We start from the raw sequence: 57,671 nt of genomic DNA, 5'->3' as shown, positions 1-57,671 counted from the left end.
AGTGATACGGGTGCTTTAACAATTTCAGGTGCTTTACGTGGGAATTATCAAGATAAAGATTATGGTGAGTCTGCATCAGACCAGAAAATAAAATTTGATGCAGCTATTTTAAGACTAGGTTATGAGTCACCCGACTGGTTTGGAAAAGTCGAATATCGTTGTTATCAATACGATAAATTCTGTGATTTCTCTACTCTGGTTTATGGCTATGTAGGCTACCATTTAAATACAACTGATCATATTACTGTAGGTGTGCAACCCATTCCTTTTGGTCCAGGTCGTTTTTGGGATAGCAGCTTTTATGCTGGTATTAACAACACTATGGGGTTACAGGATGCTTCTAATTTAGGGGCAAACTATCACGTTGAATTACCGTCTGCGACTAAAGTGGATTTGGCTTATTTCGCAACTGATGGCGGTAACTATCACGGGACCAGCAAAGATTCAGCTCGTTATACGGCTAATGTTGTCACCTCATCTGATCCACTCAAAACCAACCTAAATGAAAAAAATATGTGGATGGCACGTGTAGATCAAGAGCTTAAGTTTTTAAGTACAGATGATCTCAAGGTATCAGTAGGTGGAAGTTATTGGTATTCAGACATTGAGAATAAAAAAACTTCTGCTGATGGTACGAGAAATACATGGGCTCTATTTAACCGCATTAACTATAAAAATCTGAATGTGGTACTTACAGGTGGCAGACAGTCGATTAGCAATAAAGATGGGTTAAGCCCAGAAAGTTCTACTTTTGGTTCGTTTGATGGTGAATACGACATAGCCAATAAAGGCTATTTCTACACAGTAGACACGAGTTATACCTTTAAGAATGTACGAGACTCACTCAACGTCACGCCTTATGTAGTGCTCAGTGGTTTCAATAAAAAAGAACAAGGCTTTGATGACTCTCAGCGCAACATTGTGGGTGTGGCATGGGACTACAAAAATATTTCGCTCTATACGGAATATTTGATGAGTAAAAACGACCCATTTGTTGGTGGAACCGGCAGCTCGCTTGCAGCAGGCGATGATGGCAAGTGGAACAAACTCTTAAATCTCATGTTGATTTATAGCTTCTAAAAGTTTGCATGGTTTTTTCATTTATCAATTTTCAGGAAGTTTAAAAGCTTCCTGAAGTCGTTTAGGAATAATAAAAATGTCATCACCATTTATTAGTACATTCATTTTATTTTTCTCGCTACTTAATCCCTTCCTCATGAGTATCTATATGATCGGACTAATTCGACATACAGAGACTAAAGTATTTAATAAGGCTTTGATTCAAGGTGGTCTTATTGCATATGTAGTTTTTCTCTTATTTGCATGGGGTGGAGAAGCAATTTTTAATCGGTATTTAAATGTAAGGTTTGAATCATTTCTAATTTTTGGTGGCCTGATTTTTCTGGTAATTGGATATCGATATGTTTTTCAGGGTGCCGATACCATTGGTGAAATGCGAGGAGCGCCTGAACATTTGGCTGGGACGGTCGCTATGCCATTTATGATTGGACCAGGAACAATTAGTGCAGCTGTAGTGACAGGTATGAGTATGTCTCTTTTAGAGGCCGCTATAGTGATCGCCTTAGTACTAATTCTTAGTTGTAGTGTTTTGATAGCAATGAAATTTTCTCATGATCACTTACGCTATAGCCATGCCAAATACATTGATCGTTATTTTGATATTGTAGGGCGTTTAGCCGCTTTATTAATTGGAACAATCGCAGTCGATATGATTGTGAATGGTGTTACACGTTTGATTGATAAAGTTTGATAAAAGTAAAAAGTCACAGCCACAATAAGATGGCTGTGACCAAAAAATTAAGAAGCTAATTTCGCTTGGTTATGTTGAACATGGTTTTTTCGAATTGAGTACCAGCAGATCAATGACCCGAAAGTAACCGTTAATGCGCCATACCAAAAATTGATTGTTAAATCGGAATTCAAAACAAATGCTGAAAACGCCGATGAGAAAATTGGAGAAAAATAAGAAAGCATAATCAAAACGGGCATATTGCCTTTGATAATACCTATATTCCACGCTAGATAGCCCATAGAGAAAAAAACAGCATTGATAAAGACAAACAGGTAGCCGTTAATTCCATGCGTATGCGGGAGATGGAAACCCTGAGTAGAGAGAGTAAGTATCCATAAGGCTATAGCTGTTAAGATAAAATAAAGCGAAACAGCATTAGTTCCATTACTTTGCTTTTTGGTGTAGATACAATAGACCGCCCAAAGAATAGATGCTAAAAAAATGAGTAGGTAACTAATCGGGTTTTTTAAAAAATTATCAATAAAGTTTAGGTTTGGATGATAGTTAATTATAACTATGCCTGTAAAACTTACGATCACTCCTAATATTGTCATTAAATTTACTTTTTCTTCTTTTAATACTGCCAACATAATAATAATGAGAGTTGGCCACATATTAAAAATAATATTCATCTCAATCGATTTTTCTGATGAATTTGCTAGAGTAATTGAAAAGGCGAAACACAATTCAAAAACAACGAAAAGCAAGCTAGATAGAATAAGAAACTTCTTTGAAACCTTTTTTAAATCGGGTAGGCCATATGTTAAGAATAAAATAATAGCACTGATGGTGTATACGTAAGTCACTGTATAGATAGGACCAAAACTTTCTGTAGAAAGCCTGAGTAAGCCAACTAAAGTGGACCAAAGTAATAAAGCTGAAACACCGATTAAGGTTGAGGCTTGACGGCTCATACGATAGACCCGATTAAAAAATTAATCATAATTTTTAACTGGGCACTTTAATAGTTATTTGAGTACGATAAATAATCATGAGTTAATGACTTTTTATCATCATTAAAAATAGATAATAAAAATATTTAAAATATATTTTTTATAATTTAACTATTAGTTTTATCTTCTTTTAAGTGTAATAAGCATCACACCAAAAATATTAAGAAAACAACCTAGCCACTGAATTGTATTTAAATGCTCGCCTAAAAGGAAGACTGAAAAAAGAATAGTAACAATGGGGCTAATGGATGAAATAATAGCGGACTGTGTTGCTCCTACGTACTCTATACTCAATATCAATAAGAGCGTGGGTAGAACAGTAACGAGTAAACCTAAACAGATTCCGTACCAAATGACTTGCATGGGTAAGGTCGTAAGTAGCTGTATAGGATGACTAGTTACAACTATAAAATGTATAAGAGTACCTATACAAGCTGCTGATAAAGATAGTCCCGTTAAATTCCACGAACCAAATTTTTTAATTAACGGTGGGGTAAGCAAGAGGTAGCAAGCAAAAGCAACAGCACTTGCAAACACTAAGCTTGCTCCAAACCAGAAATTGTATTGATCCGAAAGCATTTTCTGCTCTTGAAGCATAACAATGACTGTTCCACCATAGCTTAAGATCAGTGCAAATATCGTTTTTGAACTTAGTTTTTGCTTGAGGATAAAACTCGATGCTAAAACAGTCATGGTCGGATATAAGAATAAAATAATTCGTTCTAGTGACGCCGTAATAAACATGAGTCCATAGAAGTCGAGCCAGCTAGAAATGTAGTAGCCTAATAAGCCAACAGAAAGTAAATATAGAATATCTTTTAGCTTGATATTGCGATTTTGATGGCGACAAAACCAACAGATCACTAAAAAGAAGGGTAGAGCAATTCCCATACGGATAGCCATTAGAGTAATGGCATCTAATGATGGGCTAAGAGCATAAGCTTGTTTAATAAAAATGGCTTTGCTGCTAAATAAAAATGCAGAGATAAATGCAAACAAGGAACCAAGTTGAATTAAAGAAAAATTGAGCTTCATGGAACCTTGCTGCATTAATTAAATAGTATTTTTGGAGAGAATTTAAACTTCTGAATTTTCTTGTGATGCTGAAATTTTGTAGTAAGCAACATCGTAGACAGCTTTCTTATAAGCTTCATATGATGCTTTACTAATAACAACCGCAGATTCCCGACCTCTGCGAGTAATTTCTACGGGGTGCCCAGCGACAGCTTGATCCATAATCATGGTAAGTTGTGCTCTGGCATTTGAATAATTCCACTGATTCATTTGTAGTTCTCCCTGAATAATTCAGCATCAAGATAGGTGAAATGTACGACTCACTTCAACGGATTTATTTTCAAGAACGAATGATTTTTTATCATGGGTAGATGTAATTTTGTGAAGTATCACTAAATATGGATCTAAGATTATTTATAAGAACAGGGTGTAATTATTACTATCTAAGCATGTCTAAGTAAATTTTGCTTTACGGCGTTTTATGAAAAATACACTGTACGCTATGCGCCATAAGGGTTTTAGCTTTTTTTAATTATCCATCTCGTAAAACTAGGTAAAACAAAAACTAATTTTGTTGGACGACATTTATCCTTAATTTCCCTGCAAACTATATATAGAAAGGCTTTGAGTGAATTTTGAAACCTTGAGTTTGTCAAACTACGTCAAACAAAAGTTTAGAATAGGAGAGGGGATTTTGTTTTACAAGACTAAGTAGAGAATTAGCTCAAAGCCATCATAGATAAGGGGGAAATAGGTAAAGCTCATGAGCTTAGCTTGATTAGCATAATCTTTAAAACCAAATTTATGTTCAAATAGTGGGTCATTAATATTTAAAGGAGTTCTCAATAAGTAATAAAAAGGATTTCATTAGCCACAAGGTTTCTTATACTATTTATTCGAAACCTATTTCCTCCTACTTATTATTACTGTTGTTTATATGATAGATCTAAATTTAGTTAAAGTATTTATTACTATCTATGATACTCGGAGTGTCAGTGTTGCAGCTGAAAGGCTTAACATAACGCAACCTTCGGTTAGCCATAATTTATCTAGATTAAGATATATATTTAAAGATCAGCTATTTACAAGAACTAAAGAAGGGATGATCCCTACCGCATATTCGATACAATTATATGAATCATTAAATCAGCCTTTAATTGATATTGAGAATACAATTAGTGAAGTAACTAACTTTGATGTGGCCAATAGCGAACGTTGCTTTAAAATTGCTTTAACAGATATAGGTGGTATGTATTTTTTACCAAAAATTTATGAAAATTTAGAAAAAATAGCTCCTAACATTTCCTTGGAAGTAGTTACTGTAGAGATGAATAAGTTAACTGACTGGCTTATCACTGGGAAAATTGATGCTGCGATATGTAATAAAAATTTAGATGACAGAAATTTAAATACTTTGAAACTATTTCAAGAAAAGTATGTTTGCCTAGTGAGTAATAATATAAAACTTTATAATAATCAATTAACTTTAGATACTTTTCTTAAAGAAAATCATGCTGTAGTTTCTGCTTCAACGGGACATAATTTAGTTGAGAACTATCTAAATCAAAAGGGATTGCGTCGAAAAATTAAGTTAAGAGTTCCACAATTTAGTATTTTAAATGAGCTAATTGAAAAACATAATTTAATCGTTACTGTCCCTTCTAGGATAGGTGTGTATTTTGAGTCGAATAAAAATATAAAAATATATGATCTACCATTTGAGTTACCTGAATTCGATGTAACATTACATTGGTATAAGAAAGCTGGCGATATAACCGCTCAAAAATGGTTTATTAATTTTTTACAAGATACTCTTTCATAATTTTATAGCAATTGAAATTGATCTTTTTGAGTAAAATTTTTTAATTAAATTGTTGATTGTAAAAGTAATTGTATAATAAGTGGAAAGTTATTCACCACCTAGTTTTAGATGCTGTGGTTTGTATAAACTCTGAAGAAGCAGCATTATCGACAATAAATTATATAGATAAAAACTATAATGAATAATATTTATTATTAATTTGATCTATATTTCCCAGAGTCCTATGATTTGTATTTAAAACCACAATCAAGGAACTATTGTGAAGACGGTTCATCAATATACTTATGAAATTTTAAGAAAAAATAAAATTACGACAGTATTTGGAAATCCAGGTTCTAATGAGCTTCCTTTCTTAAAAAACTTTCCCTCAGACTTTCAATATATATTAGGTTTGCATGAGGGTACTGTAGTTGGAATTGCGGATGGGTATGCTCAAGCTACAGGACAACCAGCATTTGTAAATTTACATTCTGCTGCAGGTACAGGAAATGCCATGGGCGCATTAAGTAATGCTTGGAATTCTCACACTCCTTTAGTTATTACATCTGGTCAGCAAACTCGCGCCATGATGGGAGTCGAAGCATTACTAACGAATATTGATGCAACTCAGCTACCAAAGCCTCTGGTTAAATGGAGTCATGAGCCAGCAAGTGCAAATGAAGTACCACATGCAATCAGTCGAGCAATAAATATTTCAAAGGCTGAAGCTGCTGGACCGGTTTATGTTTCAATTCCATATAATGATTGGGATGTAGAAATTGATGAGCAAAATAAACATTTATTAACTAAGAATGTAATTAGCTCACAATGTCTATCAAGTAAAGATTTAAATTTTGTAGTCGATAAAATTAATAATGCTAAGCATGTTGCTGTAGTTTTTGGTACAGATGTAGACCGGCAATATGCAAATGAAAGTGCGATTAAGTTTGTAGAGTCTTTAAGAGTACCGGTATGGATTGCTCCGTCATCCCCTCGATGTCCTTTCCCAACTACACACCCATATTTTCAAGGTATATTGCCAGCAAGTATTGTAGGCATTTCAACAATTTTTGAAAATTATGATTTGGTCTTGGTCTTCGGTGCTCCAGTTTTTCGTTATCATCAATATGAGCCTGGAAAATATATAGGAGAAGATACCGAATTACTAGCATTTACATGTGACATTCAAGAAGCTGCAAGGGCTGCAATAGGGACAAGTTATATTTGTGACTTAGAAGATTGTTTGTCAAAGCTTAGTGATTTAGTTCTACCAAAAGATGCTGCTGTTACTGCTCGTAAAGGAGTTGAACCAGCTTCACCAAGTGAAGGTTATATTAAACCTGAACGGTTATTTGACTTAATTAATAGTCTTGCTCCTGAGAATACAATATTTACTAATGAATCTACTTCTACTACGAACATTCTTTGGGAGCGATTAAGCTTAACTGGGCAGGGCAGTTACTTTTTTGCTGCTGCTGGTGGATTAGGATTTGGGATGCCTGCAGCAGTAGGAATCCAGTTAGCGCATAGTGAACGCAGAGTTGTTGCAATCATTGGTGATGGATCTGCTAACTACAGTATTACTGCATTATGGACTGCAGCTCATTATCAAATTCCTGTAATTTTCATAATTTTGAAAAATGGTACTTATGGCGCATTACGTTGGTTCGCAGGTGTTTTAAAAGCAGACAATGTACCAGGAATGGATGTTCCTGATATTGATTTTACCCAAATTGCAAAAGGTTATGGTGTAGAGGCTTTTAGCGTAAATAAGGATGATGAATTTATTAGTAAATTTAATCAGGCCTTGAGTTCAGATAAACCAACTTTAATTGAGGTTTTGACAGCTGACTGTAAATAGATCGGCAAAGTTTAGATGAACTAGTATGTAAGGAGTACCATAATGTTAAAAAGTCCAATTATTGAAGATCTTCAATATCTATTGAAAGCACATCAAACTTTGTTTACAGAAGCTTCTAAAGCACCTTATTTAAAGGGTTTTAGAATAGGTAAAGGGGAAGCAATTGCAGTGGTAATTCCTGATACTTTATTAGAGTTGTGGAAAATACTAGAGTTATGTGTCAAGCATGATGTAATTATGATCCTTCAAGCATCTAATACCGGAGTTACAGGTGGGTCGACTCCTGACTCTAATAATTATGATCGAGATGTTTTGGTTATAAGTACTAAAAAATTAAAAGGTTTTCAACTTCTTCAAGAAGAAAGTCAAGTAATAGCATTTCCTGGTACAACATTAACAGAGCTGGAAAATGCACTAAAACCTTATGGTCGTGAACCTCATTCGGTTATTGGCTCTTCTTGTATAGGTGCATCAGTTATTGGGGGAATTTGTAATAATTCAGGTGGTTCATTAATTCATAGGGGACCAGCATATACAGAAAAATCTTTATTTGCCCAAATTGATGAAAATGGCGCATTGCAGTTAGTAAACCATTTAGGAATTGCTTTAGGTAGTACTCCCGAAGAGATTTTTCAAAATCTAGAAAATAAAAATTATTTAACAGGTCAAGATAAAGCATGGGAGGGGCGTATTTGGGCTGAGAATTATATAGAAAATCTACGAGATACCACATCCTCCACACCAACTAGGTACAATGGCAATCCTGAATATTTACATGAAAGTGCAGGTTGCTCAGGAAAATTGGCTGTATTTGCTGTTCGTTTGCCAACTTTTGAGGCAGCAAAAGAACCAACTACTTATATCATTGGTAGTAATGATGAATCACAACTAATTCATTTGCGTAAGTATTTACTAGAGCATTTGTCTGAACTCCCAAGCCAAGCAGAGTACATTCATAAAAATGCTTTTAAGCTGACCCAACGCTATGCTAAACATATGTATAAAGCTATTGATATCTTGGGCGCTGAAAAAATCCCTAATTTATTTGCATTTAAATCAAAAATAGATAATTTTTTTAAACGTATACCAATTTTACCAAATAATACAGTTGATCGTTTTATACAACTTTTTAACCTTCTAGCCCCTTCATGGGTTGAACCACGATTACAAGATTTTCATCAGAAATTCCAACATCTTCTAATGATTAAAATAGATATGCAACAAAATGATGAGTTGCAAAATTTATTAGTTAAATTCTTCTCGGGTAAGAGAGAACATTTTTTTCAATGTAATAAACAAGAAGAGAAAAATGCATTCCTTATACGTTTTGCTGTAGGTGGATGCATTATTTATTATTGTGAAAGTAAAAGTATTGATCCAAATGAACGATTAGTTTCATTTGATGTTGCATTTCGTCGAAATGACCAGCAATGGTTAATTAATTTACCTGAGAATTTAAAAGAACAAGTAATAATGGAAAGCTGTTGTGGTCACTTTTTTTGTTTTGTATCACATCAAGATTATTTATTAAAAGAAGGTGTAGATGCACATCAGTTTAAGGATGAGGTACTCGCGTATCTTGAAGAACGGGGTGCAAAATACCCAGCAGAACATAATGTAGGTCATCTCTATCAAGCATCTCCAGTTTATCAAGAGCATTTAAGACAATTAGATCCGACTAATACCTTCAATCCTGGGATAGGAAAAACAAGTAAATGTAAGCATTGGCACTGAAGCTCCAATATTCGTCTCAATAAATAAAGGAGGTTAGTTTGTCTCGTAAACCGATTAATGTAGAAGATTATCGACAACAGGCCAAAGCTAGATTGCCAAGTATCATTTTTGATTATCTTGATGGAGGAGCCGAAGATGAAAAAGGTCTAAAACACAACAGGTCCGTATTTGATAAATGGCGATTTAGGCCAAAACGGTTTATAGATATTAGCCATCGGGATATTTCTTGTAATTTATTTAATAAAAAATGGGATGCTCCTTTTGCAATTGCGCCTACAGGTTTGAATAGCTCCTTTTGGCCCAAAGGGGATTTTTTACTGGCAAGCAGTGCTGCTAAAGCAAATATTCCTTTTATCTTATCTACAGCCTCGAATATGTCAATTGAAGAAGTGGCCCAATCCTGTGATGGTGAAAAATGGTTTCAACTATATGTTGTACATGAGGAACTTGCTGTACAAATGGTGCGAAGAGCATTTAAAGCAGGTTATACCACATTAATCATTACGTTAGATGTGGGGGTGAATGGTTATAGAGAACGAGATATAAGAAATGAATTTGGTCTTCCTTTACGTTTTTCACCTAGTTTAGTTATTGACGGGATGATCCATCCAGCTTGGGCATTGCAGTTCATTAGAGCTGGTATGCCCCAATTAGCTAATTTCATTACTTCAGAAAATCATAGTTTGGAAGTACAGGCTGCATTGATGAGTAGGCAGATGGATACTCGTTTTAATCTCGACAGTTTAAAAAGAATCCGTGAATTATGGCCTCACACATTATTAGTTAAGGGGATAGTGCGTACTGACGATGCTCAAAGTGCTATTAACTGCGGTGCGGATGGAGTGATTCTTTCAAATCATGGTGGACGCCAACTAGACTGCAGTATTTCACCAATGGAAACGCTATACGATGTTTCTAATTCTATTGATCGACCAGTATTAATAGATAGTGGTTTTAGGCGTGGTTCCGATATTGTAAAAGCTTTATGTTTAGGCGCCAGTATGGTTTGTTTGGGTCGTGCAACCTTATATGGGTTGGCGGCAAAGGGAGAGAGAGGTGTGGATGATGTTATACAGTTATTAAAACAAGATGTGGATCGTACTTTAGCGCAAATAGGATGCCCGTCCGCTAAGCAGTTAGATACACAATTTATTACTGGTAGCTAAATTAATTTAAAAACATAAATTTTGAATTCATTTCCATCATTTTAAGGATAAGAAAGTATGGAACAAGATATCTTTTACATGAGCTTGCTAGATATTGCTGGGAAAATTCAACAGCAAGAAGTCTCTTCTGTTGACGTGACTTCATGCTTACTTGAACGAATAGAAAATCTAGATATTAAATTACTTAGTTATGTAACTGTATTAAAACAGCAAGCATTAGAAGCTGCACGACAAGCAGATATAGAAATTGCTCAAGGTAATATCCGCAGTCCTATACATGGTGTACCAATTGCTTTGAAAGATCTTTTTGATATGGCAAGTATTCCAACAACTAATGGGATGACGATTGACCCTTATATACCGAGATGTAATGCGACTGTCGTAAATAAATTGCTAGATGCAGGTGCGATAATTCTAGGTAAATTAAAATTAACTGAAGCAGCTTTTTCAGACCCTCATCCTGATATTCCCGTTCCTTTAAATCCATGGGGGCGTAATTTATGGGCAGGTTCATCTTCTAACGGATCTGCTGTCGCTTTAGCATCAGGATTGTGTTTTGGTTCTCTTGGTACAGATACTGGTGGTTCGATACGTTTCCCTTGTGCCGCTAACAATTTGACAGGAATTAAACCTACATGGGGGCGTGTTAGTCGCTCAGGTGTTTCTGAGTTTTCTGGTTCACTTGATCATATTGGACCAATGGCCAGAAGTGTAGAGGATGCTGCTGTATTGTTGCAAGTGATAGCTGGCTGTGACTTAAATGATCAAACTACTTCTAATAAGCTAGTTCCTAATTATCTGCAAGAAATGGGTGATGGGATAAAAGGCTTAAAAATTGGTGTTGATTATGATTTTATATTTAATAAGATTGATCTTGACACTAAATTAGTAATGCAGCATGTAATTGAAACAATTAAATTGTTAGGTGCAGAAATTGTAGAGATCGATATGCCTGATACTAAACTAGCTGCAGCTAATTGGGCTCCTTTATGTGCTGTAGAAACTGCTGTAGTTCATGAAAAAAATTATAAAAAATTTAAAAATAATTATGGTCCTAGTTTTTCTAAATTTATAGAAATGGGACAAGCTATTCTAGCAACCGAATATTTTAAATTAATTCAATTTAGACATGTATTGAAACACAATATATCTTCTGTTTTTAATGAAGTAGATCTATTAATTATGCCTGTTTCAGCTTATTCAGCTTCACCAACTGATTTATCTGAAAAGTTTAGTGAAGACAAGGAGCTATTCGAAGGTACAGTTCGTTTTACAAGTGCTTTTAATTTAACAGGTCATCCCACTCTTACACTTCCTGGTGGTTTTACTAAAGAGGGTACTCCTATAGGTTTTCAATTTGTGGCTTCTTATTTTCAAGAGGGATTATTAGTCCGCGCTGGGGGTGATTTCCAAAAAGCAACAAATTGGCATAAAGTCCAACCACCAGTTTCTAATCTATAATATTCAGCATCGTTAGGGGAAGTGGTTATATTTAAATATAAAAATTCCTTGAATATAAATTTCACCTATTATTTTCATAGCATAAAAAACCAGCTGAAAAGCTGGTTTTTTATGTTAGAGGGTAGATTTACAGTGGATACTGAATCCCTTTGTCTAAAATACTTACCCATTGACGCTGGCTAAATTCATCAAAGTTAGCAGGACCACCAAAGCGGCCACCATATCCTGATTCTCCCATACCTCCAAAAGGAACATGATATTCATTGTTAACTGTTTGATCATTAATATGGATCATTCCACTTTTAATTTGTTTAGCCAGTTCATAGGCCCATGCAGTACGTTCAGTATGTATTGCGACTGCTAGACCATATTTAGATGAGTTAACGATTTTAACTGCTTCGTTAATATCATCGAAAATTAGGATAGGTGCTACTGGTCCAAATATCTCTTCTGCAAAAATAGGATCATCTTTACTGATATTTGTTATAACAGTTGGATAGAAAAATAAGTTTTCTCCTTTACCACCACATTCCAATGTAGCGCCTTGATGAATAGCTGCCTCCACCATGTTGCAGACTTTATGATGTTGGGCGCCATTAATTAATGGACCTATTTGTGTTGCGGGTAAAGATGGATCTCCAACATTGAGTGATAACGCTTTTTCTTTTAATTTTTGAATGTATAAATCAGCAATACTGCGATGAACTAAATGACGCCCTGTTTGCATGCAGATTTGACCCTGATGAAGGAAAGTTCCCCAAACTGCATTATTTACAGCTATTTCAATATCTGCATCCTCACAGATAATCATGGCATTATTACCACCTAGTTCTAATGCACATTTCTTCAATTGTTTCGCACAAGACTCAGCAATTTTTTTACCTACTCCTGTTGAGCCTGTAAAGGAAATCATATTGACTTGTGGATGATTGACTAAGGCTTCACCAACTTCGCTTTCGCCACTAATTACTTGAAAATTACCTTCAGGTAATCCTGACATTTGAAAAAGCCAAGCGAGTAGGGCTCCTCCCGTAATATTACTAAATTCAGATGGTTTTAAAATAACACTATTACCCATCGCCAAAGCAGGAGCTATTGAACGTATTGATAGTAATAATGGAAAATTCCAAGGAGAAATTACACCTACAACACCTAATGGCACACGTTGCCATACATTAGTTCGTGTTGGAATAGAAGATGGAAAGATTTCACCTGATGCTGCCATAGGCATAGAGGAAGCCATATACAGTTGTTCGATACAAGCATTAGCTTCCCAACCAGCTTTTAGAAGAGTTGAACCGCATTCTTGGATATTCCAATCAATAAAGGTTTGAATATTTTCTTCAAAAAATTGCGCTGCTTTTCTTAATACTTTAGCTCTAGCTTCAAATGTTGTTTTACTCCATTGCTTTTGAGCCTCTATAGCGATGTTTACTGAAGTATTAACATTTTCTATAGAAGCAAGTTTTACTGATGAAATAACTTCACCTGTTGTAGGGTTAATAATATCTCTAGATAAATTGTTTGTTTTAACCCAGTTTCCTTGAAAAATATGCTCTTTCCAAATTTGTTCAATAATATTGGTTTGAGTATTCATAGTATTATCCTTTAACTATTTGTTGCACTGGGTTTGATTTACGATGGGTAAATAGGGCAATAGCTAATGCGCCGATGACGCCGGGAATAGCAAAAACCATAAAATTTTGTTCAAATGGGAGGTTAACTGCTAAAAGAAAACCACCAAATAGTGGACCAGAGATTGCACCAAAGCGCCCCATAGCAGCAGCAAAACTTACTCCAGTTGATCGAATATTGGCAGGGTAGAAATCTGCAGCTAATGTATGTATGACAGACATTGAACCTACAGTTGCTCCACCTGCAATAATTAAGAGAACTGTTAATATCAGTGCTGGAGGATGAAAACCCAAGCAACTAATTGATATAGCAGCGACTAAGTAACCAAAAATAAGTGTTTTCTTTGCACCTAATTTGTCGGCTAAAACACCACAAATTAAGGTACCTAAAATTGCCCCAATATTAAGTGTGACTAGAAAAGTAATACTAGAACCTAAAGAATATCCCCCGACATTCATCAGCTTTGGTAACCAAGTATTGAGTCCATATACCATCAGCATTACCATGGCGAAGCCACACCAAATGAGTAACGTTCTTAATGCTTTAGCTTCTGTGAATAAACCAATAACAGGAATTTTTTGAGAACTGCCGGTCATTTCTACAACATATAGCATTCCATGTTGATGCTTATGTTTAGGATTAAGTTTTTCCAGTGTTGTAATTACTTCAACTTGGCGATTTTTATGAATTAGGTAGCTTATTGATTCTGGGAAGGTTTTATACATAAAAGGAATTAAAAAGATACAAATTCCTGCAATCCAAAAGGTAATTTGCCACCCAAATCGTGGGATAAGAAATAAACCAGCTAGACCAGAAATAATTGCTCCCACACCATAAAATGCTAAAACAAAATTAATTAGACGATTTCGATGGGTACTTGGTGCCATTTCCTTAATAATCGTGACTAAATTAGGAACTGCACCCCCTAAACCTATGCCAGTTAGCAAACGACAAATGAAAAATGTATTTGTATCATGGGCGAAACCGTTTAGCGTTACAGCAAGACTAGATAAAATAGTACAACCAATAATTATATTTTTACGGCCAAATTTATCGGCAGCCATGCCTAGGGTAATAGCTCCAAGCATCATGCCCATTAGTGAAGCGGCGCCTAATAACCCGGCAGTTTGAGGAGAAAGATTCCATTCAGTCATTAAATGTGGCAGTACGGAACCATAAATTACAAGGTCATACCCATCAAAAAGCATAATAATTGCGCACCAGAAAACTAATATTTTATGGTGTTTATTTAATGAAGCTTGATCAATTAATCCTACAGCATTGACATTTTGCATCGATTCCTTCCTTTGGATAATCTTTAAAAAATTCAAACTTTTTTCCTTCAAAGTGATTTTTTAAAAATTTAATAAAATACGGAGCTGCATCCTTGAAATGTTAATTTCATAGAGTTCAATGGTTAGCTTAGGATTGTTAGGAGTATTGATCAAATTAATAAAAAATATTATCTAATATTGATTGTATCTATATTTAGATTTCAAAATTTTTAAAAATAAAATTACTGATTGTAGGTAAAAGTATAATTAAACCAATAGGTAATAGTATATTTTTGAATATAAAAGCTTTCGAGCTAATTGGCGTTGAGTCAGATCATTTAGTTCATGTTACTGTTTGAGCCACTTTTAATGCTTTCCCTTTTATCAAACTCATTAATATAAAAATTAAAAGTAATCAGTTTAAATAGTTCTGTAACCTCGGAAATCTGTAACCTTTTCACTTTTCTAAAAGGTTACACCCTGAAATCCTTGCCCCATAAGGCTGTAACCTCAGTAACCTTTGTAACCTCTAAAATTTAGCTGTTTCTTAAATTAAAGTGAGAAGATAGGTATTGGTACAAAGCTACAGCAAAGACAGTAGGAATATTTTTGTATCATGGCTTGTATCACTAATATAGTTTTGTTTGTTAAATGATTAATTATCAATTGCTTATTATTTTGTTTGGTATTGGATATACCTACCAAGATATTAAAGTCATATAAACTCGAATAGCTTTACATGACTTAAAAAAGCCCTAAACTATAATGGTTTAGGGCTTTTTTATTGCTTTACATAAACTCATATATCAGATCGATCCTTGTATCACGATTCAATTACTGAATTCATGATACAACTTTGGCCAGTCTTGAGCCTGAAGATAAAGACTATAGAAAAATAGATATTTCCCCTGCAAAAGAAAGTGAATAAATTATGGCAATTGAGATATAAAAAAAACTGATGGTAAATGGGCGTGGAGTGGACTAGGGGGTATTTATATATCTGCAACTTGTACTATTCTCTTACCAATATTCTCTCCATTTAGTAAACCAACCAGACTTTTGGGAAGCTGTTCTAAGCCTTTGAATATCTCTTCTACTACCCGTAATTGACCAGAAGAAACCCATGTACTTAAATCATGAAAGGCTTCAGGTTGTTTATCTAAATAATCAAATAGCAAAAAACCTTTCATAGTGAGGCTTTTCAAAATTAACTGACCTGGTATACCCACTACATTAGCTTTAGGTGTATCTGAATCATATTGAGATATGGCGCCGCAACAAACTATTCGGCCATGTTTTTTCATATTGGATAATGCAGCATCTAAAATATTTCCACCGACATTATCAAAATATACATCTATACCATCCGGACATGCTAAACGTAGTTTATCTTCCAGATTTCCAGTGCTGTAATCTATAGCTTCATCAAATCCAAAATCTTTTTTGAGAAGATCACATTTATGTGTACTTCCTGTAATACCTATTACACGACAGCCTTTAATTTTAGCAATCTGGCCAACAAGAGAGCCTACGGCACCAGCAGCAGCTGAGACCACAACTGTATTACCCTGTTCGACCTTGCCACATTGTAATAGTCCAAAATATGCAGTAAGCCCGGGTACACCATAAATACTTAATAAATACGTTACTGGTTTTAAAGTAGGAAGAGCAAATAGGGCATCGGCTGAGATAGTCGCATGTGTCTGCCACCCAGTCTCAGCGATGACAAGATCTCCTTTTGTTAAATGTGGTACGTGTGATTCGATCACTTCTGCTAAAGCAATGCCAGCCATAACATTACCTGCTTGTAACGCAGGACGATAAGTATCACCTTGCATCCAAGCTCGACTTGCCGCATCTAATGCTATATATAGGGTACGTACGCTTATCTCACCATCTTTAGCTGAAGGCAGATCACTTTCTTGTATATGAAAATGGTGAATATCTAGCTTACCTTTAGGTAGCTTGGACAATATAATTTGATTTGTTTTCATGGTTTTCTCTAAGTGAGGGGGAAGTAAAAAACAAATAATTAGAAAGCATTGCTGCTAGTTAGTTCTGAAGACAAATCCCATAAGCGTTTAGCTTGCTCGGTATCAACAGCATATGCTTCTACCTCCTTGAATGTAATTTCTGTGCTACTTTTTAATTTTGCTATATCACAGTCTTCACAATACAAACCACCTAATGTATTGAGCTCGGGAGTGGTTGCAGCCCAGATCGTAGTAGCTACTCCCTGTTGCGGTGTTTTTAGATCTGCAATAGTTGGATTACCATCTTTATCTATCCATCCCATTGCAAACATTTCCTCATGTGTTAAATGACGCTGTAAGGAAGTAGCAATGTTGCCAGGATGTACTGAGAAAGATCTTACGTTGTCTTTTTGGCCTAATGTGTCCAGATGGACGCTAAATAAAGCATTAGCTGTTTTTGCTTGTCCATAAGCTAGCCAATGATCGTAATCATATCTAAAGTGAATATCATTCCAGCGAATTGGTGATAATTGATGCCCTGCGGATGACAGCGTTACAACACGTGCACCACCTTTTAGTAGTGGCCATAGTTGGTTCGTCAAAGCAAAATGCCCCAAATGGTTTACAGCAAATTGTGATTCCCAGTTATTGCCTACACGTGTTTCAGCACAAGCCATTATTCCGGCATTATTAATTAAAAGATCAATATGCCTGTCTTGTTTTAATAGCCGTTGAGAAAATTCCCAAACACTACTTTCAGAGTCATTCAGATTGCTAAGATCTAAAGCTTCAACCTTAATATTTGGAATATCCTTTGTTGCTGTATAGGCTTCCTCTACGTTTCTGGAGGCAACTGTAACTAGAGCGCCGGCGTGAGCCAAAGCTTTGCTAGTTTCTAGCCCTAAACCAGCATGACCACCAGTTACAACAACATGTATATTTTTTAAATTAATACCTGCTAGAACATCTTCAGCTGTACTATTTTTTCCAAAATTTGAGCCAATTGGTATTTGTTGTCTTTCCATCTTTATTACTTCTATATTTGGAGGAGATAAAATAGTATGGACAGCAAATATTGAACAAACCATAATTAAAAGGACACTTTTCTTTTTTGATCGTTCGGATTTTTTATAAATGGATGCTCTATCGCATGTATTGTCATTGTTGAGAATAAGACATAGTAACGGTGCAGGTCTTGATGCTGGTGGAGATTGGGCTATCAATTTTCCAGCTTATGACGGAATTAAGTTTAATGCTGTTTTGAAAGGGCAATGTTGGGTAAAAACCCAAGATGATGAGGAACCTTTTCTTGTTAAAGCGGGCGACTGTGTTTTACTTACGCGCGGAAAACCATTTGTTGCAGCTACTGATCTGAATCTACCGACAATCGAATCTTCAACTATTTTTGATATGAATGTTGGGAAAATATCTATTTTGAATAGTGGTGGTGATTTTTTTCTAATAGGTATTAGTTTTGATTTTGAAGGAGATACTTGGGGAATGCTTACAAGTGCTCTTCCTTCATTTGTTCATTTGAAAAATGTCTCTAATCAAGTTTCTGTTCTAAAGTGGGCCATTGAACAATTAACTATCGAGATAAAAGAAGAAACATTAGGAAATGAGTTAATGATCAGCCATCTGGCTCAGATCATGTTATTACAGGTTTTAAGATTTTGGTTAGGGCCGGGACAAACTCGATACACAGGCTGGTTAGCAGCACTTTCAGATCATCGTCTAATACGATCAATGAATGTTATCCATGAGAAACCAATGTATTCATGGACTGTCGCTGAATTGGCTGCTATTGCAGGAATGTCGAGGACAACGTTTACACAACATTTTAGTAAAGTTGTCGGGCAGTCACCTATTAACTATCTAACGAGTTGGCGTATGCACCTTGCTGCAGATATGTTATTAAGAAGTGAAAAAAAAGTAATCAACATTGCCTATACTGTTGGATATCAGTCTGAATCAGCTTTTAGTACGGCATTTAAGCGGATGTATGACCATTCTCCTACACAGTATCGTAGATTTATGGCTACTAAATAAAGGAGTAAATACAATGCGCCTATTTAGCATATAGTTAGATTTAAAAGAGACTAGAGCTAGAATACTTTAAATAGATGAAGCTTAAGTATCCGAATTACCTTTATACAAATCAGACCAAGAAATCAGGGTATCAGACATTTGCTGTAATACATTAATAAAATTGGTGCGTTGTTCTGGGGTTAGAGTAGAGAAGTGCTTGTATTGTATTTCACGTAAACCATTACGTTGTTCTTTAACTAATTGTAAGCCATAGTCGGTTAACTCTATTAACCAGCTACGCGCATCACTCGTATTCTTTTTCCGAAGTACAATATTTTTATTTTCTAATATTTTAAGCATTCTGGTTGCTGTTGGCACGGCAACACCTGCATGATGTGCAATCTGACTAATGGTCAAAATGCCTTCATCTGCCAAGGTATCTAATAAATTGAGTTGTGATAATGAAAGATGTGAACGCATCTGAGCATAATAGCCTCGATCACGGGTCATTGCCTTAAATAGGTTATGACAAACAAAAATAAACTCTTCAAATTCTTGCTCATTTTGTTCAGTCATTGAACTATCTTTTGCTGTAGGGTTCAATTTTCCATACCTGATCTAAACGATTGAATAAAGTAAAAACATTAAAATTTAACTATAACTCAGAGAAGTATAGCAAAAATTTTTATCTTGTATTTAGTTAGCTTGCTAAGTATTATTTATTTAGCAAGCTAACTAAATATCTGCTAGTTGATCAGAAAGATTCAGATATTTAGCATTACTGGTTCATATTTCCATTTAAAAAAATTATTTAATTACAATTGTTTATTGGAAATTAATAATTTTTTATTTAGCTAGCTAAGTAGTTTACATGAGCATACTAATGTAAAAGAGGGGGATAGAGAGTGATCGTAAAGCCAATATTTCAAAACTCTGAAGGTAAAACTTTAGATCAATCAAATTATCTAGCAATTACTTTAGTGATATTTGCTGGAATTATTTCTGCTTTACATGTGGGAAAGGCTTCAATTGCAATCCCCCAAATGCATGAACAGTACCATTGGTCGCTTTCTGCTCTTAGTTGGATCATGTCAGTTTTTCCATTTATTGGCGTTATTGGTGGTATGGCAGCGGGGATTTTGGTGAAACAATGGGGAGACAAACGTTTACTCTGCCTAGGTTTAGCTGTTCTCGCAAGCGCAAGTTTTTTCGGCGCTATGACAACCAATTTTACATTTTTAATCACAACGAGAATTGTAGAGGGACTGGGATTTTTACTTATTGTTGTATCAGCACCTTCTATTTTGAATCGTTTAGCAACTCCTCAGCAATACAACATGGTATTTGGCTTTTGGAGCATGTTTATGGGCGTAGGAATTGCAATCTCAATCTTTTTGGGTCCTTTGTTAAATAACTGGCAAAGTTTATGGTTGATCAATGCAGGACTAACATTTTTAATCTTAATTTTTATATTTTTAAAAGTACCTCATATAGAAAAAACTACATCCATTTTGGCTCAACCTACGAATATTAAAGATGATATTTTAAGAGTCTTAAAAACACGTAATCCTTCTTTACTGGCGATTGCTTTTGCAGCTTACAATATTCAATTTTTTTCGGTACTTACGTTTTTACCTTTATTTTTAGTGAATAGGACAGGAATGTCAGTTGCACAAGCAGGGTTTGTTTGTGGAGCGGTAGTTATTTCTAATATTACCGGCAATCTTACATCTTCATTCTTACTTAATCGTGGTGTTAAAGCAAAGACCATTATTATTTTTGCCAGTGCTGCTATTGGCATACTTGGTATAGGAATATTTCTTCCATTCACACCTGAGCTCTTGGCAATAATTTTATGTTTTTTATTTTCAATGGTGAGTGGTCTAATTCCTGCAACTATTGTCAGTTCCGCACCGCGCAGTTCTCCTGATATTGGCTTGGTTTCATTGAGTATTGGCGCTGTGATGCAAGGGAATTATCTCGGACAGGTTATAGGCCCTTTGGCAATAGGTTTGGCAATTAGTTTTGCTGGGTGGACTGCCGCAGTTATCCCTGTCGGAATTGCTGCATTGATTGGAGTTTTAGCAGGTTCATTACTCAATTTTGAAAATAAGAAATTAGGGGCATAAAAATGATCTTGTTTACTCAGCTTAAGATTTAGGAGATTAACGAATGAGCCAATTTACTTTAAAGAAACATTTTAAGATGACAATTTTTCTATCATCAGTATGTTTAAGTAGCTCTATTTTTGCTGAATCTCCCTTTAATCAAAAAAGTAAATGGGCACTTGGAGACTGGGAAGGTAATAGAACAAGATTAGCCGATCAGGGTTATGAGTTTACATTTGGTTATACAGGTCAATTTGCAGGAACTCTACATACTGAACATAAAGGCAATGGCAGTGCTTATGCCGATCAGTGGACTATTGGAACCAAACTAAATCTGGAAAAAATTTTGGATTGGAATGATACCGAAGCTGAAATCAAAATAACTCATCGTGGTGGACAATCTTTAAATCAGGAAGCTGACGCACTATCACAAAAATTTTTTCAGACCCAAGAGGTTTATGGTCGCGGTCAAACATGGCGATTAACTGATTTTTGGATTCAAAAAAGTTTTTTTGATAGGCATTTAGATATAAAAGTTGGACGTTATGGAATAGGTGGGGAGTTTGCTCGAGCTGATTGTTTATTTCAAAACTTATCTCTTTGTGGTGGGCAAGTTTCCAAGGGTGCAGGGGATCAATGGTATGACGCACCGGTAAGTCAATGGGCTATGCGGATTCGTTATAATCTTCATCCAGAATTATATGCACAAGTGGGTGTATTTGAGCAAAACCCTATAAATGGTAATGCAACCAATACAACAGATGGATTCAATTTAAGTACGGATGGCTCGAAAGGTGCGATCATTCCTATTGAAGTTGTTTGGTCACCTAAAAAAGCTTTTGAACAATTACCATTTCCAGCTGAATATCGTCTTGGATATTTTTATAGTACGGTTGATGCAAAAAACGTGAAATATGACTATGCGCACCCTAATTGGGGTCAACCGCTTAATGATAATTATCACAAGAACTCGGTATGGGCTTCAATTAAGCAACAGCTAACCTCCAAAGATGGAGATAACTCGCGTGGTTTAACTGTGCTGGGGCAAGCTATATTTTTTGATGATGAAACGAGTATTTATAAAGATATTCAAAACATGGTTTTTGTTTATAAAGGTTTATTTGCAAATAGGCCTCAAGATGAATTGGGGGGAGGAGTTGCGCGAATCCATATTAATAGTGATGCGCAAAAATTTAAAGATAGTGCTCTAACACATGGGTTTAATAGTGAAGTGAATGCCGAGATTTATTACGGTTTAAAACTTAGAAATTGGTTAATGCTAAAGCCCAATGTTCAATATATTCATAATATTGGTGCAAACCCTTCTAATAAGAGCGCATGGGTAGGGGGAGTAAAATTGAATATGGACTTCTAAATTATCTATTTTGAAATAGTTCTTTACTCATTACGAAACTTGCCCCAATCGGCTATCAATCATTGACATTTTCCAGATTTACTTAACGTAAATAGCTTGTTTTAAAAATTAGAGATACAGTTTTTACTATTTTGATGTTTAGAGGCATAACTTACTAGAAGTTACTTTACTGTTATTTAGGATTAACTATGAAAAACACTTATTTGGTTACAGGTGCTACAAAAGGCATTGGAAAAGCAATTAGTGATGAACTCTTTTTGAATGGAAATCACGTTATAGGAATTGCTAGAAATATCGAAAATATAGACTTTCATGGGGAGCTTTTTAGTTGTGATCTATCGAACATAGAACAAACTGAAGAAACACTAGGTTTAATTTCTAAATCTCACGTCATCCATGGAATAGTGAATAATTCAGGAATTAGTTTACCTCAACCTTTAGGCCAGATTACATTTTCGGCTTTAGAGGATGTGTGGAACTTAAATGTAAGGGCTGCCATACAAGTTACGCAACATTTTGTTGAACAACTGAAAGAACAGCGATTTGGTCGAATTATTAATATTGGTAGCAGGGCTATTTACGGGGCCAAAGAACGGACTGCATACTCAGCAGCAAAAAGTGCATTGGTTGGTTGTACTAAAACATGGGCACTTGAGTTGGCTGAATTTGGGATAACAGTAAACTGTATAGCGCCTGGACCGATTGAAACGGAACTTTTTAGAAAAACCAGACCAGTTGGTAGTTTAGCTGAGAAAGCTATTTTAGATAGCATTCCATTAGGAAAGATTGGAACACCAAAAGATGTTGCACATGCTGTCTCTTTTTTACTGTCAGATCATGCAGGTTTTATTACTGGTCAAGTTCTAAATGTTGATGGTGGAGGAAGTTTATAGAAAATAATTATAAAAGATCTAAGTTATGGACATTTAAATTTCATTAAGAATGCCTGCAATGAGCACACCTTGCTTATAAGCACTTTGAATCCAGAACATCACCTTTTTATAAATAAAATAAATATATATATTAGAAAACTTGATTAATTTTATTTTTCGTATACAATGAACATAACTAGAAAAAGTCATGTTTGGTAAATCTTCTCTAAGTACCGCAGTATTAGTCATAATCCTTCGTTTTTTTCAGATTTTCAGCTCCATTCTTTATTATTTCGATGTTACTCATAACCAATAAAATGGTTTAAATTTTTAAAAAAACTAGGATGTATTATGTCTAATTCAAATATCATGAAAGGTACTGTTAAGTGGTTTAACGAAGCTAAAGGTTTCGGTTTTATCCAACCAGAATCAGGACCAGACGTTTTTGCTCATTTTAGCGAAATCGCTAACTCAGGTTTCAGAACTCTTGCTGAAGGTCAACGTGTTGAATTCAGTGTGGCACAAGGCCAAAAAGGCCCAAATGCTGTAAATATTGTTGCTCTATAAATAATTATAAGCAGTCATAAATGAAAAGCACTAATGAGTGCTTTTCACTTTAAATTAATTTTAAAGTTATTTTAAAATTATAAGTAAATTTTAATTTAGGATATAAATTGTTAAAAATAAATGATTTAATTGCAAAATCTAAAAATGGTACAGAAATTTTAGTGTCTTTAATTCCTCTAAATAGAATACAAAATACACGTGAAGGTTTTAAAACTGTTGAAGTTGGTAAAAGAGTTCTTCTTTCCTCTGGAATTGAAGTTGATTTAAATTTAGATGGGCGTACCTTTTATGCGTCTATAAATCAACTATTTAAATTAGATTATAGAGTTAGTTAAAACTCAGTTTGCTATTGGATATTTAGGCGGGTCCATTATTTCTGCCATAATTTTATTAGGATATCGTCATGCTTAAACAAAATATCAGTGTCAAAGACCAGTTTGGAATTAAATACGTCATTCAGGCAACAGTAGATAATTATTTCGCTAATACTCAATGTTTTTCTAATTTAAAATACATTACAGTTGAAGGTGAAGATATACGACCGGGTTTTGAAATGTTTTTTCAAAGTACTCTAAGTGGTAAAATTTTTAAAATTGATAAAATAAATTAATCTATCAACGTAGTACATTTAACGTTGCAGGATATAGTTCTTTTAAAAATAGAAAACCTTCATAGCTTTAGGGCACATTGCAAATACTCAATTAAAAAATAACTTTAATAATAAAGCGCAGGTGGCGGAAGCCGCACTAGCGCATTTCTAGTTTCTTAAACCCCTATATCCCCAAATTCCGCAACTTTATAAACCCCAATTTAACAATAACTTATTCATTATTTAACCTTACTTTTTAATGATCTAATTTAAAGCAAATGTCATTTTGTGTGCTTGACTGCAACAAATGTGAAGCTTATCCTTTGCCTGCTGGCCACATTGCCAGCCGGCTTTGACAGGCTGTTCTTCAAGTACATTGAAAAAATTCGTTTTTTTAATGTAAACCCGTTCGTCTCCCTTTTGTTGCGGTAGGACGGAAGGGGGACGCCTTCGTGCGTGCTGGGTTCTTGAAGCCAGTCTGTCAACCCTCTTTCGTTCTGCCACCATAATTCTATAAATGTCTGGCAGAACTCCCAATAAAAAAGGAGTTGGCTTTGCACATCCATTATTTCTTGGCAGCCTTTGCCAAAAGCTATAACGACACCACTTAATTCATCTTTAAACAGTTTGAAGGCTCATCGGCTTTTCAGACTTTAAGTCATTACGGCTAAAAACTTATTTCAACAATAAAACTTGAGATGTGCCAAGCACAGTCTTTATGGCTTTGCTATGCCTTTTTTCTCCCAAAAAGGGAAGCGGCGTTTGTATCTCATTTATATACAACAAAAATTTATTTTAAAACGGTAAAACTATGCCACATTCAGATCTTCCATTTCGTGCATTAAGCGTACTACATACCTCTCGATATCTTTTTAATAAATATGGCTTTCATAACGTTGGGGTGGACCGCATTATTGAATCGTCGAAAACTCCGAAAGCAACTTTTTATAATTACTTTCACTCAAAACAACGTCTTATTGAAATGAGCTTAACCTTTCAAAAAGATGGTCTTAAACAAGAGGTGATTTCAATTATTTATATTCAAAAAGACTTAACCCTGCTTGAAAAACTTCGCAAAATTTATTTCTTACATGCGAACTTAGATGGCCTTTATCATTTGCCTTTCAAAGCCATTTTTGAAATTGCGAAAACACATCCCAAGGCGTATCAGGTGGTGATTGACTATCGAAACTGGCTTATTAATGAAATCTATAATTTGCTTTTAACAACCAATGCAAATGCTGCAAAACAAGATGCTCACATGTTCCTGTTTGTGATTGATGGGGCGATGGTTCAGCTTTTAGATCCTACCAAACCAGATGAAAGAGAACGGTTGTTGGATTATTTTTTAATCCAGTTTATTTAGTGCAAATGAAACAAATACTTTTTAATTTAACTGCATCAGCCTGAATGATGCAGTTAAATGATAAATATTAAGAAATTTCTAAAATTTTTTGGGCGATATATAGATCTTGTATAGATAACCCTGAACTATCATAAATTGTAATTTGTTCTTGAGATTGCCTTCCTTGAGTGTTTGCTAAAAGCACATCACCTATATTGATTAAAGTTACACACTCAGGTGCATGTTGAAATTCACCAATGAGTTTAGACTGGGTGTTAAGATCACAAAATAAACCACTCTGTGAAAATAACTCTGGTGGAAGTTCTTGTTTGCCTTTTTTATCAGAACCCATAGATGAAATATGAGTACCGGCTTTTACCCATTCTGCTTTAAAAAGAGGAGCGTGTGAGGAAGTTGCTGTCACAATAATATCCGCCTGTTCACAAGCTTCTTTTGCATCGGTAATTTTAATCTTAATCCCTAATTGTTTTAATTCTTCTGCCATTGTTTCGGCTTTACTTTGCTCGCGTCCTACTATCAAAATCTGATCCAAATTTCTAATTCGAGCTAATGCCTCACATTCATATTTGGCCTGATTTCCTGTACCAAAGATTGCTAATACTTTTGAATCTTTTCTTGCCAATATATTGGTTGCAACAGCATTAGAAGCCGCTGTACGGAAGGCATTCACTTTGCCTGCTTCGATGGCTGCTGCCATTTTTCCATTGGCTTGATTAAATAATAAAATGAGCGCGTTATGGCGGGGCAAACCATTTTTAGGATTATCTTCCCAAAAAGAACCGACTTTAAGACCAGCTAAGTGCTGAGTAGCAGATGATTTAATGCTAAACGTATTTTTTGTATCAGACGCTTGACCATGAACGACAGGAAAACTTTGGGTTTCTGGTTGAGTGGCAGCAATTAAAGCTTGGTAAATTGCATCGTAAGCGAGTTCATGATTGATGAGAGCAGAAGATTCAGACTCAGAAATAAATCTCATAGCCATCTCCAAAAGTGAATATTTAAATTAAGACGCGAACAGGTCGAGAGACGAGTAGCATGTAATGCCTATCTATGACGCATTAACTGACATCATAGATAGACAATGACTTTTATTAAGCAGATAAAAACTCTACATATTTAGAAATATCGACATTTCCGCCACTAATAATGATGCCTATACGTTTGCCTTTTAACTCATGCTTTAAATTACGCGCAGCAGCAAATCCAAGGCATCCTGTAGGTTCAACAACCATCTTCATTCTTTCAGCAAAGAACTTCATACAGCTAATTAGGTCTTCATCTTCTACTGTCAAAATGTCATCTACATTCTTTTGGATAATAGGAAAAGTTAGTTTGCCTAAATATTGAGTTTGAGCACCGTCGGCAATCGTTTGGGGCGTATCAATATGAACAATTTCTCCTTTTCTAAAGGACATTTGCCCATCATTTCCTAGGGCAGGTTCAACACCATATATTTTACAGTTAGGGGAGAGTTGACGGGCAGATAAGGCAGAGCCAGCCAATAAGCCACCGCCACCTAAACATACAAAGAGGTAATCCAACTCACCAACCTCTTCAAATAGCTCTTTTGCAGCCGTTCCTTGACCTGCAATCACATGCGGATGGTCATAAGATGGAATGAGTGTCAGGCCATTTTTTTCGGCGATCTCTTTTCCAATTTGTTCCCGATCTTCCGTATAACGGTCAAATTCAACAATATTGCCGCCGTATTCTCGCGTCGCTGCCATTTTTGCAGCAGGAGCATCTTTGGGCATGATGATTGTTGCTGGAATACCAAGGATTTTTGCTGACAGTGCAATCGCTTGAGCATGATTTCCCGAAGAGAAAGCAACCACACCAGCTTTTTTTTGAGCCTCATCGAACTGTGAAAGTGCATTCATTGCACCACGAAATTTGAAAGCGCCAACACGCTGAAAATTCTCACATTTAAAGAATACTTCTGCTTCAAATTCATTGTTAACAGTACGTGAAGTTAAAACAGGGGTTTTATTTGCAAAACCTTTTATATGTTCAGCAGCGGCTGCGACATCTTCATAAGTTGGAAGGGTTAAATTTTTCATAATTAAACCTAATTCTATTCAATGTTTTCGGATGCAAGATTTCGTATTGCTCAAGCAACGCACAATATATTGACCTTGTTTAGATAAAATATATATATTTAGATAAAATGTCTAATTTTATTTTCTGATGTGATAACAATGAGATATAAGATTTTGATTTACATTAAGTTTAAAATTAGATAAAAAGTCTAAATTACTATTACATACTTCACGCTAGGGTTTGAAATAGTAATTAAGTCATTTGGAGGAAATACATTGGGAAATCGTGATAAACATTTACTCACTCAACTAGATACCATCGCGAAGGGGTTAAGTGAAACTCTATTTCCATTTTGCGAAGTTGTTGTCCATGACTTAACAAATCCTGAACATGCCATACTCTCAATACACAATAATTTATCTGGTAGAAAAATAGGAGATCCAGCAACAGAGTTAGGGCTGGCAAGAATTATGTCTCCAGAATTTCCAAATCTTATTTCCAACTATGCAAACCAGTTTGCAGATGGCCGCCCCGCAAAAAGTACTTCGATTGGTATTAAAGATGAAGAGGGCGAATATGTGGCCGCTTTATGTATGAATATTGATTTAACCCTGTTTAGGGGCATGCAAAGCGCTTTAGACCAGTTTACTAAAATTGAAACTGACAACATTATTGAAAATTTGGAACCGAATGGCACAGAAGCAATTCGAAGATATATCGATCAATTTGCCTCAAAACATGCCACTACACCGCGTATGTTAAAACTCAATGAGAGAAAACAATTAATACACGAGCTAAAGAATAATGGTTTGTTAGATATTAAAAAGGCTGTAGAGACGGTTGCACAACATTTAGGTATATCAAGAGCGAGCGCTTATTTGTATGTAAAGGAAACTTAAAATAGTTTATTTTAATATGTGTTTAGCTTGATCTAGGAGGTCGTTATTTGAAGTTATTTATTATTGTATTTATTGCAATTTTTTCCAGTATTGGTCTAATTTGTTTAATTGCACTGCTTAGAAATTTAAAAAAATCTTCGTTATCTGGCGAGCATGATCATTCATCTTCTTTAACCCATCATTACTCTGATTCCCATCATCATAGCTCTAGTTATTCAAATGATTGTTCATCATCTTCAGATTCGGGAGGATGTAATGGTGGCGGTGGAGGAGATTAAAAAAGCCCTTTTGTTCAAAGGGCTTTTGATTAATTTAAGGTAAGTCGAACCAAATAAATTGACTATCTTCGTTTGCCTGAATCGTCGCTTTATCCTCAAATACGAAAGCATCACCTGCTTTAACTTCTTGATCACCGATACGAATTACACCTGAAATAACGTGGATATAATTCACTTTTTTAACTGGCTCAACAGTTAACTCATGTCCTTTTTCCAATACAGCAGACTTGATCTCTGCATTTTGGCGAATATGCATCGGTGCATTTGCATCGGGACCAGCAATTAAATGCCATTTATTTGGATCTTTACGTGGGTCAAGATTAATTTGCTGGTAATTGGGCTCTGCATCTCTTACATCTGGAATAATCCAGATCTGTAATAAATGTACAGGCGTATCAGTGTTGTTGATTTCACTGTGGGCAACACCTGTGCCAGCACTCATGAGTTGCCATTCACCTGCTTTAATTTGGCCTTCATTTCCCATCGTGTCACGGTGTGAAATTGCGCCATCTAACACACAGGTTAAGATTTCCATGTTGTCATGGGAGTGCGTACCGAAACCATTATGCGCATCGATCTTGTCGTCATTAATAACTCGTAGAGCACTTACACCCATATATTTAGGGTTATACCAGCTACCAAATGAAAAGCTATGATAAGACTCTAACCAACCAGCTTTTACATGTCCTCGATCTTCACCACGATGTACGTAAGCATTCATGATCTAATCTCCCAAATTTTTATTTATCTATTAAGAAATATATTAATGTTCTATTTGGGTCAAAAAAATAGGTTAACTGCAACATGTCGTTGCATAATTGATATGACGATAAGTTTTTTATTTATCCATGCATTTTTAATCATAAAAAAACCTGCCATGAAGGCAGGTTTTTAATGAAACTATTTGATTATTCAAGGAACTTAACAGTTACGCCAGAGCGTACTTTGCTTCCTAAATCGTTTGCATCCCAGTTAGTCAAACGGATACAACCGTGTGATGCTGTTTTAGAAATTAAAGATGGATTTGGTGTTCCGTGAATACCAAAAGATTTTTTACTTAAACCAATCCAGATATTACCAACAGGGGCATTTGGGCCAGGTGGTAAAGAAAGAGGTTTTAAGTTTTTACCTTGTACGAAGTTCGAAGGTGAATAGCTGTACCAAGGGTTACGAGCCACACCAACTACCTTGTAAGTACCGGCCGGAGAAGGCGTATCAGTACTGCCAATTGTTGCAGGAAATGAGGCAATCATTTGGTTCCGGCTATTGAAGAGATACAATTGTTTTGCGCCTTTATGGGCAATAATCAAATGAATATCTTCTGGTAAATCATTGCGCACGTTTGGAACAATGATTTTTTCACCCGCTTTTTTGAATGTCGCTGTTGGGTTTAATTTCTTTAAGAAACCTTCATCAATATGAAACTTCTCGCCCAACATTTCGGTCACACGAGTGTAGTACAAACCTTTCATTTTGGCTTGTAATGCGTAGTCAGAAGGGATCGACTCAGCATATGGACCTTTTAAGTCAGCATCAGAAATCGTGTATTCAATAAATGCTGGCTTGTTTTGTTTAGCAACCAATGCATCCCAAGTTTCTTTAGTAAGCTCACCAGTAGGTGATAAACCATTCATTTGTTGGAATGAAGAAATTGCTTTTAAGGTGTTTTTACCGCTCATGCCGTCAATTGCACCTGGTGATGCATGGGCATTATTAAGCATCACGTGTGCACGTGCATAAACTGGAAGTTGACCTTTACCAATATTTTCAGACCATTCTGCCGAATTTAAGCCATCTAATGTCCATGAAGCAGCTGACACTGGTGCAGCCTTAGACGCCGTTGTGCTTTTAGCTACTGCTGGTGTAGATGCAGCAATACCAGACTCAGCATTTGGGTCTTCTGTTTTCTGCAAATTTTGTAATGTTGTTGACGCTCGATTTAAATCATTTTGTTCTTGAGCAGTAATTTGTGTTGGAGCTTGAGCTTGTACAGTTGAAGCTGCATCTACTGCTAGAGGATCAATCGGATCTTCTACAGGAGCTGATACCTTTTTAGGGTTCAGGGGTTGCTCAGTTGTTGAAGCAGCAAAAGCAACATTAGCAATAATACAACTTAAACTCATAGCGAGTAATGAGCGAACAAACATGTAATTCAACCTTAAGAATTTTCATATAAGCAATAGGGGATTGATCTAATCTCAAAGTGCATAAAACTACCAATAACTCATTTCTATGAGCCCAAGATTGGCAATTTAGTGATTAAAAGAATATCAATGACCCCAATGTAACATGTTGCAAGTATTGCAGAAAACCCCACAGCTTGCAGTAGAGTTTTGTGTAAATATGCATTTTTTAGTAGATTGACGAGTTTTTTGTGTGAAATTGAAATTATAAAAATGTCTCTGTTTTTGATATGATGCTGCCACATAAAGAAGATAGAGATTGGTAATGACGACTTTGAAAAATGATCGTTTCCTCCGTGCTTTGTTACGCGAACCTGTAGATACCACTCCGGTATGGATGATGCGTCAAGCAGGGCGTTATTTGCCTGAATATCGTGAAACACGTTCAAAAGCAGGTGACTTTCTATCCTTATGTAAAAACACAGATTTTGCCTGTGAAGTCACTTTACAACCTTTGCGTCGCTATGATTTAGATGCAGCAATTTTATTCTCAGATATTTTAACAATTCCAGATGCACTGGGTTTGGGTCTTTATTTTGAAACAGGTGAAGGACCAAAGTTCCATAAAACAGTACGTACTGAACAAGACGTGGCGAATTTACCTAAGTTAAATGCAAAATCAGATCTTGATTATGTCATGAATGCGGTAAGCACCATTCGCTCAGCTTTAGGTGGTCAAGTTCCACTGATTGGTTTTTCTGGTAGCCCTTGGACGCTTGCAACTTATATGGTTGAAGGTGGTTCAAGTAAAGAATTCCGTTTTACCAAGCAGATGATGTATGCCCAACCAGAAGTTTTGCATGCTTTGCTTGATCATTTAGCAGACTCTGTAATTGACTATTTAAATGCTCAAATCGATGCAGGTGCTCAAGCGATCCAGATCTTTGATAGCTGGGGCGGGGCATTGGCACATCGTGAATATATCGAATTCTCTTTAAACTACATGAATAAAATCATTGCTGGTTTGCAACGTGAAAAAGATGGTCGACGTATTCCTATCATTGTGTTCACTAAAGGTGGTGGTCAATGGTTAGAGCCAATGATTAGCACAAGCGCAGATGCATTAGGTTTAGATTGGACTACGCGATTAGATACAGCTCGAACTACGGTGGCTGGACGTGTAGCGCTACAAGGAAATCTTGATCCGGCTGTTTTATATGGTTCGGCTGCTTCAATTAAAAAAGCAGTAAAAGCCATGTTGGATGATGCCTACGCAAATGGTGAAAAGACCGGTTACATTGCTAACTTAGGCCATGGGATTACTCAGTGGGTAGACCCTGCACAACCAAAAATCTTTGTAGATACAGTGCATGAGTATAGTGCTAAATATCTAGGATAGTTTTTGTGCAATATCTAACTTTACCGCTTCAATTTATAGGCAAGGCTGTTTCGGCAGCCTTGTTTGGTATTTTGCTTTTAATTGCTTTTGCTTTAACAGCACCGATGGGAAGCCATGAATATATGGGGTTCTATCGTTATGATTATTTACTCATATATGCTGTGCTGATCCAGATCTGTCTATTGTATTTAAAACTTGAATCATGGGCAGAAGCCAAAGTGATTGCTTTATTTCACGTCATGGCTATGGTCATGGAAATATTCCTAACGCATCCTGCAATTGCTTCATGGCAATATCCGCAGCCAGCCGTATTTAAAATTTTAACAGTGCCGTTATTTGCAGGTTTCATGTATTCGGCTGTAGGTAGCTTCTTCGCACGTTCAATACGACTGTTTCAAGTGTCTTTTGAAAAGCTTCCAAATTTTGGAACTATGCTATTACTGGCATTTTTCTCATATATAAATTTTATGAGTAAATTTTTTGTTCCCGATATTCGCTATATTTTATTCGCGATTAGTATTTTTATTTTCTGGAAAACAAAACTTTATTTTCAAATAAATGAACATAAATTTAAAATCCCAATGTTACCGATATTATTAACGCTCGCTTTTATCATCTGGATTGCTGAAAATATAAGTACATTTTATAAAATTTGGCTATATCCAAGTCAGGTCGATGCTTGGCATATGGTGGGGTGGGGCAAGCTTGGGTCGTGGTATTTATTATTACTTTTAAGCTTAGTATTGGTTCTTAAAATATTAGGTAATCGAGATAATCAAGGTAATTGGAATTTAAGGTAAATTTTTCTTTAGCACTTTTCATCATATTGTTTATTTTTTAATTGCTAAATCGTAGCCTTCTCGCTATCTTTAATATCGTGTAATAAAAATTACACATAACAATACAAGACATAAGAAACAATCAATAATGATTTTTGGAGATATACATCTATGTTAAAAAAAATAGCTTTAGCTGCATTGTTAGCAGCTGGTTCAAGTGTTGCAATGGCTGACAACGATGTGGGTTGTGGTGCGGGTACACAAGTATGGGCTGGCAAAAAAGGAGTAGCGCCTAAAATTCTTGCAGCAACAACAAACGGTATTTTTACTAACCAATTATTAGGGATCACTTTCGGTACTTTAGGTTGCCGTCAAGGCGGAACAGTGACAGCGCAAGTTGTAACATTCACAAATGAAAATGCAGAAGCTTTAGCACGTGATATGGCAGTAGGCCAAGGTGAAAGCCTGAACGTACTTGCTGAGTTAATGCAAATTAAACCTCAAGATAAAGACCGTTTCTTTAAAGTTTCAAAAGCAAACTTTGGTGAAATCTATTCAGCAAATAATCAAAATACCCTTCAAGTATTAGCATCATTACAAACTGTAATGGCTAAAGACGACGTTTTAAAAGCTTACGTATAAGTTTGAAATTGAAAACCCTGTCATATGGCAGGGTTTTTTCTTATATTTAATGATAAAAATTGATGAACTTAATGAAGTCAGTTGTTTTAGTTTTTGCCTCTTTGGCAGTTAATATTGCGTATTCAGCAGAAATAAATCCATCTATTCAAAAATATTGGTCCATTGCAGAACAACAAAATCTAGATCAAGACATTACATGGCAAAGGCTTATGTATGCCAATAAAAATCAGAAAAGTGATGTCACTTATTCTGGTTATTTCATGTCAGAAAATGGGAAAAATAATTTAAAAGAAGAACTGAAAGCTGACATCTCGGCATTATTTATACCTGCTCAAGATAATCAGTCGATTCGCTGTAAGTTTCCGGCTCGAAGCCAATGGCTCATACAAAAAGTAGGTATTCAAGAAAATGAATTGCCTCAAATAAAATGTTCAGAATTTGAAAACTGGATTGGCCAAATTAAGCCTTATAAAGCGACATTAATTTATGCGACAGATTTTATGGGTAATCCTAGCTCGATGTTTGGCCATACTTTATTGCGCTTAGACCCTAAAGATCAGCAGCAGTTAAATTTAGTTTCCTATGCTGTAAATTATGCAGCAACTGTGGCAGGGAACGACAACTGGTCATATGCATGGAAAGGTTTAACAGGGCAATATCCGGGTGAATATTCGCTGATGCCTTATTACCGAAAGGTAAAAGAGTACGGTGATTTCGAAAGTCGAGATTTATGGGAATATGAGCTGAAACTTTCTCCTGAAGAAACGCGGTTTTTAGTAAGCCATATTTGGGAAATGCAGCATGTAAGTTTCCCTTATTATTTCGTGAGTGATAACTGCGCCTATAGGTTATTAGGCTTGGTTGATTTAGTAAAACCTGAGTCTAACTTACAAGAAAAGTTTACTTATGCATCTATTCCGATGGAAACAATCAAATCGATGCAACAGCAAGGGCTCACCAAAGCTCCTGTATATCGGCCTGCTTTAGAAACTCAACTATTAGCCCAAGCTCATCAACATGGTGCCTCACTAGCGAAGGTTGCACATCAAATTACGATGATGCCAATTAAGCAGTCTTCTGAGCTTTTAAAATCCTTTAGTGAGCAAGATCAGGCCAAAATTCTAGAGATGGCCTATGATGATTTATATCTTCAATTTACCAGCCGTAAAATAGAAGAAAGCGTTGCTCAGCCACAGTTACGTCAGCTTTTAGCTTTAAGAAGCCAGATTGATTTAGACAAACAGCGTCAAGAACCTAAACGACCAGATAAAGAGCCAACTCAAGGCCATAATGCACGTAATATTTCAGTGAAAGCTGGTGAAGTCCAAGGTGATAAGTTTATCGAAATTGGTCATCGACAAGCCTATCACGACTTAATAGATCCTCAAGGAGGATACCGTGCGGGGACTCAATTACTATTTTTAAATGGTAATGTGCAGTGGCGAGATGATCATTTAAAACTAGAACGTCTTGATCTGTTAGAAGTAAATTCTTATAACCCAATACAGCCTTTTAAAACACCTATGAGTTGGGGATTTAACTTAGGCTGGCGTCAAGAAGCAATTCATAATGGAAACTTTAGTGAAGAAAAACAGTATGGTGTAGCGAATTTTAATGCTCAGGTTGGTTATAGTCTTGCAGATTATGAGCGCAAACATATTTGCTATGGGCAACTACAAACCTACGTACAAGCAGGTTCAAATCTAGATAAAGGTTGGCGCGTGGGAATGGGCCCAACTTTAGGATGTATGAATCAATGGTTTGATCGATTTAACTCTGTGGTGCAAATTGAATTGCCATATTGGGAAGACCAAAATCAGTGGAATTTAAGAGTAAATACCCAATGGCAATATGTGATTAACAGTAATAATGCCGTTCGATTAAACTGGGACTATGAACAACAAAATCATCAAGACTGGATGAAATCAAGTCTAGGATATATTTGGTTCTTTTAAATAATCTTACGAATTAGAAAAAAGAGAAATGAATGAGATCATTTCTCTTTTTTGTTTTAAGAAAAGACGATTATTTCTTTATTGCGTTTAGTACAGCATAAGCCGCTTTAATGCGTTCTTCATTTGGAATGCGTTTATTGGTTAACATGACTAAACCAATATTTTCTTTGGGAATAAATACAACATAAGTTCCAAATCCGTTAGTTGAACCTGTTTTATGGAACATCTTGATTGAAGGTTCTTTTGAAATAGCAGTCACTTTATTAGGTTTCATCACGATTTGTTCAGAATTACTGTCTAATAAAGTCTGTAAAGGTGCTGGATAAGAAAACTCTTCCCAACCTAATGCTTGATACATCGTACCTACTTGATAAAAACCTTTATGAGTCTCATTAATTGCACGTTGAATATCTGCTGGATATTTTTGTGGATTTAGATTGGCATCAATAAAGCTAAGCATGTCTGGTAATGTAGATTTAACCCCGTAGGCAGGCGCATCTAGTGGGCCTGGAGTCACACGAATCGGCTGATTTTCTTGGTTATAACCAAATGCATAGTTTTGCATTTGAGTTTTAGGCACATTCACATAACTCTGTTTTAAGTGAAGAGACGGAAAAATTGTCTTTTCTAAGACTTGGTCAAAAGGTTTATTCATAGACAAAGCCACAACTTTTCCAAATAATCCAATACTTGGGTTTGAATATTGTCTATATTCACCAATTTGGTTTTTAGGTTTCCAGTCTTTGAAAAAAGTTAAAACCTGCTGGTCTGTTTGCACTTCATCTGGAAACTGTAAGGCGAGGTTGCCACTCGTATAGGTCGCAAGTTGAAGTAGGTTTACTCGGTCAATCGGTGAATTTTTTAGCTCTTTCCAGTATTTTCCTGGGGTGTCTTCAAAAGAGATTTTTCCTTTAGTTTTGGCATATCCACCTGCTGTCGCAGTAAATAATTTACTGACTGAACCTAGCTCAAAAATGGTATTACTATTTACGGTTTTTTTATCTTGAACCGATTGTAGGCCATAATACATTTCGTACTTTTTATTATTCTGGATGACACCAACCGCCATTCCGGGAACATTATATTTTTCTAATAATGGTTTAAAGTTTTGATCAACAACTTTCTTGATATCTTGTTCTTTTGATGTGTTTGTATTGTCCGCATAAATTGAGGTATTAAAAATAAAAAGAGAAGGAAGAAGTAAATAGGAAATTTTTTGGAATCGCATGATTAACTCATCAAACATTTTAAAGTGAAGGGACGTACTTTTATAACAAAAATCACATGATTTAATTGTTATGTTTTATAGAATCCGTGAAGAGTTTAGATGAAAAAAAAGCCCAACTTAGTCGGGCTTTTAATTTGATTACTAAATAAAATTTAGTAACTTTCAGGTACGGCACTTAAGAACTCACGACGTGCTTCTTTGTCGGTTTTAAAGTCTCCGATAAATGAAACGGTACGTGTGGTTGACTCTTGTTTACCTACACCGCGCATCATCATACACATATGTGCTGAATCGATAACTACAGCTACACCGCGTGCTCCAGTTACTTCAGACACAGCTTCTGCAATTTGCTGAGTCAAATTTTCCTGAATTTGCAAACGACGTGCAAACATTTCGGTAATACGTGCAAATTTTGATAAGCCGAGAACTTTGCCTTCCGGTAGATAGGCAACATGAACACGGCCATAGAATGGAAGAAGATGATGTTCGCAAAGCGAATAAAATTCAATATTCTTCACCAATACCATTTCATGGTTATCTGATGGAAAAACAGCATTATTGGTGACTTCTTCTAAAGTTTTACTATAGCCAGAAGTTAAATATGAAAAAGCTTTAGCCGCACGCACAGGCGTATCTTTAAGGCCGGGACGATCAAGATCTTCACCGACGGCAGTCAGAATATTTGCGTACGATTGCTGCATTGACATAAGACGTATAAATTTACTCTACTAAACAAGCTCGGCATTGTATCAGAACATGATCTGATTTTCATAAATCCTCGCACTATATTTATTTGTGTTTTGCGCACGTTGAATAAAAGATGAATAACTTTCATGTTTTTTATCGTTAATAGTCAAGTGTTTGAACATGAAATGTGCATTTAATATTGTTAAGTTCTAAATGGTCGCCTAATGGCATCATATTTGCACAGATGCAGTGTTATAGAGCATAAGGATAAAACATGTCAGAACGTCCAATCACCTTTTTTTCCCGTGGTGGTCAGCAGCAAGTAGAAAATGTAGTACCCACAACGACGGTTTTACAATTTCTGCGAGAATATACCCAAACTGGTAAGACTAGGCAGACCGGTACAAAAGAGGGCTGTGCTGAGGGCGATTGTGGTGCATGTACAGTTGTGATTGGTGAGTTGGTCAATGACAGCTTGCAATTGCGGAGTGTGAATGCGTGTATTCAGTTTTTACCGACTTTAGATGGTAAAGCCCTATTTACAGTAGAAGATTTGCATACGTTATTGCCTACACAGGATGGGACACTTCATCCGGTACAACAGGCGATGGTCGATTTGCATGGTTCACAATGCGGTTTTTGTACACCTGGTTTTATCATGTCGTTATGGTCAATGTATGAAAATGAACAACATTCTCCAAGCAAAGATCAAGTCAGTGATTATCTTTCTGGAAACTTGTGTCGCTGTACAGGCTATCGCCCTATTTTAGATGCGGCACAAAAAGCTTATGACTATCCTCGTGTTGTATTAGAACGCCAAAAGGTACTTGATGTATTAAAAGCGATCAAAGCATTACCTGCATTGCATTTGAATGATCATGGTCAGCAATTTTTTGCACCAAAGACTTTGCAGGATTTTGCCGTTTTACGTTTGCAGTTGCCGCAAGCGCGTATTGTTGCTGGCAGTACAGATGTCGGTTTATGGGTAACAAAACAGGGCCGTGATTTAGGCGATATGCTTTATATCGGTCAGGTTGAAGAACTGAAAAAGATTGTAGTTACCGACCATGCTTTAACGATTGGGGCAAATGTAAGTTTGAGTGATGCACTCATAAAAATTTCAGATTTTTATCCTGACTTTCAAGAATTACAGCGCCGTTTTGCTTCTATGCCTATTAAAAATGCGGGAACGCTAGGTGGAAATATTGCCAATGGTTCGCCTATTGGTGACTCAATGCCTGCATTAATTACGCTAGGTACACGATTGATTTTGCGTGTAGGTGAACAGACGCGTGAAGTCGCATTGGAAGACTTTTATCTAGATTATCAAAAAACAGCCTTACAGCTTGGTGAGTTTGTTGAAGCGATTGTTATTCCGCTTTGTGAAGAGCAGAAGCATGTTAAATTTGCCAGTTATAAAATTGCCAAACGTTTTGAGCAAGATATTTCTGCGGTATGTGCGGCTATTTCATGCGAGTTAGATACTCATTGTGTTGCTCACAATGTGAGAATTGCTTTTGGTGGCATGGCTGCTATTCCCAAACGTGCAAAATGTGCAGAAACCATATTGGAAGGTCAGCCATTGACAGCAGAGTTGATAGCTAAGGCGCAAGAGGCATTATCACAAGACTATCAGCCTTTAGATGATGGACGTGCTAGCTCGGCATATCGTTTACAAGTCGCGAAAAACTGTTTACAGCGTTTTTATGTAGAAAAAATCCTGTCTCAAACAATCACTCGAGTAAATGATTTGATTGCTCTGGTGGAGATCTAACATGAATCAAAACATTGACTTAAGTGTTTCTAAAAAATCCGCTAAAGCAGGCGACTCCATTCCACACGAAAGTGCACATTTACATGTGACTGGGCAGGCCACCTATATTGATGATTTACCCGAACTTGAAAATACCATGCATCTGGCGGTTGGGTTTTCGAGTTGTGCCAAAGGTAAAATCAGTAAGTTTGATTTGGATGCAGTACGTCAGGCCGATGGGGTTTATGCAGTTTTTTCAGCACAAGATATTGATGTTGAAAATAATTGGGGACCAATTGTTAAAGATGACCCGATTTTTGCTGAGGAGCAGGTCGAATTTTATGGACAAGCCTTATTTGTGGTTGTTGCTGAGAGTTATCAGCAAGCTCGTAAGGCAGTTCGCTTGGCAAATATTGAATATGTGCCCGGAACTCCAATTTTAACGATTCAAGATGCGATTGAAAAAGAATCGTGGGTGTTACCGCCTGTTGAATTTAGCCATGGTGAAGTTGAACAGGCATTTCAAAATGCTGCACATCAACTTTCAGGTACTATTGAGCTAGGTGGTCAAGAGCATTTCTATCTTGAAGGACAGATTTCCTATGCGATTCCCCAAGAAAATCAGAGCTTAAAAGTCTATTGCTCGACACAACATCCAACAGAAATGCAGTTACTGATTTGTCATGCACTAGGCATGAATATGCATCAGGTGAGTGTGGAAAGTCGCCGTATGGGTGGTGGTTTTGGTGGTAAAGAGTCGCAGTCGGCACAATGGGCATGCATTGCATCTTTGGCAGCACAAAAAACAGGCCGTCCATGTAAGTTACGTTTAGACCGTGATGATGATATGAGCGCCACAGGCAAGCGTCACGGTTTTGCTTATGAGTGGTCTGTAGCCTTTGATGACAGTGGTGTTCTGCAAGGCTTAAAGGTGCAACTGGCTTCAAACTGTGGTTTTTCGGCAGATCTTTCTGGGCCAGTAAATGAACGCGCTATTTGTCATATTGGCAATGCCTATTATTTAAATGCGGTTCAGTTGCGTAACTTACGCTGTAAAACCAATACTGTTTCCAATACCGCATATCGTGGTTTTGGTGGACCACAAGGCATGTTTGTCATTGAAAATATTATTGATGATATTGCTCGTTATTTACGTTGTGATCCGGTTGAAATTCGTCAACGTAATTTCTTTGCTGAACAGCCCGGTGCTGGACGTGATCGTATGCATTATGGGGCAGAAGTCCGTGATAATGTTGCTCCTCGACTGGTGGCCGAATTGTTGCAAAGTAGTGATTATGCGAAACGTAAACAGACCATTCATACCTTTAATCAGAACAATGACATCATTAAGCGTGGTATTGCATTAACACCATTAATGTTCGGTATTTCGTTTAATGCCGTGCATTACAATCAAGCTGGTGCATTGGTCTATGTGTATATGGATGGTACTGTCTCTATTACGCATGGCGGTACAGAAATGGGACAGGGGCTATATACCAAAGTACGGCAGGTTGCTGCGCATGAGTTGGGTTTACCAATTGATAGTGTTCGTTTAATTGCAACTGATACTTCTCGTGTGCCAAATACTTCGGCAACCGCAGCATCAAGTGGAGCGGATCTGAACGGTAAAGCTGTGCAAAATGCCTGTATTAAAATTCGTGAGCGTCTGGCAAAACTTGCAGGAGAAATAAGTCAAAGTGATGCTGAGCAAATCCAGTTTGAAGATAGTATGGTTTCAACAGCGAATGGTCATTCATGGGCATTTCCTGATTTGGTTCAACGGGCATATATGGCGCGTGTACAACTATGGGACAGCGGTTTTTATAAAACGCCAGAAATTCACTATGATCAGGTCAACCATTTAGGGCGTCCATTTTTCTATTATGCCTATGGTGCAGCAGTCAGTGAGGTTGCAATAGATACCTTAACAGGGGAAATGAAAGTATTACGTACTGACATTTTGCATGACGTCGGGCGATCGATTAACCCTGCAATTGATATTGGGCAAATTGAAGGTGGCTTTGTTCAAGGAATGGGGTGGCTAACCACAGAAGAGTTGTATTGGCAGCCACAAGGCCCACATGTAGGACGTTTGTTTACGCATGCACCTTCAACTTACAAAATCCCGACCAGTTTTGATATTCCTCATATTTTTAACGTCAAACTGTTTAATAACCAAAATCAGGCAGACACTATTTATCGCTCCAAAGCGGTAGGTGAACCTCCATTTATGTTGGCATTGTCAGTTTTTTCTGCAATTCGTCAGGCAGTACAGGCGGCTATTCCAGAAAATGCACCACTCGTACTCAATGCTCCGGCAACTGCCGAAGAAATTTTACGTGCAATTGCTATTGGGCGTGGTCAAGCTTTGGCTGACCGCCCACAAGCATAAAATGTAGAAGATTATGCAACATTTACAATGGTGGACTGATTTTGTAGCGTGGCAAGCCGATGCTATGCCTATGGTGTTGGTTACTGTGGTACGCGCGGATGGTTCCACACCACGAGATGTTGGTGCAACAATGTTATTGCGGTTTAATTTGCAACAACAATGGCAGCAGTCAGATACGATCGGTGGAGGGCATCTAGAGTTTCAGGCTATTGATATTGCGAAAGCAATCTTAAGAGAAACGGAAACTTGTTTTAGACGTATTGAGCGTTTTAACCTTAGTGCTCGGTTGGGGCAGTGTTGTGGCGGAGTAATGTGGTTGTTGTTTGAAAAAATATCACCCGCTGTAATTGCCTCAGATTTATCACATTGTTTGCAAGCATGGCGAGCTGGACAGCGTATATTGCGTACAGTCTCATATCAACATGCATCCATTTGGCAGATTCGGGTCGTAGAACAGCAACCACGTTTCGAGTTTCAGCCTGCCAGCAGTGATCAATGGCAATTTGACCAGCAGATTCAACCTTATGCCATGCAAGTGCTAATTTGTGGCGCGGGGCATGTGGGTGAAGCAATTGTCCGTTGTTTATTGCCTATTGGTGTTAGTGTGAAATGGATTGATCCGCGTGATGATATTTTCCCATCCGACTTACTAGAACAGGTGCAATGTATAACGACAGATACGCCAGAAGCCGAGATTGAACATTTTAATCGTTCAGGTGCAATTTTAATTTTAACTCATGATCATCAACTAGATATGCAACTATGTTTTGCAGCTTTGAAACCTGTGCCAGAACCATTTGCTTATGTTGGGATGATTGGTTCAAAAAGTAAAAGGGCTATTTTTGAGAAACGTATGCTGACGCGCGGTTATACACCCGAAGCATTACAACGTTTGGTTTGCCCTATAGGGATAGAAGGGATTTCATCGAAACAACCTGCAACGATTGCCGTTGCAGTGGTTGCTCAATTATTGCAGGTGTTTAATGTGAAGAAATGATCTTTTGGGATCATTTCTTTTGTTCGAACTTTGGATTTTTTTCTGCACGTTTAAGCAATACGAGAACGGCACCTGTGCCGCCTTGATTTTCAGGTGCACTTACAAAAGCTAAAACATCGCGGTGCTGACGTAGCCATCCGTTGACATAGGTTTTTAAAACAGCTTCAGGGCCTTTACCATGTACAATCTTGACAACATTTTGATTTTCATCTTTTGCCATCTGGATAACTTGTAAAACTGCGTCACGTGCTTGCTCAATCGTACATCCGTGTAAATCTACAGCTTCAAACCAACGCATTCTTCCAGCTTTTAAGTCTTCGAAAACTTTATGCTGAAGTGTAGCAATGCGATAGCTTAGTGTTGCTTGACTTGCTACAGGGTTTAGAGCGGCTTGAGTGTCTGATAACTCGGCATGTTCAGTTTCACGACCACCTTCGGCAGCTGCACGTTTAGCGAGTGTTTGAGCATCAATTTTTTTTGTGCGAGGCGTTCTTACATCAGCAATATTACTATTGTTGATGGGCTTAACACCTGCTAGAGCACTTTGAAACAGGTTTGCATCTTCCAATTCTTCAGACTCAGCCTGAGGTTTTGGGGCCTCAGACTGACTTGCGATTTTGCTTGAATGAGGATTGGAGATTTGCTTTTTAAATTGCTTCAGTAACTTTTGTTGCTCTTTAGAAAGCGATGAATCTTTATTACTCATATATCTTCTATTAAACCGTTTGGGGTTGTCCAAAAAGGGCGGTAAAGGCTTGATCTGGTCTTGGTTGTTTCATAAAACTTTCGCCAACCAAGAAGGTGTGAATATCATTTTCTTGCATCATACGAACATCATCTGGAGTGGCAATACCACTTTCAGTCACAAGTAAACGTGATGATGGAAGCAAGTTTTTCAAACGAATTGAGGTATTTAAATCTACATCAAAAGTTTTTAAATTACGGTTATTCACACCTAATACACATTGCTCAGACAACTTTAAAGCACGTTCCAGTTCTTCTTCATCGTGAACTTCAACCAATACATCAAGCTGATGTTCAAATGCAGTCTTAGACATTTCTTCAAGTTGTTGATCTGACAAAGATGCAACAATCAATAAAATACAGTCAGCATGTAATGCACGTGCTTCAACTACATTATATGGATCAATCAGAAAGTCTTTACGTAAAGCAGGTAAAGCACAGTGGCTTCGTGCAATGGCAATATTTTCATCCGCACCCTGAAAAAAATCAACATCAGTTAAAACGGATAAACATGCTGCTCCAGCTTGTTCGTACTGCTCGGCAATTTCAGCAGGATTAAAATCTGCACGAATAATGCCTTTTGATGGAGAAGCTTTTTTAATTTCAGCAATCACGGCAGGGCGTTTGTGTTGTAAAGCTTTTGCAAAGCCTCGTACCGGAGTTGCAGCTTTCGCTAGTTCTTCAACATCTTGCAAATTACGTTGTTTTAAACGTGCAGCAAGTTCCTCATGTTTACGGTCAACAATTTTACCTAAAATGGTATTTTGAATATTAATCATGAGAAATCCTTAATCTGCCTGAGATTGTTTTAATGCTTTGGTAAATTCAGCCAAAACACTCATTTTTTCTAAAGCTTGCCCGCCATAGATAATATCTTGAGCGAATGAAACAGCTTGAGCATAGGTTTTGGTAATGCCTGAGACATAAATTCCTGCACCAGCATTAAGAGCAATCATATTTGCTGCTTTTTCGCCAATGTCAGATTTATTTTTACCTAATGCATCTTTAATCAGCTTTAAGCTTGCTGCGGCATCAGCTACCACTAAACCATTTAAGGTTTGTGATTCAATCCCGACATCTTCCGGATTAAGCGTCCATTCGGTAATTTCGCCGTCTTTAAGCTCTGCAACAGTAGTAGGAGCAGCAAGGCTAATTTCATCAAGTCCATCTCTTGAATGAACAACCATGACATGCTCAGCACCAAGTTGCTTCATAACCTCGGCAATCGGACGGCAAAGTTCATCTGAAAATACACCAATTACAAAGCGTTTTACGCCGGCCGGATTCGTAAGCGGGCCAAGTAAATTGAAAATGCTGCGAACACCAAGCTCACGACGTGGGCCAACAGCATATTTCATTGCTTTGTGATGATTTGGAGCAAATAAAAAGCCTACACCCATCTCACGAATGCAGCGCTCAGTTTGTTCCATATCTAAATCAAGGTTAATACCTGCTTGTTCAAGTAGGTCAGATGAACCTGATTTACTTGAAACACCGCGGTTACCATGCTTTGCAATGGTTGCACCAGCTGCTGCAATCACAAAGCTTGAAGCCGTAGAGACGTTAAATAAGTTCTGCCCATCACCGCCAGTACCGACAATATCAACTAAATATTTGATATCACTGACATCAATTTTAATAGCGAATTCACGCATAACACGTGCGGCAGCAGTAATTTCGTCAATACTTTCACCTTTCATGCGAAGGCCCATCATCAAAGCACCAATTTGTGCTTCGGTTGCCTCACCTTGCATGATGCTGCGCATAATGTCTTCCATTTGCGGCTGAGTCAGGTGAATATTTTTTGTAATATGGTTAAGTGCTTGTTGAATGTTCATAAATATCACTTATGCATAAATATCTAAAAAGTTTTTAAAGATTTGATGACCATGTTGGCTCAAGATTGATTCTGGATGGAACTGCACACCTTCAACAGGCAATGTCTTATGTTTAACACCCATAATTTCTTCCATTGAGCCATCTGCTTCATTGGTCCAGCACGTTACTTCAAGGCAATCAGGCAGCGTTTGCTGATCAATGACCAATGAGTGATAACGAGTTGCCGAGAATGGGCTAGGGAGATTACTGAAAATACCTTTATTGCTATGGTACATATCAGATAAACGTCCGTGCATAACCGTTTTGGCTCTTACAATGTTTCCGCCAAAAGCTTGCCCAATACTTTGATGCCCTAAACACACGCCAAGCAAAGGAATTTTTCCGGCAAAGTGGTTAATTGCTGGAATAGAAATACCTGCTTCGCTTGGAGAGCAAGGGCCAGGACCAATAACCAGATATTTAGGTTGCCATCGTTCAATATCCTCTAATGTGACTTGATCATTGCGAACAACTTTTACTTCCTGATCCAACTCGCCAAAGTACTGGACGATGTTGTAGGTAAAAGAGTCGTAATTGTCGATCATTAGAAGCATGATGAACTTAACCTCATAATAATTAATATATATTTAATAAGTGACTAGAGTAGTTACTCACATTAATACTCACTTTTAGAAAGAACTTCTTGATTAAAAAATAAAAAAGCCGCTTTCTAAGCGGCTAATATAACAAAAAATGAAGTGACCAGTTTAACTATTTCATTCGTTAGAAATTTACTGAAACCAATCAGCTTTGATGCACTTTAGTCTGTTTGAAAATAGAGATAACTACAACTAAGGCAGAATAAGATTTTCATTAGAACTAAAAAGTATTCTGCCTTAGTTAAAAAAGCAGATTAAATCGCACGAGTGTTGTAAATCAGCCAGTCTAAAACCTCTCCTGACAAATGTTCAGCTAGTCTTTCTTGAACCATTTGGTGATAGGTATTTAGCCAGTCTTTCTCTTCATGGTTAAGCATATCAACAACGATACAATCTAAATGAATTGGACAAAGCGTAAGTGTTTCAAACTCCAAGAACTCACCATAGGTTTTTTCAAACCCAGAGTGAATACGGTTTGCGACCAGATTCTCAATACGAATACCATATTTACCTTCATGATAAAGTCCTGGCTCATTGGAAAGAATCATTCCCTCACGCAATTTGCTATAGGCATGAACTGGCGCGTAATAAGAAAGTACTTGCGGTCCTTCATGAACGTTAAGCGCAAAGCCTACACCGTGACCTGTTCCGTGTCGATAATCTAAACCATGTTGCCATAAGGTATGGCGACAAATTGAATCGAGTAGCGGTGCAGCTAAACCTTCTGGATAAATCGTTTTGGCCAAAGCAATATGACACTTTAAAACCAAGGTATAGTCACGTTTTTGTGTTTGCGTTGGCGTGCCTACAGGAACTACACGAGTAATATCCGTTGTTCCATTTACATATTGCCCACCTGAGTCAATCAGCAATAACCCATCACCTTCAATAAATGAATAGTACTCCTCAGTCGCACGGTAGTGGGGTAGAGCACCATTAGCATTAAAGCCGGCAATAGTAGAAAAACTTGGTCCTATAAATCCATCTTGCTGAGCACGGAAAGCTGTAATTTTTTCATCAATTGTTAGTTCTGAAATGTTTTCACGATGATGAAGTGCTTTTTCTAGCCAATGGAAAAAGTGGCAAAGGGCAACGCCATCTTTAACCATTGCATGTCGAATATGAGCTATTTCATTTTCATGCTTACGTGATTTAAATAGCGTACTCGGGTTGATGTCGTATACAACCTGAATATCTTTTGCGATGTTTTGTTCATGAAAAATCGATACTTTGGCTGGATCTAAAAGTATAGAGGCATCAGAAATATTCGCTAAAAATGTTGCCGTATCTTCATAGTTGCGAATCTCAATACCATCAGCTTTAAAAGCTTGTTGAATGGCTATATCAACTTTGTCCGCATCAATGAAAAGAACAGCTTGTTTTTCACTAATATATAAATGAGACAGGAATACAGGGTTATATTCTACATCTTGTCCACGTGCATTTAAGATCCATGCAATATCATCTAGAGATGAAATGAAGTGACCCTTAATATTCTTGCTGTGTAAAGTCTCACGAATAGCCTGAATTTTTTCTTTATGAGAGAGGGCGTTTAAACCTTCAGGCATTAAATGAATTTTATTTGATGGAAGCTCATGGCGATCAGACCAGATGGCTCCAATTAAATCTTGTTGAGTTTCGAGTTTATAGTTGTTAAGTCTTGCGGTATGTTCGAGTGCCTTGAATTGTTGAATGGATAGAGTATGTCCATTTACTGCAATGACGGATTCTGCTGTTAAGTTTTGTGCAATCCAAGCTAGATGTGTTGATGATTCATCACTGGTCAATTTTTGAAGTTCAAATCCAGTTCCCACAAGCTGTTGCTCGGCTTGTACCCAATAACGTCCATCTGCCCAAAGTCCCGCAAAATTTTGAGTGACTACGAGTGTTCCAACAGAGCCACTAAAACCGCTAAGCCATTGCCTTGCTTTCCAGTAATCCGGTAAATATTCTGACATATGCGGATCGGCACTCATGACGACTAACGCATCAACATGCTGGTTAAGCATGACTTCACGAAGTTTCTCTAGCTTTTCTGGAACAGTTAAAACGCTCATATAGTTTCCAAGTCAGGTTGAACTTTACTAGTACTTTTGCTCATTAATCTATAAATAGGTTTCTTTAATAAAAATAACACGACTGCACCAATTACTAACGCAAGTACACAGCGCATGAAAAGAGTAGGTAAGTGATTAATGCCATCTGCCGATACATGTCCTCCAATCAACCCTGCTATCAGATTACCTAAAGCTGAACCAGTAAACCACAGACCCATAATTTGACTGCGGATGACATCAGGTGCAAGTTTAGTCATGGTTGATAAGCCAATCGGGCTTAGGCAAAGTTCACCTATGGTAAGAAAAAATAAAGTACCGACTAACCAAAATGGTGAAACTGCCCCGCCATTAATAGCAAAATGACTGGCAAGAGACATGAGCAAAAAGCCGCCTGCTGCGAATAACAATGCAATAATAAATTTGCTGATATAGCTTGGGTCTTTATTTGCCTTACCTAGCTTCGCCCATAGCCAAGCTGCAACTGGAGCAAAAACAATAATAAATAGGGCATTGATTGATTCAAACCATACAGTTGGGATCTCAAATCCGAAAACAATACGGTCCGTATAATCTTGTGCAAATAAAGTAAAAGTTGTGGGCTTTTGCTCAAAGGCAGACCAAAATAGCGCAGATGCTGCTAATAAAACAAAGCAAATAATAATTTTAAATTTGTCATGCTGCTCTAAATTCAGGAAAAGTAGTAAATATGCAAAGTAAGCAATAATACCAACGCCGATTCCTACGGTTAAGTAGGTTGCTACTGCGACTGGATTGATATGAATAACACCAAAAAAGGTAAGAGCAATAAGGACTGCGACACTTAATAAAAATGAGAAAGCAATTTTTGGCGCATTTTTATTTTCAACAATTGGTTTATTCCAATTGTCATTTTCTTGACGCAACTCATTAAAAGCTTGTAGCTGTGGAATAGCGAATACACGAAAAATAAGTAATGCAACTAACATCCCAAGGCCACCTATACCAAAACCTAAGTGCCAGTTATGATCCCGTGCTAATAAGCCTGTAAGAAGAGGAGCAATAAAAGAACCTATATTAATTCCCATATAAAAAATCGAGAAGCCGGCATCACGTCTATTATCTTGGGCTTTATATAATGTTCCGACAATCACTGAAATACAGGTTTTAAACAATCCAGAACCAATAACAATAAGAACTAAACCGAAATAAAAAAAGAATTGATCAAATATAGGAGTAAGCGCAATTGATAAATGACCTAATGCAATAATGATGGAGCCATACCAGACAGATCTTGCTTGGCCTAACCAGTTATCGGCAATCCAACCGCCTAAAACGGTCATTAAATACATAGAGCCGGCAAATAACCCTACAATTGCAGCTGCGGTAGGACGATCAAGCCCTAAACCACCATCATTGACCATCGCAACCATGTAAAGAACCAATAAGGGACGAATTCCATAGTAAGAAAACCGTTCCCACAGTTCAGTAAAAAATAAAGTTTTTAAGGGTTTTGGATGGCCGAAAAAAGCTGTGTCGCATTGTTCGAGTTCATGCTTCATTTCAAATCCTTTGAACATATTTGTAGTTAAGTAAACCAAACTTTTAGTTTGTTTAATTATAAAAAAAAGTTATGTTTTATTTTTTAGTTTTTTTTAAATTGAAAAGCAAGTTGGTCATGTATAAAAAAGGTATATAACAAATGGTAAAAAATGGAAAAGTGAAAAACTATATTGTGAAAAGCTAAGCTATCAGATTATTACGCACCAAAGCTGATCAAAACTTGCGTCACGGTAGAGAACTCCATAAGGAAAATAAAAATTAAGTTGTTTTTAACAAGCCTTAAAATAGAGTTGCTGTAAAAAAGAAAAATAATTTCAGAAAACCTCAGTATTTTAATGAGTGAGGTATAACGCAAAAGAGGACTATTTAAATTTTTTTGAAAATTACTTTTCAAGGCAATATTTACATTAAAGCCTTTTTTGCAAAGGCATGAGTAGATGTAGAGCTCTCATCGAAAGGTTAGAATTTCATAAGTCATCATTTATTATTTTTTATTCATTGTAATAAGAATGCCAGCTTTCTATATAAGAAAGTATTATGATCATGAATTACTGTTAGATATTGATGCGATAATTCATATTAGCGCAACAATTTTGCACTAAATTAGGGCGATTGCGAGCTATTCTTGTATGCCATAATTTGAAAATGTCTGAATATGGTGCATTTAACTATGCAAACAGTATAATGGGTTCAAGACAAGGGACCTAAATCATCGATAGTTATAAGCAATTCAATGTTTTAGGTAAGTCTGATAAAGTTGGTATGAGATTTGCTTAATATATACCAGCAATTAACACGCACTTAACAAGTGCAACAAAATTTCATTGGAGCAAAATGAGCATGGCGAACAAGGTCCTTCAACTCATACAAGAAAGTGGCGCAAAATGGGTCGATTTTCGCTTTACTGATACTAAGGGTAAAGAACAGCACGTAACTTACCCAGCTGATTCTATTGATGAAGATACTTTTGAAGACGGTAAAATGTTTGATGGTTCTTCAATCGCTGGTTGGAAAGGCATTGAAGCATCTGACATGATTTTACGTCCAGATGCAGAAACTGGTTTTGTTGACCCGTTCTTTGCTGAACCAACTGTAGTTGTGACTTGTGACGTTATTGAACCTTCAACTGGTCAAGGTTATGAGCGTGACCCACGTTCGATTGCTCGCCGTGCAGAAGAATACTTAAAATCTACAGGTATCGGTGATACTGCATTCTTTGGTCCAGAACCAGAATTCTTTGTATTTGATGAAGTGAAGTGGGACATCGATATGTCTGGCGCTCGTCATACATTGATCGCTGAAGAAGCTGCTTGGTCTACTGGTAAAGATTACGAGTCTGGTAACTCAGGTCACCGTCCACGTGTTAAAGGCGGTTACTTCCCAGTTCCTCCAGTTGATTCTTCACAAGATATGCGTGCAGAAATGTGTGCGAAAATCGAAGACATCATGGGTCCTGGTCGTGTAGAAGTACATCACCATGAAGTTGCTTCTTGCCAATTAGAAATTGGTGTGAGCTTCAATACACTTGTACGTAAAGCTGACGAAGTTCAACAATTCAAATATGCTGTTTGGAACGTTGCGCACCAATATGCAAAAACTGCAACCTTTATGCCTAAACCAATGGTAGGCGATAATGGTTCAGGTATGCATGTTCATATGTCTATCTCTAAAGATGGCAAGAACTTGTTTGCTGGTGATGAATATGCAGGCCTTTCTGAAATGGCATTGTACTTCATCGGTGGTGTTATCAAGCACGCTCGTGCATTGAATGCGATCACAAACCCATCTACAAACTCATACAAGCGTTTGGTTCCTCATTTCGAAGCGCCAATCATGCTTGCTTACTCAGCGCGTAACCGCTCTGCGTCTATCCGTATTCCATACGTTTCTAGCCCTAAAGGTAAGCGTATCGAAGCTCGTTTCCCAGATCCAATGATGAACCCGTACTTAGGTTTCGCTGCATTGTTAATGGCTGGTATCGACGGTATCCAAAACAAGATCCATCCGGGCGAAGCTGCTGATAAGAACTTGTATGATCTTCCTCCAGAAGAAGAAGCAAAAATCCCAACAGTTGCTCATAGCTTAGATATGGCTCTTGAAGCACTTCAAGCAGATCACGAATTCTTGTTAAAAGGCGGCGTGTTCACTAAAGAAATGCTTGATGCATACATCGAACTTAAAACTGAAGATGTACGTCGTCTTAACACGACTACTCACCCAGTTGAGTTTGATATGTACTACAGCTTGTAATACGTATTTTCATAAAAAAGCCTGCTTATGCAGGCTTTTTTATTGCTTGGAATGTTGATTGAATTCTCTACGTTTTTTATCAAAAAATTGGGTTAAACTAAGTGCGAGTTTTCATGTGAGCAGATTATGCGTAAACGGCAACCAGTACTTAAACAGGACAAGACTTTAAATCCTGAGTTGAAAAAATGGTTGTATGCGTCTGGTTCTCTGACTCAACAATTGACTGATCTTGGTGGTGGTCAATTCAGTGTAAAACCTTTTAAAGAACACTTTCAGCGTTTAACTTTTGCAGATAGCCAATGGATGAATATGCCTCATACTCACACCTCATGGGTGCGTGAGACTTATTTATATGGTAGTGAAGCAGAGCCATGGGTTAAAGCAAAAAGTATTTTTCCTATTTTAAGCCTACAAAAAAAAGCCCGCATATTTCAGCACATTGGTTCTACACCGATTGGATTTTTTCTATTTCAAAGAACGACACCACTTTGTGACCGCCGTGTCATTCGTTTGCCAGAAGGGTGGACGCGACAAAGTTGCTATACTTGGCATGGGTGTAAATTTATAGTCCAAGAAACATTCTTACCAGCTTTTGAAGCTTTTCTACATCAGCAGCACGACAAGGAACTACTATGACGACTGCAACAGATACCACATGGCGTCAGCGTTTAGAAGCATACTATTATCTATGTCGATTTGATAAGCCAGTTGGAACAGAACTGGTTTTTTGGCCAACCATGTGGGCACTTTGGGTTGCGGCAGAAGGAAGGCCGCCATTGCATATTCTTTTGGCAATGGTCTTAGGCACAATTTTTATGCGTGCTGCTGGTTGTGCCATTAATGACTTTGCGGACCGTAAAGTAGATGCGCATGTTGAACGCACTAAAACACGCCCATTAGCAACTGGGGTAATTCGTCCTAGAGAAGCAATATATGTATTTTTAGCGCTAGTATTTGCTAGCGCTTGTACTTTGTTCTTTTTACCTATAGCGACATTCTATTGTGCACTAGCTGGATTAGTTTTAGCATTTATATATCCTTTCATGAAAAGATATACCCATTTACCACAAGTGGTTTTAGGTATGGCATTTTCTTGGGGAATTCCAATGTCATTTACTGCAATCGGTAAGCCGTTAGATATAACTTGCTGGCTTCTTTATTTTGGTAATCTAGCTTGGACAGTTGCTTATGACACTCAATATGCCATTACTGACCGTGAATATGATTTAAAGATTGGTGTGAAATCTACAGCTATCCTTTTTGGTCGATATGACATCCAGATTATTGCGCTTTTACAAGCAACCAGTCTTGTTTTGATTGGTTCGGCACTGTATTTAGAAAATATTTTATTTCCATGGGCGATCATTGCTTTGATTGTTGTTGCATTCGATTTTATATATCAAACAATTAAAACCAAAGACCGCAACCCTCAAGTCTGTTTTTGGGCATTCCGTCACAATCGTTGGGTTGGATTAATCATTTTTCTGGGAATATTTTTAAATTTCATATAGTAAAAATGACCGTAAGGTTGAAAAGTGTTCTATGCAGAGCACTTTTTTTATGCCTTAATATTTGTGCATAAAAATATGCGGAATAAATAACACATAACATAAAAAGGATATTTTATGAAACGGTCAAAAATTGCTTTAGCTATAACATTATCGGTTTCAACATTATTTCTTGCAGCATGTAATGACGATAATGATGACTATATTGGTGTGAACCCTGATAAAACTTATATTTCTGAAAGTAATTACGCTATAGATAAAGTTGATAATGCTTCATCGATTAAAGTCATGACTTATAACATGGCAAATGTTCAAGGAAAAACAGCAACTGCCACAGCAATGGTATTGTTTCCCAAAGCAACACCACCTAAAGATGGTTATCGTGTAGTCGTGTGGGAGCATGGAACTGTTGGGGTGGGTGATGGTTGTGCGCCAAGTAAAAATGCAATTAATCCACGATTTAAAATCCTAGCTGAGACTTTATTGGGGGCTGGTTATGTGATTGTGGCACCAGATTATGAGGGTTTAGGTACACCAGGGGTACATCCGTACTTAAACTTATCTAGCGAAGCAAAATCAGCGCTATCTGCAGTAAAAGCAGTAAAAGAGCATTATGGTGCCCAGTTAAAAGGTGATTGGATGTCGATTGGCCAGTCACAAGGTGGACATGCGTCATTGGGTACTGCCGAATTTGCCAATACAGATGTAAGTTATAAAGGTGCTGTAGCAGGAGCACCCGCATCAAGCTTAGGGACAATTATTCAAATTTATATTGACCCACAATTTAATCTTGATGCAAATGGAAAACCTAAAGCAGTAAATAAGCTGGACGAGAACCTACTCCAAGTCCGTTATGCAGTAGCTAATAATGTGATTACAGCGGCTCAAGGTCAGGCAATGATTGACCAAATTGCAGATGGTTATGCTGAATTATTAGCATATGCAGCATTCGCAAGTGCGGGGATTAAAGCACAGCAACCAAACTATGACTTTAAGGCAATTTTTACATCAGGAGCGGCTGATATTGCAGAGTTGGCTTATGGACGTACAGGTGATGATGGCGCATGTTTAAGTTATCCTGCGCCTGATAGTGCAAATGGCTTACAAGCGAAGTTTAAAGCGGGAATTTTAACTTTCTTGGCTGATCCTACACATCAAATTGCACAGTATGGTATTGATCTGAATAAATTCAAGACGGATCAAGTTGTTCAAAGCTTCTTGACAGCAACCCAACCTGCGACTAATGCCATAGCCGATAAAGTTATTAAAACTCCTGTATTTATTATTCAAGGTGAAAAAGATCAAGCAGTATTACCTGTAGTAACACAAGGCTTATTCGCAAATATGAAAGCGAATGCTGTGAAGTACTTCCCACAAGCAGCCTACGATAAAGGCTATAAGCTAACTATTGTACCGAATGCAACTCATACACAAGCAATCATATGTCAAAATGCAAATGCTGTAGATTTTATTCAAACTAATATGACAGCGGGTACAGGTATTGTTCTAACTGATGCACAGAAGGATGCTAGCCAAAGTCCTCACTGCACAGGTAAGTTCTAAGATTTATTTATTTAATTAGAAATTAGCTTAAAAAAAGAGCCACTTTATAGCGGCTCTTTTTTGTTATATTGTTACACATCTTAGAATTAATACCGTTTGAGTTTGAAGCATTTATGAGCCAGCAATCTGTTAAAAAAAAATCTGTTCCTTGGTTATTAATGGGATTAGGTTTGCTTATTCCTTTCCTGATTATTGGAATACTTTTCTTGGCTGCAAAGAGTGATGCTAAGACTAAAAAACAATATGAGCAGCAACGTTTAGAAATGGAAAAAAGAATAGCTGAGAAAGAAGCAGCAAATTCTGAAAAGAAATAACAGCAGCTTTTTAATGAATATCCTTTTGTAGCTGACGTACCGTCGGAATATTTGTGTAACGTCTTACAATGTAACCTGCTTCTGTGAGCATTTGATCACGAATACGATCTTCTTCCGCTTTTTCAAGATGAGAAGGGTCATCTAGTTCAATAATGGCAATTACTTCCATCTTGTCGTTAAGCACAACGAAGTCGGTAACTTTACGGTTGAACTGACTACGAATTTTATAGTCCTTACTGGTAATTAAAGCGCTAAAAGCCACTTGTGCTAAAACATGATAACTTGGAAAACTTTGTTTTAAGCGGATAAACATTTGAGTTTCAAAGTTGGTAATAACAGGACGAGCAAAGAATTTTTGTTTTGGAAATAAATAAGGGCGTAAACAAACAGCAAGAAAGATGCAGGTGCTTAAGCAACCTAAAACAATAAAAAATAAGTGACTCGATTCGAACATGTGAAGGCATCATACAAATAAAAACCCACTCATGATGAGTGGGTTTTTAAGAATCTTGGCTCTCCAACCTGGGCTCGAACCAGGGACCTGCGGATTAACAGTCCGTCGCTCTACCGACTGAGCTATTGGAGAATCTGGAAAAGGATTTTAGGGAGGAAAGGGGGCTGGGTCAAGTCTTAATAACGGAATTAGTGAGAATATCTAATCGTTTGGTTTAAAAATATTCGAAACATTGATTTTATTAAAAATAATAGAAAATTATTAAATGATTGGATAAGAAAAAGCCCGCAATAGATGCGGGCTTTTAGAATCTTGGCTCTCCCACCTGGGCTCGAACCAGGGACCTGCGGATTAACAGTCCGTCGCTCTACCGACTGAGCTATGGGAGATTAGTAGATGGCTCTCCAACCTGGGCTCGAACCAGGGACCTGCGGATTAACAGTCCGTCGCTCTACCGACTGAGCTATTGGAGAATCTGATGCGCATTTTATGGATGAAATCTAAAAGCGTCAATAAGAATATTAAAGAAAATGAATCGTTTGCTTGATTAATATGCTTTTAAGGTACTAAAAATAAAAAAACCACCCAAAATAGGGTGGTTTTTATAAAGAAATAAAATTATTTCTCTACACCAGCTGGTTGGCCTGCAAGTTTTGCATTTGCATAGTCCCAGTTCACAAGGCTTTCTAAGAAAGTTGCGATGTATTTAGGACGTAAGTTACGGAAATCGATGTAGTAAGCATGTTCCCATACGTCAATTGTTAATACAGCAATTTGACCATGTGCAAGTGGAGTGTCTGCATTAGAAGTTTTAGTAATAGATAATTTACCGTTTACTTCATCAGCAACTAACCAAGCCCAGCCTGAACCGAATTGAGTTGTTGCAGCAGCAGCAAATTCTTCTGCAAATTTTTCGTAGCTACCAAAAGCTTCTTCAATTTTAGCAGCGATTGCGCCAGTAGGCTTACCACCACCATTTGGCTTCATTGAATTCCAATAGAATGTATGGTTCCAAACTTGAGCAGCGTTATTGAAAATACCAGCTTTAGATGCATCACCAGCAGTTGCTTTGATGATTTCTTCTAAAGTTTTACCTTCAAGGTCAGTCCCTTTGATTAAGTTGTTTAAGTTAACAACATAGGTATTGTGGTGTTTATCGTGATGGTATTCTAAAGTTTCTTTACTAATATGTGGCGCTAAATCATCATAGCCATATGGAAGTGCAGGTAAAGTAATGGTTGTCATGTTCCTATTCCTTGCATTTGCTGGGTTATACAATTAAGTGGCTCTATTGTAAATGATTCTGTTCACAATAGGGCATCGTTTTAAAGAACTATACACAATAAAGATCTAATTAATACGCATAACACAGATTGAAAAAAAGACTTAATTAAATCGGATTATTCAATTCAAAATATTCGGCTTCAATTGCAAAATGCTTTGAAATTGCTTGTGCTAAACGTTGAACTCCATAACGTTCGGTTGCATGATGACCACACGCAAAATAGTGAACTCCTAATTCTTTTGCTTCATAGAAAGTTCGTTCACTGACTTCGCCTGAAATATAAGCATCGCAATTTTGCAAAGCCGCTTTAGCAATAAAATCTTGAGCACCGCCAGTACAGAAACCTACTTTTTGAATGCTTTGCTTCTCGGCTGGTAAATGAATCACTTTAAAATCAAAGCTATCTTGTAATTTTGCTTTAAACTCTTCAACAGAAACAGCTTGCTCTAAATATCCAATATTACCAATTGGATGCTTCTCGGCTAAATCGAGTGGTTCTAAATGGTGTAAGCCCAATTTTTCTGCAATGGCTACATTGTTACCCAAACTTGGATGTGCATCTAAAGGTAGGTGATAAGCCACGAGTGAAATATTATTTTGAATTAATTTTTTAATTCGGTTACCGCGCATTCCTGTAATTGGGTACGGTTCGCCTTTCCAAAAATAACCATGATGTACGAGTAATAGATCGGCATCCTGAGCAATTGCCGCATCA

Annotated in this window: 52 protein-coding genes and 3 tRNA genes (2 of these 55 running past the window's edge); 29 read left to right on the top strand and 26 right to left on the bottom strand. The window is 37.0% G+C overall.

What is annotated here, in order from left to right:
* On the top strand, positions 1-1,080 hold the 3' portion of the coding sequence (locus BMW38_RS05285; RefSeq protein WP_092706386.1) for a hypothetical protein. Its footprint begins 93 nt before the window's first position; 1,080 of the gene's 1,173 nt are visible here — the last part of the coding sequence; the start codon falls outside the window, past its left edge; it ends in the stop codon at positions 1,078-1,080.
* A gap of 76 nt (positions 1,081-1,156) precedes the next feature.
* A complete protein-coding gene (locus tag BMW38_RS05280) occupies positions 1,157-1,771 on the top strand; it encodes a MarC family protein (protein ID WP_092706384.1) in 615 nt (204 codons plus the stop codon).
* A gap of 47 nt (positions 1,772-1,818) precedes the next feature.
* Here BMW38_RS05280 and yddG read toward each other — a convergent pair whose 3' ends face one another.
* From yddG to BMW38_RS05265, 3 genes are all read right to left on the bottom strand, one after another.
* Positions 1,819-2,727 carry an aromatic amino acid DMT transporter YddG gene (gene yddG / locus BMW38_RS05275; protein WP_092706382.1) on the bottom strand — a complete coding sequence of 303 codons (909 nt, stop codon included), beginning with the start codon at positions 2,725-2,727 and terminating at the stop codon, positions 1,819-1,821.
* 159 nt (positions 2,728-2,886) lie between these two features.
* On the bottom strand, positions 2,887-3,801 hold the full coding sequence (locus BMW38_RS05270) for a DMT family transporter (RefSeq protein ID WP_213031100.1): 915 nt from the start codon (positions 3,799-3,801) through the stop codon (positions 2,887-2,889).
* A gap of 42 nt (positions 3,802-3,843) precedes the next feature.
* On the bottom strand, positions 3,844-4,050 hold the full coding sequence (locus tag BMW38_RS05265) for a type II toxin-antitoxin system Phd/YefM family antitoxin (protein WP_092706378.1): 207 nt from the start codon (positions 4,048-4,050) through the stop codon (positions 3,844-3,846).
* A gap of 667 nt (positions 4,051-4,717) precedes the next feature.
* Between BMW38_RS05265 and BMW38_RS05260 the strand changes: the two genes are divergently transcribed.
* The 5 genes from BMW38_RS05260 to BMW38_RS05240 all read left to right on the top strand — a co-directional run bounded on the left by BMW38_RS05260 (position 4,718) and on the right by BMW38_RS05240 (position 11,803).
* Positions 4,718-5,602 (top strand): LysR family transcriptional regulator, encoded by an 885-nt coding sequence (locus tag BMW38_RS05260; protein WP_092706376.1) that lies wholly within the window; start codon positions 4,718-4,720, stop codon positions 5,600-5,602.
* Positions 5,603-5,861: 259 nt separating this feature from the next.
* On the top strand, positions 5,862-7,442 hold the full coding sequence (gene mdlC, locus BMW38_RS05255; protein WP_092706374.1) for a benzoylformate decarboxylase: 1,581 nt from the start codon (positions 5,862-5,864) through the stop codon (positions 7,440-7,442).
* Positions 7,443-7,484: 42 nt separating this feature from the next.
* Positions 7,485-9,176 (top strand): D-lactate dehydrogenase, encoded by a 1,692-nt coding sequence (gene dld / locus BMW38_RS05250; RefSeq protein ID WP_092706372.1) that lies wholly within the window; start codon positions 7,485-7,487, stop codon positions 9,174-9,176.
* A 38-nt stretch (positions 9,177-9,214) separates the two neighbouring features.
* A complete protein-coding gene (locus tag BMW38_RS05245; RefSeq protein WP_092706370.1) occupies positions 9,215-10,342 on the top strand; it encodes an alpha-hydroxy-acid oxidizing protein in 1,128 nt (375 codons plus the stop codon).
* Between the two features lie 57 nt (positions 10,343-10,399).
* A complete protein-coding gene (locus BMW38_RS05240) occupies positions 10,400-11,803 on the top strand; it encodes an amidase (RefSeq protein WP_092706368.1) in 1,404 nt (467 codons plus the stop codon).
* Positions 11,804-11,930: 127 nt separating this feature from the next.
* Here the strand turns inward: BMW38_RS05240 and BMW38_RS05235 are convergent, their stop codons facing one another.
* The 4 genes from BMW38_RS05235 to BMW38_RS05220 all read right to left on the bottom strand — a co-directional run bounded on the left by BMW38_RS05235 (position 11,931) and on the right by BMW38_RS05220 (position 17,710).
* Entirely contained in the window at positions 11,931-13,400 is a 1,470-nt protein-coding gene (locus tag BMW38_RS05235) for an aldehyde dehydrogenase family protein (RefSeq protein WP_092706366.1), read from the bottom strand.
* 4 nt (positions 13,401-13,404) lie between these two features.
* Complete coding sequence (locus BMW38_RS05230) at positions 13,405-14,733, bottom strand: MFS transporter (RefSeq protein ID WP_092706364.1); 1,329 nt, start codon at positions 14,731-14,733, stop codon at positions 13,405-13,407.
* Between the two features lie 971 nt (positions 14,734-15,704).
* On the bottom strand, positions 15,705-16,706 hold the full coding sequence (locus BMW38_RS05225; protein ID WP_092706362.1) for an NADP-dependent oxidoreductase: 1,002 nt from the start codon (positions 16,704-16,706) through the stop codon (positions 15,705-15,707).
* Positions 16,707-16,744: 38 nt separating this feature from the next.
* The gene (locus BMW38_RS05220) at positions 16,745-17,710 is read right to left on the bottom strand and encodes an oxidoreductase (RefSeq protein ID WP_092706360.1); all 966 of its coding nucleotides are present in this window, start codon (positions 17,708-17,710) and stop codon (positions 16,745-16,747) included.
* A 109-nt stretch (positions 17,711-17,819) separates the two neighbouring features.
* Here BMW38_RS05220 and BMW38_RS05215 point away from each other — a divergent pair, with 109 nt between their 5' ends.
* Complete coding sequence (locus BMW38_RS05215; RefSeq protein WP_092706358.1) at positions 17,820-18,734, top strand: AraC family transcriptional regulator; 915 nt, start codon at positions 17,820-17,822, stop codon at positions 18,732-18,734.
* Positions 18,735-18,815: 81 nt separating this feature from the next.
* On the opposite strand, the gene BMW38_RS05210 is transcribed toward BMW38_RS05215, so the two are convergent.
* Complete coding sequence (locus tag BMW38_RS05210) at positions 18,816-19,289, bottom strand: MarR family winged helix-turn-helix transcriptional regulator (RefSeq protein WP_092706356.1); 474 nt, start codon at positions 19,287-19,289, stop codon at positions 18,816-18,818.
* A gap of 329 nt (positions 19,290-19,618) precedes the next feature.
* Here BMW38_RS05210 and BMW38_RS05205 point away from each other — a divergent pair, with 329 nt between their 5' ends.
* From BMW38_RS05205 to BMW38_RS05165, 7 genes are all read left to right on the top strand, one after another.
* Positions 19,619-20,842: an MFS transporter gene (locus tag BMW38_RS05205; protein ID WP_092706354.1), complete on the top strand. Its 1,224-nt coding sequence runs from the start codon at positions 19,619-19,621 to the stop codon at positions 20,840-20,842.
* A 43-nt stretch (positions 20,843-20,885) separates the two neighbouring features.
* Complete coding sequence (locus BMW38_RS05200) at positions 20,886-22,196, top strand: carbohydrate porin (RefSeq protein ID WP_092706352.1); 1,311 nt, start codon at positions 20,886-20,888, stop codon at positions 22,194-22,196.
* Between the two features lie 188 nt (positions 22,197-22,384).
* Entirely contained in the window at positions 22,385-23,089 is a 705-nt protein-coding gene (locus BMW38_RS05195; RefSeq protein WP_092706350.1) for an SDR family oxidoreductase, read from the top strand.
* Between the two features lie 330 nt (positions 23,090-23,419).
* The gene (locus tag BMW38_RS05185) at positions 23,420-23,635 is read left to right on the top strand and encodes a cold-shock protein (RefSeq protein ID WP_003650532.1); all 216 of its coding nucleotides are present in this window, start codon (positions 23,420-23,422) and stop codon (positions 23,633-23,635) included.
* A 107-nt stretch (positions 23,636-23,742) separates the two neighbouring features.
* The gene (locus BMW38_RS05180; RefSeq protein ID WP_003650533.1) at positions 23,743-23,970 is read left to right on the top strand and encodes a hypothetical protein; all 228 of its coding nucleotides are present in this window, start codon (positions 23,743-23,745) and stop codon (positions 23,968-23,970) included.
* Positions 23,971-24,038: 68 nt separating this feature from the next.
* On the top strand, positions 24,039-24,245 hold the full coding sequence (locus BMW38_RS05175; RefSeq protein WP_004643550.1) for a hypothetical protein: 207 nt from the start codon (positions 24,039-24,041) through the stop codon (positions 24,243-24,245).
* Between the two features lie 790 nt (positions 24,246-25,035).
* Positions 25,036-25,590 carry a TetR/AcrR family transcriptional regulator gene (locus BMW38_RS05165; RefSeq protein WP_092706346.1) on the top strand — a complete coding sequence of 185 codons (555 nt, stop codon included), beginning with the start codon at positions 25,036-25,038 and terminating at the stop codon, positions 25,588-25,590.
* A gap of 67 nt (positions 25,591-25,657) precedes the next feature.
* Here BMW38_RS05165 and BMW38_RS05160 read toward each other — a convergent pair whose 3' ends face one another.
* Positions 25,658-26,569, bottom strand: coding sequence for an ornithine cyclodeaminase family protein (locus BMW38_RS05160; RefSeq protein WP_092706344.1), 912 nt, complete (start codon positions 26,567-26,569; stop codon positions 25,658-25,660).
* A gap of 115 nt (positions 26,570-26,684) precedes the next feature.
* Positions 26,685-27,653, bottom strand: a complete 969-nt coding sequence (locus tag BMW38_RS05155; RefSeq protein WP_092706342.1) for a threo-3-hydroxy-L-aspartate ammonia-lyase — start codon at positions 27,651-27,653, stop codon at positions 26,685-26,687.
* A 255-nt stretch (positions 27,654-27,908) separates the two neighbouring features.
* Here BMW38_RS05155 and BMW38_RS05150 point away from each other — a divergent pair, with 255 nt between their 5' ends.
* Both BMW38_RS05150 and BMW38_RS19420 read left to right on the top strand, forming a co-directional pair.
* A complete protein-coding gene (locus tag BMW38_RS05150) occupies positions 27,909-28,532 on the top strand; it encodes a helix-turn-helix transcriptional regulator (protein ID WP_092706340.1) in 624 nt (207 codons plus the stop codon).
* A 47-nt stretch (positions 28,533-28,579) separates the two neighbouring features.
* Positions 28,580-28,810, top strand: coding sequence for a hypothetical protein (locus tag BMW38_RS19420; protein ID WP_170834037.1), 231 nt, complete (start codon positions 28,580-28,582; stop codon positions 28,808-28,810).
* A 34-nt stretch (positions 28,811-28,844) separates the two neighbouring features.
* Here BMW38_RS19420 and BMW38_RS05145 read toward each other — a convergent pair whose 3' ends face one another.
* Together BMW38_RS05145 and BMW38_RS05140 are read right to left on the bottom strand one after the other, a co-directional pair.
* Positions 28,845-29,531 (bottom strand): pirin family protein, encoded by a 687-nt coding sequence (locus BMW38_RS05145; protein WP_092706338.1) that lies wholly within the window; start codon positions 29,529-29,531, stop codon positions 28,845-28,847.
* Positions 29,532-29,718: 187 nt separating this feature from the next.
* The gene (locus BMW38_RS05140; RefSeq protein WP_045429942.1) at positions 29,719-30,957 is read right to left on the bottom strand and encodes a L,D-transpeptidase family protein; all 1,239 of its coding nucleotides are present in this window, start codon (positions 30,955-30,957) and stop codon (positions 29,719-29,721) included.
* Positions 30,958-31,258: 301 nt separating this feature from the next.
* Here BMW38_RS05140 and hemE point away from each other — a divergent pair, with 301 nt between their 5' ends.
* From hemE to BMW38_RS05115, 4 genes are all read left to right on the top strand, one after another.
* Entirely contained in the window at positions 31,259-32,332 is a 1,074-nt protein-coding gene (hemE, locus tag BMW38_RS05130; protein ID WP_092706334.1) for a uroporphyrinogen decarboxylase, read from the top strand.
* Positions 32,333-32,337: 5 nt separating this feature from the next.
* Entirely contained in the window at positions 32,338-33,132 is a 795-nt protein-coding gene (locus BMW38_RS05125; RefSeq protein ID WP_080027539.1) for a DUF817 domain-containing protein, read from the top strand.
* A 150-nt stretch (positions 33,133-33,282) separates the two neighbouring features.
* Positions 33,283-33,753: a DUF3015 family protein gene (locus tag BMW38_RS05120; protein ID WP_092706332.1), complete on the top strand. Its 471-nt coding sequence runs from the start codon at positions 33,283-33,285 to the stop codon at positions 33,751-33,753.
* Positions 33,754-33,815: 62 nt separating this feature from the next.
* The gene (locus tag BMW38_RS05115; protein ID WP_092706330.1) at positions 33,816-35,708 is read left to right on the top strand and encodes an Lnb N-terminal periplasmic domain-containing protein; all 1,893 of its coding nucleotides are present in this window, start codon (positions 33,816-33,818) and stop codon (positions 35,706-35,708) included.
* A 70-nt stretch (positions 35,709-35,778) separates the two neighbouring features.
* On the opposite strand, the gene blaADC is transcribed toward BMW38_RS05115, so the two are convergent.
* Together blaADC and folE are read right to left on the bottom strand one after the other, a co-directional pair.
* Positions 35,779-36,936 (bottom strand): ADC family extended-spectrum class C beta-lactamase, encoded by a 1,158-nt coding sequence (blaADC, locus tag BMW38_RS05110; RefSeq protein WP_092706328.1) that lies wholly within the window; start codon positions 36,934-36,936, stop codon positions 35,779-35,781.
* Positions 36,937-37,088: 152 nt separating this feature from the next.
* Entirely contained in the window at positions 37,089-37,637 is a 549-nt protein-coding gene (gene folE, locus BMW38_RS05105) for a GTP cyclohydrolase I FolE (protein WP_170834036.1), read from the bottom strand.
* Positions 37,638-37,897: 260 nt separating this feature from the next.
* Here folE and xdhA point away from each other — a divergent pair, with 260 nt between their 5' ends.
* The 3 genes from xdhA to xdhC are packed head-to-tail and all read left to right on the top strand — an operon-like array spanning position 37,898 to position 42,765.
* Positions 37,898-39,397, top strand: a complete 1,500-nt coding sequence (xdhA, locus tag BMW38_RS05100) for a xanthine dehydrogenase small subunit (RefSeq protein WP_092706324.1) — start codon at positions 37,898-37,900, stop codon at positions 39,395-39,397.
* Position 39,398: 1 nt separating this feature from the next.
* Positions 39,399-41,768 (top strand): xanthine dehydrogenase molybdopterin binding subunit, encoded by a 2,370-nt coding sequence (xdhB, locus tag BMW38_RS05095; RefSeq protein WP_092706322.1) that lies wholly within the window; start codon positions 39,399-39,401, stop codon positions 41,766-41,768.
* Positions 41,769-41,781: 13 nt separating this feature from the next.
* Positions 41,782-42,765 carry a xanthine dehydrogenase accessory protein XdhC gene (gene xdhC / locus BMW38_RS05090; protein ID WP_092706320.1) on the top strand — a complete coding sequence of 328 codons (984 nt, stop codon included), beginning with the start codon at positions 41,782-41,784 and terminating at the stop codon, positions 42,763-42,765.
* A 10-nt stretch (positions 42,766-42,775) separates the two neighbouring features.
* On the opposite strand, the gene BMW38_RS05085 is transcribed toward xdhC, so the two are convergent.
* The 6 genes from BMW38_RS05085 to BMW38_RS05060 all read right to left on the bottom strand — a co-directional run bounded on the left by BMW38_RS05085 (position 42,776) and on the right by BMW38_RS05060 (position 49,599).
* Positions 42,776-43,471 carry a Smr/MutS family protein gene (locus BMW38_RS05085; RefSeq protein WP_003650560.1) on the bottom strand — a complete coding sequence of 232 codons (696 nt, stop codon included), beginning with the start codon at positions 43,469-43,471 and terminating at the stop codon, positions 42,776-42,778.
* A gap of 10 nt (positions 43,472-43,481) precedes the next feature.
* On the bottom strand, positions 43,482-44,288 hold the full coding sequence (gene trpC / locus BMW38_RS05080) for an indole-3-glycerol phosphate synthase TrpC (RefSeq protein WP_017387943.1): 807 nt from the start codon (positions 44,286-44,288) through the stop codon (positions 43,482-43,484).
* Between the two features lie 9 nt (positions 44,289-44,297).
* Positions 44,298-45,347 carry an anthranilate phosphoribosyltransferase gene (gene trpD / locus BMW38_RS05075; RefSeq protein ID WP_092706318.1) on the bottom strand — a complete coding sequence of 350 codons (1,050 nt, stop codon included), beginning with the start codon at positions 45,345-45,347 and terminating at the stop codon, positions 44,298-44,300.
* Positions 45,348-45,356: 9 nt separating this feature from the next.
* Positions 45,357-45,941, bottom strand: coding sequence for an anthranilate synthase component II (locus tag BMW38_RS05070; RefSeq protein ID WP_003650566.1), 585 nt, complete (start codon positions 45,939-45,941; stop codon positions 45,357-45,359).
* A 299-nt stretch (positions 45,942-46,240) separates the two neighbouring features.
* Positions 46,241-48,043: an aminopeptidase P family protein gene (locus BMW38_RS05065; RefSeq protein WP_092706316.1), complete on the bottom strand. Its 1,803-nt coding sequence runs from the start codon at positions 48,041-48,043 to the stop codon at positions 46,241-46,243.
* A complete protein-coding gene (locus BMW38_RS05060; RefSeq protein ID WP_092706314.1) occupies positions 48,040-49,599 on the bottom strand; it encodes a peptide MFS transporter in 1,560 nt (519 codons plus the stop codon). Before BMW38_RS05060 ends, BMW38_RS05065 begins: the two co-directional genes overlap by 4 nt.
* Before the next feature lie 817 nt (positions 49,600-50,416).
* Between BMW38_RS05060 and glnA the strand changes: the two genes are divergently transcribed.
* The 5 genes from glnA (at position 50,417) to BMW38_RS05035 (ending at position 55,217) form a co-directional block, all read left to right on the top strand.
* Positions 50,417-51,832: a type I glutamate--ammonia ligase gene (gene glnA / locus BMW38_RS05055; RefSeq protein ID WP_003650573.1), complete on the top strand. Its 1,416-nt coding sequence runs from the start codon at positions 50,417-50,419 to the stop codon at positions 51,830-51,832.
* 126 nt (positions 51,833-51,958) lie between these two features.
* Complete coding sequence (locus BMW38_RS05050) at positions 51,959-52,468, top strand: chorismate--pyruvate lyase family protein (RefSeq protein WP_005039136.1); 510 nt, start codon at positions 51,959-51,961, stop codon at positions 52,466-52,468.
* Positions 52,465-53,343 carry a 4-hydroxybenzoate octaprenyltransferase gene (ubiA, locus tag BMW38_RS05045; RefSeq protein WP_092706312.1) on the top strand — a complete coding sequence of 293 codons (879 nt, stop codon included), beginning with the start codon at positions 52,465-52,467 and terminating at the stop codon, positions 53,341-53,343. Before BMW38_RS05050 ends, ubiA begins: the two co-directional genes overlap by 4 nt.
* A 114-nt stretch (positions 53,344-53,457) precedes the next feature.
* Complete coding sequence (locus BMW38_RS05040; protein ID WP_092706310.1) at positions 53,458-54,903, top strand: alpha/beta hydrolase; 1,446 nt, start codon at positions 53,458-53,460, stop codon at positions 54,901-54,903.
* A gap of 113 nt (positions 54,904-55,016) precedes the next feature.
* Positions 55,017-55,217 carry a hypothetical protein gene (locus BMW38_RS05035; RefSeq protein WP_092706308.1) on the top strand — a complete coding sequence of 67 codons (201 nt, stop codon included), beginning with the start codon at positions 55,017-55,019 and terminating at the stop codon, positions 55,215-55,217.
* 10 nt (positions 55,218-55,227) lie between these two features.
* On the opposite strand, the gene BMW38_RS05030 is transcribed toward BMW38_RS05035, so the two are convergent.
* From BMW38_RS05030 to BMW38_RS05005, 6 genes are all read right to left on the bottom strand, one after another.
* Positions 55,228-55,671: a DUF2726 domain-containing protein gene (locus BMW38_RS05030; protein ID WP_092706306.1), complete on the bottom strand. Its 444-nt coding sequence runs from the start codon at positions 55,669-55,671 to the stop codon at positions 55,228-55,230.
* Between the two features lie 56 nt (positions 55,672-55,727).
* A tRNA-Asn gene (locus BMW38_RS05025) sits at positions 55,728-55,803 on the bottom strand.
* 181 nt (positions 55,804-55,984) lie between these two features.
* A tRNA-Asn gene (locus BMW38_RS05020) sits at positions 55,985-56,060 on the bottom strand.
* A gap of 8 nt (positions 56,061-56,068) precedes the next feature.
* A tRNA-Asn gene (locus BMW38_RS05015) sits at positions 56,069-56,144 on the bottom strand.
* A gap of 145 nt (positions 56,145-56,289) precedes the next feature.
* Positions 56,290-56,916, bottom strand: coding sequence for a superoxide dismutase (locus tag BMW38_RS05010; RefSeq protein ID WP_003650584.1), 627 nt, complete (start codon positions 56,914-56,916; stop codon positions 56,290-56,292).
* 145 nt (positions 56,917-57,061) lie between these two features.
* A protein-coding gene (locus BMW38_RS05005) for a Nif3-like dinuclear metal center hexameric protein (RefSeq protein ID WP_092706304.1) crosses the window boundary here: on the bottom strand, positions 57,062-57,671 show its 3' portion. 149 nt of this gene lie beyond the right edge of the window; 610 of the gene's 759 nt are visible here — the last part of the coding sequence; its start codon lies beyond the right edge, outside the window; its stop codon occupies positions 57,062-57,064.

Source organism: Acinetobacter sp. yr461 (assembly GCF_900110445.1).
Taxonomy (GTDB): Bacteria; Pseudomonadota; Gammaproteobacteria; order Pseudomonadales; family Moraxellaceae; genus Acinetobacter; species Acinetobacter calcoaceticus.
This window is presented reverse-complemented; position numbering and strand designations above follow the sequence as displayed.

Bases quoted from the DNA above. Each gene is read 5' to 3' on its own strand.
- BMW38_RS05065 (WP_092706316.1), bottom strand. From the start codon at position 48,043: ATGAGCGTTTTAACTGTTCCAGAAAAGCTAGAGAAACTTCGTGAAGTC.
- BMW38_RS05200 (WP_092706352.1), top strand. From the start codon at position 20,886: ATGAGCCAATTTACTTTAAAGAAACATTTTAAGATGACAATTTTTCTA.
- ubiA (WP_092706312.1), top strand. From the start codon at position 52,465: ATGACGACTGCAACAGATACCACATGGCGTCAGCGTTTAGAAGCATAC.
- BMW38_RS05030 (WP_092706306.1), bottom strand. From the start codon at position 55,671: ATGTTCGAATCGAGTCACTTATTTTTTATTGTTTTAGGTTGCTTAAGC.
- BMW38_RS05235 (WP_092706366.1), bottom strand. From the start codon at position 13,400: ATGAATACTCAAACCAATATTATTGAACAAATTTGGAAAGAGCATATT.
- BMW38_RS05265 (WP_092706378.1), bottom strand. From the start codon at position 4,050: ATGAATCAGTGGAATTATTCAAATGCCAGAGCACAACTTACCATGATT.
- BMW38_RS05085 (WP_003650560.1), bottom strand. From the start codon at position 43,471: ATGAGTAATAAAGATTCATCGCTTTCTAAAGAGCAACAAAAGTTACTG.
- BMW38_RS05280 (WP_092706384.1), top strand. From the start codon at position 1,157: ATGTCATCACCATTTATTAGTACATTCATTTTATTTTTCTCGCTACTT.
- blaADC (WP_092706328.1), bottom strand. From the start codon at position 36,936: ATGCGATTCCAAAAAATTTCCTATTTACTTCTTCCTTCTCTTTTTATT.
- BMW38_RS05165 (WP_092706346.1), top strand. From the start codon at position 25,036: ATGCCACATTCAGATCTTCCATTTCGTGCATTAAGCGTACTACATACC.
- trpC (WP_017387943.1), bottom strand. From the start codon at position 44,288: ATGATTAATATTCAAAATACCATTTTAGGTAAAATTGTTGACCGTAAA.
- BMW38_RS05260 (WP_092706376.1), top strand. From the start codon at position 4,718: ATGATAGATCTAAATTTAGTTAAAGTATTTATTACTATCTATGATACT.
- BMW38_RS05230 (WP_092706364.1), bottom strand. From the start codon at position 14,733: ATGCAAAATGTCAATGCTGTAGGATTAATTGATCAAGCTTCATTAAAT.
- xdhC (WP_092706320.1), top strand. From the start codon at position 41,782: ATGCAACATTTACAATGGTGGACTGATTTTGTAGCGTGGCAAGCCGAT.
- BMW38_RS05195 (WP_092706350.1), top strand. From the start codon at position 22,385: ATGAAAAACACTTATTTGGTTACAGGTGCTACAAAAGGCATTGGAAAA.
- BMW38_RS05220 (WP_092706360.1), bottom strand. From the start codon at position 17,710: ATGGAAAGACAACAAATACCAATTGGCTCAAATTTTGGAAAAAATAGT.
- BMW38_RS05215 (WP_092706358.1), top strand. From the start codon at position 17,820: ATGGATGCTCTATCGCATGTATTGTCATTGTTGAGAATAAGACATAGT.
- BMW38_RS05240 (WP_092706368.1), top strand. From the start codon at position 10,400: ATGGAACAAGATATCTTTTACATGAGCTTGCTAGATATTGCTGGGAAA.
- BMW38_RS05035 (WP_092706308.1), top strand. From the start codon at position 55,017: ATGAGCCAGCAATCTGTTAAAAAAAAATCTGTTCCTTGGTTATTAATG.
- yddG (WP_092706382.1), bottom strand. From the start codon at position 2,727: ATGAGCCGTCAAGCCTCAACCTTAATCGGTGTTTCAGCTTTATTACTT.
- BMW38_RS05070 (WP_003650566.1), bottom strand. From the start codon at position 45,941: ATGCTTCTAATGATCGACAATTACGACTCTTTTACCTACAACATCGTC.
- BMW38_RS05115 (WP_092706330.1), top strand. From the start codon at position 33,816: ATGAACTTAATGAAGTCAGTTGTTTTAGTTTTTGCCTCTTTGGCAGTT.
- BMW38_RS05160 (WP_092706344.1), bottom strand. From the start codon at position 26,569: ATGAGATTTATTTCTGAGTCTGAATCTTCTGCTCTCATCAATCATGAA.
- BMW38_RS05210 (WP_092706356.1), bottom strand. From the start codon at position 19,289: ATGACTGAACAAAATGAGCAAGAATTTGAAGAGTTTATTTTTGTTTGT.
- BMW38_RS05040 (WP_092706310.1), top strand. From the start codon at position 53,458: ATGAAACGGTCAAAAATTGCTTTAGCTATAACATTATCGGTTTCAACA.
- BMW38_RS05010 (WP_003650584.1), bottom strand. From the start codon at position 56,916: ATGACAACCATTACTTTACCTGCACTTCCATATGGCTATGATGATTTA.
- BMW38_RS05185 (WP_003650532.1), top strand. From the start codon at position 23,420: ATGTCTAATTCAAATATCATGAAAGGTACTGTTAAGTGGTTTAACGAA.
- folE (WP_170834036.1), bottom strand. From the start codon at position 37,637: ATGCAGCAATCGTACGCAAATATTCTGACTGCCGTCGGTGAAGATCTT.
- xdhB (WP_092706322.1), top strand. From the start codon at position 39,399: ATGAATCAAAACATTGACTTAAGTGTTTCTAAAAAATCCGCTAAAGCA.
- hemE (WP_092706334.1), top strand. From the start codon at position 31,259: ATGACGACTTTGAAAAATGATCGTTTCCTCCGTGCTTTGTTACGCGAA.
- BMW38_RS05060 (WP_092706314.1), bottom strand. From the start codon at position 49,599: ATGTTCAAAGGATTTGAAATGAAGCATGAACTCGAACAATGCGACACA.
- BMW38_RS05140 (WP_045429942.1), bottom strand. From the start codon at position 30,957: ATGTTTGTTCGCTCATTACTCGCTATGAGTTTAAGTTGTATTATTGCT.
- trpD (WP_092706318.1), bottom strand. From the start codon at position 45,347: ATGAACATTCAACAAGCACTTAACCATATTACAAAAAATATTCACCTG.
- dld (WP_092706372.1), top strand. From the start codon at position 7,485: ATGTTAAAAAGTCCAATTATTGAAGATCTTCAATATCTATTGAAAGCA.
- xdhA (WP_092706324.1), top strand. From the start codon at position 37,898: ATGTCAGAACGTCCAATCACCTTTTTTTCCCGTGGTGGTCAGCAGCAA.
- glnA (WP_003650573.1), top strand. From the start codon at position 50,417: ATGAGCATGGCGAACAAGGTCCTTCAACTCATACAAGAAAGTGGCGCA.
- BMW38_RS05225 (WP_092706362.1), bottom strand. From the start codon at position 16,706: ATGAAAACAAATCAAATTATATTGTCCAAGCTACCTAAAGGTAAGCTA.
- BMW38_RS05120 (WP_092706332.1), top strand. From the start codon at position 33,283: ATGTTAAAAAAAATAGCTTTAGCTGCATTGTTAGCAGCTGGTTCAAGT.
- BMW38_RS05155 (WP_092706342.1), bottom strand. From the start codon at position 27,653: ATGAAAAATTTAACCCTTCCAACTTATGAAGATGTCGCAGCCGCTGCT.
- BMW38_RS05050 (WP_005039136.1), top strand. From the start codon at position 51,959: ATGCGTAAACGGCAACCAGTACTTAAACAGGACAAGACTTTAAATCCT.
- BMW38_RS05145 (WP_092706338.1), bottom strand. From the start codon at position 29,531: ATGAATGCTTACGTACATCGTGGTGAAGATCGAGGACATGTAAAAGCT.
- BMW38_RS05175 (WP_004643550.1), top strand. From the start codon at position 24,039: ATGCTTAAACAAAATATCAGTGTCAAAGACCAGTTTGGAATTAAATAC.
- BMW38_RS05270 (WP_213031100.1), bottom strand. From the start codon at position 3,801: ATGAAGCTCAATTTTTCTTTAATTCAACTTGGTTCCTTGTTTGCATTT.